The 53,331-nt window shown below is 66.8% G+C and carries 63 protein-coding genes, 1 tRNA gene and 1 pseudogene (2 of these 65 running past the window's edge); 38 read left to right on the top strand and 27 right to left on the bottom strand.

The features are described from left to right. From AVT10_RS15100 to AVT10_RS15020, 17 genes are all read left to right on the top strand, one after another. On the top strand, positions 1-1,773 hold the 3' portion of the coding sequence (locus AVT10_RS15100) for an intermembrane phospholipid transport protein YdbH family protein (RefSeq protein WP_232308039.1). It extends 1,398 nt beyond the left edge of the window; only the last 1,773 of its 3,171 coding nucleotides appear in the window; the start codon falls outside the window, past its left edge; the stop codon is at positions 1,771-1,773. After that, a complete protein-coding gene (locus AVT10_RS15095; RefSeq protein WP_066693288.1) occupies positions 1,770-1,964 on the top strand; it encodes a YnbE family lipoprotein in 195 nt (64 codons plus the stop codon). The genes AVT10_RS15100 and AVT10_RS15095 overlap by 4 nt, the downstream gene beginning before the upstream one ends. A gap of 3 nt (positions 1,965-1,967) precedes the next feature. Then, a complete protein-coding gene (locus AVT10_RS15090; RefSeq protein WP_066693285.1) occupies positions 1,968-2,351 on the top strand; it encodes a YdbL family protein in 384 nt (127 codons plus the stop codon). A 494-nt stretch (positions 2,352-2,845) separates the two neighbouring features. Further along, the gene (locus tag AVT10_RS15085) at positions 2,846-3,166 is read left to right on the top strand and encodes an AtpZ/AtpI family protein (RefSeq protein WP_066693404.1); all 321 of its coding nucleotides are present in this window, start codon (positions 2,846-2,848) and stop codon (positions 3,164-3,166) included. 38 nt (positions 3,167-3,204) lie between these two features. Then, complete coding sequence (locus AVT10_RS15080) at positions 3,205-3,990, top strand: F0F1 ATP synthase subunit A (RefSeq protein ID WP_055759728.1); 786 nt, start codon at positions 3,205-3,207, stop codon at positions 3,988-3,990. 40 nt (positions 3,991-4,030) lie between these two features. Next, entirely contained in the window at positions 4,031-4,258 is a 228-nt protein-coding gene (locus tag AVT10_RS15075; RefSeq protein ID WP_055759731.1) for a F0F1 ATP synthase subunit C, read from the top strand. 113 nt (positions 4,259-4,371) lie between these two features. Beyond that, on the top strand, positions 4,372-4,863 hold the full coding sequence (locus AVT10_RS15070; RefSeq protein WP_066693283.1) for a F0F1 ATP synthase subunit B family protein: 492 nt from the start codon (positions 4,372-4,374) through the stop codon (positions 4,861-4,863). Beyond that, on the top strand, positions 4,856-5,485 hold the full coding sequence (locus AVT10_RS15065; RefSeq protein WP_066693280.1) for a F0F1 ATP synthase subunit B family protein: 630 nt from the start codon (positions 4,856-4,858) through the stop codon (positions 5,483-5,485). The genes AVT10_RS15070 and AVT10_RS15065 overlap by 8 nt, the downstream gene beginning before the upstream one ends. Next, entirely contained in the window at positions 5,485-6,084 is a 600-nt protein-coding gene (locus AVT10_RS15060) for a DUF805 domain-containing protein (RefSeq protein WP_066693277.1), read from the top strand. The genes AVT10_RS15065 and AVT10_RS15060 overlap by 1 nt, the downstream gene beginning before the upstream one ends. Before the next feature lie 72 nt (positions 6,085-6,156). Next, positions 6,157-6,477: a DMT family transporter gene (locus tag AVT10_RS15055; RefSeq protein ID WP_066693274.1), complete on the top strand. Its 321-nt coding sequence runs from the start codon at positions 6,157-6,159 to the stop codon at positions 6,475-6,477. A 79-nt stretch (positions 6,478-6,556) separates the two neighbouring features. After that, complete coding sequence (locus AVT10_RS15050) at positions 6,557-7,429, top strand: DUF4349 domain-containing protein (protein WP_066693272.1); 873 nt, start codon at positions 6,557-6,559, stop codon at positions 7,427-7,429. Between the two features lie 112 nt (positions 7,430-7,541). Then, on the top strand, positions 7,542-8,480 hold the full coding sequence (locus AVT10_RS15045) for an alpha/beta hydrolase (protein ID WP_066693269.1): 939 nt from the start codon (positions 7,542-7,544) through the stop codon (positions 8,478-8,480). 193 nt (positions 8,481-8,673) lie between these two features. Then, positions 8,674-8,973: a hypothetical protein gene (locus AVT10_RS15040; RefSeq protein ID WP_066693266.1), complete on the top strand. Its 300-nt coding sequence runs from the start codon at positions 8,674-8,676 to the stop codon at positions 8,971-8,973. 1 nt (position 8,974) lies between these two features. Then, positions 8,975-9,964, top strand: coding sequence for an oxidoreductase (locus tag AVT10_RS15035; RefSeq protein WP_066693263.1), 990 nt, complete (start codon positions 8,975-8,977; stop codon positions 9,962-9,964). 52 nt (positions 9,965-10,016) lie between these two features. After that, the gene (locus tag AVT10_RS15030) at positions 10,017-11,108 is read left to right on the top strand and encodes a GGDEF domain-containing protein (protein WP_066693260.1); all 1,092 of its coding nucleotides are present in this window, start codon (positions 10,017-10,019) and stop codon (positions 11,106-11,108) included. A gap of 39 nt (positions 11,109-11,147) precedes the next feature. Next, the gene (uvrC, locus tag AVT10_RS15025; protein ID WP_066693258.1) at positions 11,148-13,079 is read left to right on the top strand and encodes an excinuclease ABC subunit UvrC; all 1,932 of its coding nucleotides are present in this window, start codon (positions 11,148-11,150) and stop codon (positions 13,077-13,079) included. Beyond that, the gene (locus AVT10_RS15020; RefSeq protein WP_066693251.1) at positions 13,057-13,275 is read left to right on the top strand and encodes a type II toxin-antitoxin system CcdA family antitoxin; all 219 of its coding nucleotides are present in this window, start codon (positions 13,057-13,059) and stop codon (positions 13,273-13,275) included. The genes uvrC and AVT10_RS15020 overlap by 23 nt, the downstream gene beginning before the upstream one ends. Before the next feature lie 53 nt (positions 13,276-13,328). Here the strand turns inward: AVT10_RS15020 and AVT10_RS18355 are convergent, their stop codons facing one another. After that, positions 13,329-13,499 carry a hypothetical protein gene (locus AVT10_RS18355; RefSeq protein ID WP_157092782.1) on the bottom strand — a complete coding sequence of 57 codons (171 nt, stop codon included), beginning with the start codon at positions 13,497-13,499 and terminating at the stop codon, positions 13,329-13,331. A gap of 236 nt (positions 13,500-13,735) precedes the next feature. Between AVT10_RS18355 and AVT10_RS15015 the strand changes: the two genes are divergently transcribed. Beyond that, on the top strand, positions 13,736-14,692 hold the full coding sequence (locus AVT10_RS15015; protein WP_066693245.1) for a polysaccharide deacetylase family protein: 957 nt from the start codon (positions 13,736-13,738) through the stop codon (positions 14,690-14,692). Further along, on the top strand, positions 14,689-15,600 hold the full coding sequence (locus AVT10_RS15010) for a GNAT family N-acetyltransferase (RefSeq protein ID WP_084401767.1): 912 nt from the start codon (positions 14,689-14,691) through the stop codon (positions 15,598-15,600). The genes AVT10_RS15015 and AVT10_RS15010 overlap by 4 nt, the downstream gene beginning before the upstream one ends. Before the next feature lie 4 nt (positions 15,601-15,604). Here AVT10_RS15010 and AVT10_RS15005 read toward each other — a convergent pair whose 3' ends face one another. Next, positions 15,605-15,841: a hypothetical protein gene (locus tag AVT10_RS15005; protein ID WP_126013406.1), complete on the bottom strand. Its 237-nt coding sequence runs from the start codon at positions 15,839-15,841 to the stop codon at positions 15,605-15,607. Between the two features lie 14 nt (positions 15,842-15,855). Then, positions 15,856-16,155, bottom strand: a complete 300-nt coding sequence (locus AVT10_RS18350) for a hypothetical protein (protein WP_126013403.1) — start codon at positions 16,153-16,155, stop codon at positions 15,856-15,858. A gap of 39 nt (positions 16,156-16,194) precedes the next feature. Between AVT10_RS18350 and recO the strand changes: the two genes are divergently transcribed. The 3 genes from recO to AVT10_RS14990 all read left to right on the top strand — a co-directional run bounded on the left by recO (position 16,195) and on the right by AVT10_RS14990 (position 19,251). Beyond that, complete coding sequence (recO, locus tag AVT10_RS15000) at positions 16,195-16,926, top strand: DNA repair protein RecO (RefSeq protein ID WP_066693238.1); 732 nt, start codon at positions 16,195-16,197, stop codon at positions 16,924-16,926. Between the two features lie 63 nt (positions 16,927-16,989). Then, entirely contained in the window at positions 16,990-18,033 is a 1,044-nt protein-coding gene (leuB, locus tag AVT10_RS14995) for a 3-isopropylmalate dehydrogenase (protein ID WP_066693401.1), read from the top strand. A gap of 105 nt (positions 18,034-18,138) precedes the next feature. Beyond that, positions 18,139-19,251: a glycosyltransferase family 2 protein gene (locus tag AVT10_RS14990; protein ID WP_066693236.1), complete on the top strand. Its 1,113-nt coding sequence runs from the start codon at positions 18,139-18,141 to the stop codon at positions 19,249-19,251. 209 nt (positions 19,252-19,460) lie between these two features. Here the strand turns inward: AVT10_RS14990 and AVT10_RS14985 are convergent, their stop codons facing one another. Continuing rightward, complete coding sequence (locus AVT10_RS14985; RefSeq protein WP_066693233.1) at positions 19,461-20,693, bottom strand: glycosyltransferase family 39 protein; 1,233 nt, start codon at positions 20,691-20,693, stop codon at positions 19,461-19,463. A gap of 249 nt (positions 20,694-20,942) precedes the next feature. Here AVT10_RS14985 and AVT10_RS14980 point away from each other — a divergent pair, with 249 nt between their 5' ends. Together AVT10_RS14980 and AVT10_RS14975 are read left to right on the top strand one after the other, a co-directional pair. Next, positions 20,943-22,166, top strand: a complete 1,224-nt coding sequence (locus tag AVT10_RS14980) for an SAM-dependent methyltransferase (RefSeq protein ID WP_066693230.1) — start codon at positions 20,943-20,945, stop codon at positions 22,164-22,166. Positions 22,167-22,309: 143 nt separating this feature from the next. Then, on the top strand, positions 22,310-22,726 hold the full coding sequence (locus AVT10_RS14975; RefSeq protein ID WP_066693227.1) for a hypothetical protein: 417 nt from the start codon (positions 22,310-22,312) through the stop codon (positions 22,724-22,726). Here the strand turns inward: AVT10_RS14975 and AVT10_RS14970 are convergent. The 7 genes from AVT10_RS14970 to AVT10_RS14940 all read right to left on the bottom strand — a co-directional run bounded on the left by AVT10_RS14970 (position 22,681) and on the right by AVT10_RS14940 (position 28,092). Further along, a complete protein-coding gene (locus AVT10_RS14970; protein ID WP_066693224.1) occupies positions 22,681-23,430 on the bottom strand; it encodes a helix-turn-helix domain-containing protein in 750 nt (249 codons plus the stop codon). The genes AVT10_RS14975 and AVT10_RS14970 overlap by 46 nt on opposite strands. A 215-nt stretch (positions 23,431-23,645) precedes the next feature. Then, a complete protein-coding gene (locus tag AVT10_RS14965) occupies positions 23,646-23,915 on the bottom strand; it encodes an HPr family phosphocarrier protein (RefSeq protein WP_066693222.1) in 270 nt (89 codons plus the stop codon). Next, positions 23,912-24,319 (bottom strand): PTS sugar transporter subunit IIA, encoded by a 408-nt coding sequence (locus AVT10_RS14960; protein ID WP_055761511.1) that lies wholly within the window; start codon positions 24,317-24,319, stop codon positions 23,912-23,914. The genes AVT10_RS14965 and AVT10_RS14960 overlap by 4 nt, the downstream gene beginning before the upstream one ends. A 23-nt stretch (positions 24,320-24,342) precedes the next feature. Then, entirely contained in the window at positions 24,343-25,236 is an 894-nt protein-coding gene (gene rapZ / locus AVT10_RS14955; protein WP_066693220.1) for an RNase adapter RapZ, read from the bottom strand. Then, positions 25,233-25,655, bottom strand: a complete 423-nt coding sequence (locus AVT10_RS14950) for an HPr kinase/phosphorylase (protein WP_066693218.1) — start codon at positions 25,653-25,655, stop codon at positions 25,233-25,235. The genes rapZ and AVT10_RS14950 overlap by 4 nt, the downstream gene beginning before the upstream one ends. Continuing rightward, entirely contained in the window at positions 25,652-27,223 is a 1,572-nt protein-coding gene (locus AVT10_RS14945) for a sensor histidine kinase (protein ID WP_066693216.1), read from the bottom strand. Before AVT10_RS14945 ends, AVT10_RS14950 begins: the two co-directional genes overlap by 4 nt. Positions 27,224-27,381: 158 nt before the next feature. Next, positions 27,382-28,092 carry a response regulator transcription factor gene (locus tag AVT10_RS14940; protein WP_066693213.1) on the bottom strand — a complete coding sequence of 237 codons (711 nt, stop codon included), beginning with the start codon at positions 28,090-28,092 and terminating at the stop codon, positions 27,382-27,384. A gap of 376 nt (positions 28,093-28,468) precedes the next feature. Here AVT10_RS14940 and AVT10_RS14935 point away from each other — a divergent pair, with 376 nt between their 5' ends. The 4 genes from AVT10_RS14935 (at position 28,469) to AVT10_RS14920 (ending at position 31,011) form a co-directional block, all read left to right on the top strand. After that, positions 28,469-30,076, top strand: coding sequence for a phosphoenolpyruvate carboxykinase (locus AVT10_RS14935; RefSeq protein WP_066693211.1), 1,608 nt, complete (start codon positions 28,469-28,471; stop codon positions 30,074-30,076). A gap of 142 nt (positions 30,077-30,218) precedes the next feature. Next, entirely contained in the window at positions 30,219-30,599 is a 381-nt protein-coding gene (locus AVT10_RS14930; protein WP_066693210.1) for a hypothetical protein, read from the top strand. Between the two features lie 27 nt (positions 30,600-30,626). Beyond that, positions 30,627-30,833, top strand: a complete 207-nt coding sequence (locus AVT10_RS14925; protein WP_066693208.1) for a hypothetical protein — start codon at positions 30,627-30,629, stop codon at positions 30,831-30,833. Further along, on the top strand, positions 30,823-31,011 hold the full coding sequence (locus AVT10_RS14920) for a hypothetical protein (protein ID WP_066693206.1): 189 nt from the start codon (positions 30,823-30,825) through the stop codon (positions 31,009-31,011). The genes AVT10_RS14925 and AVT10_RS14920 overlap by 11 nt, the downstream gene beginning before the upstream one ends. A gap of 175 nt (positions 31,012-31,186) precedes the next feature. Here the strand turns inward: AVT10_RS14920 and yaaA are convergent, their stop codons facing one another. After that, entirely contained in the window at positions 31,187-31,939 is a 753-nt protein-coding gene (yaaA, locus tag AVT10_RS14915; protein WP_066693204.1) for a peroxide stress protein YaaA, read from the bottom strand. A gap of 253 nt (positions 31,940-32,192) precedes the next feature. Between yaaA and AVT10_RS14910 the strand changes: the two genes are divergently transcribed. Continuing rightward, complete coding sequence (locus AVT10_RS14910; protein WP_066693201.1) at positions 32,193-33,497, top strand: hypothetical protein; 1,305 nt, start codon at positions 32,193-32,195, stop codon at positions 33,495-33,497. 252 nt (positions 33,498-33,749) lie between these two features. Here AVT10_RS14910 and AVT10_RS14905 read toward each other — a convergent pair whose 3' ends face one another. Continuing rightward, positions 33,750-34,220: an Lrp/AsnC family transcriptional regulator gene (locus tag AVT10_RS14905; protein ID WP_066693198.1), complete on the bottom strand. Its 471-nt coding sequence runs from the start codon at positions 34,218-34,220 to the stop codon at positions 33,750-33,752. A 178-nt stretch (positions 34,221-34,398) separates the two neighbouring features. Between AVT10_RS14905 and AVT10_RS14900 the strand changes: the two genes are divergently transcribed. Genes AVT10_RS14900 through AVT10_RS14890 form a run of 3 tightly spaced genes read left to right on the top strand, consistent with a single transcriptional unit; the run spans position 34,399 to position 37,805 of the window. Then, a complete protein-coding gene (locus tag AVT10_RS14900; protein ID WP_066693195.1) occupies positions 34,399-36,279 on the top strand; it encodes a histidine kinase dimerization/phospho-acceptor domain-containing protein in 1,881 nt (626 codons plus the stop codon). Further along, positions 36,276-37,265 (top strand): polysaccharide deacetylase family protein, encoded by a 990-nt coding sequence (locus AVT10_RS14895; protein WP_066693194.1) that lies wholly within the window; start codon positions 36,276-36,278, stop codon positions 37,263-37,265. The genes AVT10_RS14900 and AVT10_RS14895 overlap by 4 nt, the downstream gene beginning before the upstream one ends. A gap of 45 nt (positions 37,266-37,310) precedes the next feature. Next, positions 37,311-37,805 (top strand): nucleoside deaminase, encoded by a 495-nt coding sequence (locus tag AVT10_RS14890; protein ID WP_066693193.1) that lies wholly within the window; start codon positions 37,311-37,313, stop codon positions 37,803-37,805. A 328-nt stretch (positions 37,806-38,133) separates the two neighbouring features. On the opposite strand, the gene rplA is transcribed toward AVT10_RS14890, so the two are convergent. Together rplA and rplK are read right to left on the bottom strand one after the other, a co-directional pair. Beyond that, positions 38,134-38,832: a 50S ribosomal protein L1 gene (gene rplA / locus AVT10_RS14885; RefSeq protein ID WP_066693191.1), complete on the bottom strand. Its 699-nt coding sequence runs from the start codon at positions 38,830-38,832 to the stop codon at positions 38,134-38,136. 4 nt (positions 38,833-38,836) lie between these two features. Beyond that, positions 38,837-39,268 (bottom strand): 50S ribosomal protein L11, encoded by a 432-nt coding sequence (rplK, locus tag AVT10_RS14880; protein WP_066693188.1) that lies wholly within the window; start codon positions 39,266-39,268, stop codon positions 38,837-38,839. A 155-nt stretch (positions 39,269-39,423) separates the two neighbouring features. Here rplK and AVT10_RS14875 point away from each other — a divergent pair, with 155 nt between their 5' ends. Next, a complete protein-coding gene (locus AVT10_RS14875) occupies positions 39,424-40,245 on the top strand; it encodes a hypothetical protein (RefSeq protein WP_066693185.1) in 822 nt (273 codons plus the stop codon). A gap of 78 nt (positions 40,246-40,323) precedes the next feature. Here AVT10_RS14875 and AVT10_RS17955 read toward each other — a convergent pair whose 3' ends face one another. The 7 genes from AVT10_RS17955 to AVT10_RS14845 all read right to left on the bottom strand — a co-directional run bounded on the left by AVT10_RS17955 (position 40,324) and on the right by AVT10_RS14845 (position 46,462). Then, positions 40,324-41,796, bottom strand: coding sequence for an ATP-dependent nuclease (locus AVT10_RS17955; RefSeq protein ID WP_084401763.1), 1,473 nt, complete (start codon positions 41,794-41,796; stop codon positions 40,324-40,326). 259 nt (positions 41,797-42,055) lie between these two features. Further along, entirely contained in the window at positions 42,056-42,595 is a 540-nt protein-coding gene (nusG, locus tag AVT10_RS14870; RefSeq protein WP_066693182.1) for a transcription termination/antitermination protein NusG, read from the bottom strand. A gap of 35 nt (positions 42,596-42,630) precedes the next feature. Beyond that, complete coding sequence (gene secE / locus AVT10_RS14865) at positions 42,631-42,828, bottom strand: preprotein translocase subunit SecE (RefSeq protein ID WP_084401776.1); 198 nt, start codon at positions 42,826-42,828, stop codon at positions 42,631-42,633. Positions 42,829-43,113: 285 nt separating this feature from the next. Beyond that, positions 43,114-43,758, bottom strand: a complete 645-nt coding sequence (locus AVT10_RS14860; RefSeq protein ID WP_066693178.1) for an outer membrane beta-barrel protein — start codon at positions 43,756-43,758, stop codon at positions 43,114-43,116. A 90-nt stretch (positions 43,759-43,848) separates the two neighbouring features. Continuing rightward, positions 43,849-44,427, bottom strand: a complete 579-nt coding sequence (locus tag AVT10_RS14855) for a YqaA family protein (protein WP_066693176.1) — start codon at positions 44,425-44,427, stop codon at positions 43,849-43,851. A 49-nt stretch (positions 44,428-44,476) separates the two neighbouring features. Further along, positions 44,477-44,552, bottom strand: a tRNA-Trp gene (locus AVT10_RS14850). 155 nt (positions 44,553-44,707) lie between these two features. Beyond that, positions 44,708-46,462, bottom strand: coding sequence for a fatty acyl-AMP ligase (locus AVT10_RS14845; protein ID WP_066693173.1), 1,755 nt, complete (start codon positions 46,460-46,462; stop codon positions 44,708-44,710). Between the two features lie 125 nt (positions 46,463-46,587). Here AVT10_RS14845 and AVT10_RS14840 point away from each other — a divergent pair, with 125 nt between their 5' ends. From AVT10_RS14840 to AVT10_RS18345, 5 genes and pseudogenes are all read left to right on the top strand, one after another. Next, complete coding sequence (locus AVT10_RS14840; protein ID WP_066693170.1) at positions 46,588-47,115, top strand: regulatory protein RecX; 528 nt, start codon at positions 46,588-46,590, stop codon at positions 47,113-47,115. A 131-nt stretch (positions 47,116-47,246) separates the two neighbouring features. Then, on the top strand, positions 47,247-47,768 hold the full coding sequence (locus AVT10_RS14835) for a cold-shock protein (protein WP_232308044.1): 522 nt from the start codon (positions 47,247-47,249) through the stop codon (positions 47,766-47,768). A 98-nt stretch (positions 47,769-47,866) separates the two neighbouring features. Then, the gene (locus AVT10_RS14830; protein ID WP_420038516.1) at positions 47,867-48,253 is read left to right on the top strand and encodes a DUF192 domain-containing protein; all 387 of its coding nucleotides are present in this window, start codon (positions 47,867-47,869) and stop codon (positions 48,251-48,253) included. Positions 48,254-48,298: 45 nt separating this feature from the next. Then, positions 48,299-48,691: an NADH:ubiquinone oxidoreductase subunit NDUFA12 gene (locus AVT10_RS14825; protein ID WP_066693160.1), complete on the top strand. Its 393-nt coding sequence runs from the start codon at positions 48,299-48,301 to the stop codon at positions 48,689-48,691. Between the two features lie 215 nt (positions 48,692-48,906). After that, a pseudogene (locus tag AVT10_RS18345) lies at positions 48,907-49,140 on the top strand (DUF2155 domain-containing protein); the annotation flags it as partial. Between the two features lie 35 nt (positions 49,141-49,175). Here AVT10_RS18345 and aat read toward each other — a convergent pair. From aat to ctaD, 5 genes are all read right to left on the bottom strand, one after another. Then, a complete protein-coding gene (aat, locus tag AVT10_RS14815; protein ID WP_066693154.1) occupies positions 49,176-49,922 on the bottom strand; it encodes a leucyl/phenylalanyl-tRNA--protein transferase in 747 nt (248 codons plus the stop codon). A 218-nt stretch (positions 49,923-50,140) separates the two neighbouring features. After that, a complete protein-coding gene (locus AVT10_RS14810) occupies positions 50,141-51,190 on the bottom strand; it encodes a c-type cytochrome (protein ID WP_066693152.1) in 1,050 nt (349 codons plus the stop codon). Then, entirely contained in the window at positions 51,187-51,780 is a 594-nt protein-coding gene (locus AVT10_RS14805) for a cytochrome c oxidase assembly protein (protein WP_066693150.1), read from the bottom strand. Before AVT10_RS14805 ends, AVT10_RS14810 begins: the two co-directional genes overlap by 4 nt. Then, complete coding sequence (locus AVT10_RS14800; RefSeq protein WP_066693147.1) at positions 51,777-52,157, bottom strand: hypothetical protein; 381 nt, start codon at positions 52,155-52,157, stop codon at positions 51,777-51,779. The genes AVT10_RS14805 and AVT10_RS14800 overlap by 4 nt, the downstream gene beginning before the upstream one ends. Beyond that, positions 52,154-53,331, bottom strand: the 3' end of a protein-coding gene (ctaD, locus tag AVT10_RS14795) for a cytochrome c oxidase subunit I (RefSeq protein WP_066693146.1). 1,348 nt of this gene lie beyond the right edge of the window; only the last 1,178 of its 2,526 coding nucleotides appear in the window; its start codon lies beyond the right edge, outside the window; its stop codon occupies positions 52,154-52,156. Before ctaD ends, AVT10_RS14800 begins: the two co-directional genes overlap by 4 nt.

Raw genomic sequence — 53,331 nt, 5'->3', positions numbered from 1 at the left:
TCGCCGGTGCGCTTCCGTGCCGATGGCGACGGCGCGACCCGTATCGAAACCCGTGCCGAACTGTCGGGACCGTTCAGCGGCGGGCGGATCGATCGCCTCGCGCTGCCGATCGATGCGCGGTGGGACGGGGGCGGGCGGCTGGTGGTGAATACCGGCTGCGTGCCGGTCGCGTTCGACCGGTTGCGGGTGTCCGCGCTGACGCTCGACCCCGCACGGCTACAGCTCTGCGCGAGTGATGGCGGCATGGTCCGGCTGGCGAACGGGCGGGTCGGTGGGGGTGTCGCGACCGGCGCGACGCGGCTGACCGGCACGCTGGGCGGGACTCCGATCACGCTGGCGGCGGCGGGCGGGCGGTTCGGCCTTGGCGATCTCGGCTTTGCGCTGAGCGATGTGAAGACCCGGCTGGGCAGCCCGGAGCGCGTCAGCGTCCTCGACCTCGGCTCGCTCACCGGCCGCGTCGCCAACGGGGTCGTCGCGGGCACATTCGAACGCGGCGAGGGGCAGATCGGCAATGTCCCGCTGCTGATTCGCGAGGCGGCGGGCGACTGGAGGCTGGCGGGCGGCGTCCTTTCGCTCGATGGCGATGTCGCCGTGCGCGACGCCGATCCGCAGCCGCGATTCGAACCGCTGCGCAGCGACGATTTCAAACTGACGCTCAGCGGAAACGACATTCGCGCCGGGGGCACGCTGAAGCACCCGGCCAAGGGGGTGAAGGTCACCGACGTCGCCATCGTCCACGACCTCGCCACCGGGCGCGGCAATGCCGTGCTGGCGGTGCCGGGCATCACCTTTGGCGATTCGTTCCAGCCGAACGAACTGACCCGGCTGACCTTCGGGGTCGTCGCCGATGTGAAGGGGACGGTGTCTGGCCGCGGCGACATTGCGTGGAGCCCCGACGGCGTTACCTCGACGGGCACCTTCCGCACCGACGATACCGATCTTGCCGCCGCCTTCGGTCCGGTAACGGGCCTTGCCGGCGAGATCCGCTTCACCGACCTGCTGGGCCTCGTCACCGCGCCGGGGCAGGTGGCGACGATCGCCGAGGTCAATCCGGGCATCGCGGTGACCGACGGTGTGGTCCGCTATCGCCTGATCGAAGGGATGCGCGTTCAGATCGAAGGGGGCCGCTGGCCGCTGGGCGGTGGCGAGATGGTGCTGGAGCCGACCATCCTCGACTTTGCCGAGGATCAGGAACGCCGGATGACCTTCCGCGTGACTGGCGTCGATGGCGGGCTGTTCCTGCAGCAGTTCGAATTCGACAATCTCAATGCATCGGGCGTGTTCGACGGCGTGCTGCCGATGATCTTCGACGCGCGGGGCGGCCGGATCGAAGGGGGTAGGCTGCAGTCGCGCGGCGGCGGCAACCTGTCCTATGTGGGTGAGGTCACGAAGGAGGATGTCGGCTTCTGGGGCAATCTCGCCTTCCAGGCGCTGAAATCGATGAACTATCGCCGCCTGACGATCGAGCTGGACGGGCCGCTGGCAGGCGAGATGCTGACCGCGATCCGTTTCGCGGGGGTCAGCCAGGGGGAGGGGACGTACAGTAATTTCCTGATCCGTCGCCTCGCCAAACTACCGCTCGTCTTCAACGTGCGGATCAGGGCGCCCTTCCGCCAGCTGATCGATTCGGTGCAGAATTACTACGACCCGAAACGGCTGATCGAACGCAACCTGCCCGCGCTCCAGGCCGAACAGCGCCGCCGCGAACAGGGCTTGCCACCGGCGCCGCTCGACACCACCATTCAGCCCTCCGAAAGCGAGACTGTGCCATGACGCGAACCGTGATGCTGTTGCGAGCCTTGGTGATCGGCGTGCCCGCATGTGCCGCGGGCGGGTGCGTCAACGTGTCCGCGCCGGACAAGCCGATCGTCATCAACTTGAACATCAACATCACGCAGGAAGTGGTGTATCGTCTCGACGGCGAGGCGAAGACCCTCATCCAGGACAATCCGGGGATTTTCTGAACCATGCATGCTTACGTCAAATACGGCCTCGCCGCAGCCGCCTTCGTCGCGGTCGCGGGACTTGCCGGCACCGCATGGGCGCAGCGCGACCCCGCCTACCAGGCCGCGCGTGCGGCAGGGCAGGTCGGCGAGCAGCCTGACGGCTATCTGGGCGTCGTCGGCGGCGGCACGGCCGAGCTGCGCGCGCTGGTTGCCAACATCAACATCCAGCGCAAGGCGGCTTATACCCGCGGTGCACAGTCGGGCGCGACCGTCGAACAGTTCGCGTTCGTGTCGGGCTGCAACCTGATCGCGCAGACCAAGCCGGGCGAGAAGTACAAGACGCCGGGCGGTAGCTGGGAAACGCGTGGTAACGGTCCGCCCGAACGCGACCCGCGCTGCGTGTGAGGGATTGAAAAAAGGCGCATCATGCGCTATTTCGATCATGCGGTATCTGACTTCAGTGATACACCTCCAGACCCCGGTCGTGCCAGCGGCCGGGGTCTTCTACGTTACGGGGCCGGCTGCCAGGCCGACCCCGTCCCGCCGCTACTTCGAGCGGGCGACCTCGATGATTTTCAGCACCAGGGTCGCGAAAGCCACCATCAGCATAATTACGCCGATGATGACGGTTGCGGTATCGTTGTTCAGCTCAATCACCTCCTTTGCGGCCGATGTGTCGACCGCAAGGCTGGTGTAGTCATATTCCCGGGGCAGCCAAGCAAATGAACGGGTAGCGATGCTCTCTGCCCCCTTGGCGCCGCTTCGTTCATCGTCCCGAAAGGTTTCCGCGCGAACGCTATGGTTGACTCGAAACCGTCACCTTCCTAAAGCGCGCCTGCCTTGGCGGGCTCGCCATCCGGCGCATATCCGGCCCGACCGAAAGGTCATGGGAGGGGATGATGGCGGAGAACGAGCCCGGACTAGACCCCTTGCCCGAAGATCCCCGGATCACCTCGCTCGACGCGCGGCTGAACCAGGCGAAAAAGGACGAGGCGATCCGGACCGGCCAGGCGCGCGACGAAGCGGGGGACAAAAACTACCGCCTCGGCAACCGCGTGCTGGCCGAACTGGTGGGCGGAATGGTCGGGGGGGCGGTGATCGGGGGGACCCTCGACTATCTGCTCGGCACCTCGCCATGGCTCCTGCTCGTGCTGCTCTCCCTCGGGATCGTCAGTGCGTTCAGGAATATCATCAGGATTTCGAACCGGCGTCCGGACTGACAGTCCTCGGGCGCCTTGGCATATCGGGGCGAAGCGACGTGGCGCAGGCAGGCAAGATCGATCCGATGCACCAGTTCGAGGTGCAGACGATCTTCAACATTCCCCTGGGCGATCACGTCCTGCCGTTCACCAATTCGGCGCTGTGGATGATCGTCGCGGCGGTCGCGCTGTTCGTGTTCATGATCGGCGGCATGAAGCAGCAGCAGGTGCCCGGTCGCTGGCAGATGGCGGTCGAGGGCTTTACCGGCTTCATCGACAAGCTGCTCGCCGCGAATATCGGGCATGAAGGACGCAAGTACCTTCCGTACGTCTTCTCGCTGTTCATGTTTATCCTGTTCGCGAACGTCGTCGGCCTGCTGCCGTTCGGTCTGGTCGGGCTGCACCCCTTCACCGTCACCAGCCACTTCACCGTGACCGGCGTCCTTGCCATTGCCAGTTTCTCGATCGTGCTGGTCGTCGGTCTGTTCAAGCATGGTCTCCGTTTCTTCAGCCTGTTCGCGCCGAAGGGTACGCCGATCCCGGTGCTGCTGCTGGTCGCGCCGATCGAGTTCGTGTCGTTCATGGTCCGCCCGTTCAGCCTCGCGCTGCGACTGTTCGTGGCGATGACCGCGGGACACATCCTGCTGAAGGTGCTGGCGGGCTTCATCATCAATTCGACCGCCACCGGCGCGGGCATCGGCGTGCTGGTCAGCGTGCCGAGCTTCGCGCTGATGGTCGGCGTGTCGGCCCTCGAAATGCTGGTCGCCGGCGTGCAGGCATATGTCTTCGCGCTGCTGACCTCGCTCTACATCAACGATGCCGTGCACCTGCACGACCATCACTGATCCCAACCAACATTCAGATTTTTCCAAGGGAGTTTTCGACATGGAAGCAGACGCCATCAAGTTCCTCGGCGCCGGTCTCGCAGCCATCGGTGCCGGCCTTGCCGCACTCGGCGTGGGCAACGTCTTCGCCGCCTTCCTGCAGGGCGCGCTGCGCAACCCGTCGGCCGCTGCCGGTCAGCAGGGCAACATGTTCATCGGCTTCGCCGCCGCCGAACTTCTGGGCCTGCTGGCGTTCGTCGTCGCAGTGCTGCTGATCTTCGTCGCGTAACATGCGTGACGCCCGGCGCGGGGGGTGCCTCGCGCCGGACTCCCGGTCCGGATGACGGACCGGTTTCGGCCGGGCGATGGCGCCCGGTCGACCAGACCAATACGGGACGTTTCATGCCGCAAATCGAGCAGCTCGCCGCGACCTGGGGGTCGCAGGTCTTCTGGCTGGTGCTGACCTTCGGCATCGTGTTCCTGGTCGTGGGCCTCGGCATGGTGCCCAAGGTGCAGGGCACGGTCGACCAGCGCGACCAGGGCATCGCCGCCGACCTCGCCGCCGCCGAAGCGGCGCGTGGGCAGGCGGATGCGACCGAGGCGGCATGGCGTGCCCGCGAAAATGCCAGCCGCGAGGCTGCGCAGAAGCTGCTGGCCGAAGCCCGTGCCAAGGGCGCGGCGGCAGCGGCCGAACGGCTGGCCGCGGCCAATGCCGACATGCAGGCGCGGGTCGCACAGGCCGAAGCCGATATCGCTACCCAGCGCGGTGCGGCGATGGCGCAGGTCGAGCAGGTCGCAGCCGAAGCGGCACAGGCGATCGTCGAGCGCGTCTCGGGCGTGCGGGTCAGCGAACAGGACGCGCAGGGCGCGGTGAAGGCGGTGCTCCATGGCTAATCCCAACGTCGCCCATACCAGCCCGACGCTGAACGAAGCGATCCATGAAGAGGGCCTGCCCAAGACCGGAGCCGACGCTGTCGAGGGTTCGCATGGCAGCGCCACCGGTACGGCGCATGTCGATCCGACCGCCCTCGGGCTGAATGCGACCGCATGGGTCAGCGCCGCGATGCTGCTGTTCCTGCTGGTGCTGGTCGTGAAGGGTGTGCCCGCGCTGATCGGTCGCCTGCTCGACGGGCAGATCGCGGCGATCCGCACCCGTCTGGACGAAGCGCGCACCCTGCGTGCCGAAGCCGAGGCGCTGCGCGACGAATATACGTCGAAGATCGCTGGGATCGAGGCACAGGCCGCTGAAATGGTCGCCCACGCCGAGGCAGAAGCGCAGGCGCTGCTGGTGAAGGCGGAGGCCGACGCCGCCGAGCTGACCCAGCGTCGTGCCAAGATGGCGACCGACAAGATTGCCGCCGCCGAACGCGCCGCCATTGCCGAGGTCCGCGCGACCGCCGCCGATGCCGCTGCCAAGGCCGCCAGCACGCTGATCGCGACGCACCTGTCGGGCGATGCCGATCGCGCGCTGGTCGACCGGACCATTGCCGGTCTGGGTGGCAGCCGCCTGAACTGATGCCGTCGCACCGGACCCCGCGGTTTCAGCTCCAGCGGCTGACCCGGTGGTCCGATCGCGAGCCGCGACGGCTGTTCTGGCCGTGGGTCGCCTGCGTCATGGTGACCAACATGATCGCCGCAATGGCGGTCGGCATACCGATGTTCGTCGGCATCGCCCGCAACATGGCTGCCTTTGCAGAGGCACATCCGGAACGTGCGACCGTGACGTCGGGACCGGGGCATTATTCGGTGCAGATCGATGGGCCGGTCCCGCCGGACCTGATGTTGCAACCGATGCGCTGGTTCGTGCCGCTGGTCGCAATCGTCGCGATAGTGTCGGTCCTGTTTCTCGCCGCGGCGGTCGTGCGGCGACTGCATGATTCGGGACGGCGGGGCTATTGGGGGCTGTTGCCGCTGCCCTTCCTGGTGACCGGCATGATCGTGTTCGGGCAGTTGTTCAGCCGGATCAGGACCGGGAACGAACCACCCGATATGGCACCGTTCGCGCTGATGTTCGGCAACAACATCCTGTATCTGGCGAGCCTGGGCGTGTTGATCGTCCAGCTTAGCCGGCCAAGCGATCCCGGCCCCAATCGGTTCGGACCGCCGCTGGCCTGATTTTCCGCACGGCCTCTTTCGGGTTTCCGGCCGTGCCCTTTCCTATTCGAGCCCGCAAAAGGAGTAGGCGATATGGCATGGGCCATTCTCGCGGTTGCGGTCGTGTGTGAGATCGTGTGGGCATTGAGCCTGAAATGGGCGGCGGGGCAGGGGACGTTGCTCGCCTCCGCCGTGCCGATCACTTTGTCGTTCGTGAACATGGGGCTGCTGGCGCTGGCGATGCGCGGCATTCCGGCAGGCACCGCCTATGCGGTGTGGACCGGGCTTGGCGCGGTCGGCGTCATCATCGGCGGCGCGGTGCTGTTCGGCGAACGGATCGCGCCGGTCCAGGCGGGTTTCATGGTGCTGATCGTGATCGGCGTGGTCGGCACGAAGCTGTTCGCGCAGGGCTGACCCGCGCTCCGCATCGGAGTCGGGCGTTGACGGCGGGCGACCTCGCCGGTCATGCTCGGCCCCGATAGGGGAGCGGACGATGACCGGACAACGACTGATAGGGGCGATCGCCATTCTGGTGGCGGGCTGCAGCGGGCCGTCGCCCGAAACCCATTCGATGCAGTCGCCCACTACCGAGACGTTCGACGTCGAGGAGCCGCCGGCAGAGATGCCGTCGCCGGCCGCGACCGGTCCGAAGATCGCCTATAGCTATTCGGTCACCTATGCCTTTGATCGCAGGACCGTTGCGCAGGTGCAGGGGCAACAACTCGACCTGTGCCGCCGGCTGGGGCCTGCCCGCTGCCTGATCGTCCGGTCGTCGCTCAACACGCCGGGTCCGGACGATCATGTCGTCCATGACGAAGCGGTGCTGATGGTCGATGCGCGGCAGGCCGAGGCGCTGACCCGCCGGTTCGATGCGATCGCCGAGGCAGGTGACGCACGCCGGGCCAGCCGGCAGGTCGAGGCGGAGGACGTCACCCGGCAGGTGATCGACACCGAGGCGCGTGTCCGGGCGAAGCAGGCGCTGGCCGAACGGCTGCTCGCCATTATCCGGTCGGGCAATGGCAAGGTCGGCGACCTGGTCGAGGCCGAACGCGCCTATGCCACCACCAACGAGGAATTGGAGGCGGCGAAGGCGCAACGCGCCGAACTGGCCCAGCGGGTCGCGATGTCGAAGCTGACGATCGCCTATGCGTTCAACGACACGCCCGGCGGCAATTCGCCGGTCATGGCCAGCATCGAGGCGGCCGGGGCGACGCTGTCGACGAGCGTCGCCGCGCTGGTGACGTTCGTCGTGGCCGCCCTGCCCTGGATCGTCGTTGCCGGGCTGATGCTGTTCGGCCTGCGTCGGGTGGCCCGGCGGCGGGGCTGGCGCTGGCCGTGGCGGCGGGGCGAACGCTCCGCCGGTTGAGTCCACCGCGCGGTCGACCGGTCCGGATCAGCGTCGCGTTACCGCTAACAGGAATCGTTGGACAATGGCCGGCCGCGCAACAATACTCCCCCGATAACAAAGGGAGAGGGACATGCGAGCAATTTACGGACGCCGTGCGTTTGGCTGGGCAATCGGCGCGGCACTCGCCGCCACCGCCGCCCCGGCATGCGCGCAAAGCGACAAGATGGAGCCGATCGCGGCACCGGCGCAGCCGAATGCGATCCCGCTCAATACAGGCACGCTGCCCGGTGCGACCGCGAAGGAATCGTGGCATTCGCAATATGGCAGCACCTTTACCCGCAATGTGACCGATGCGACGCTGACCCCGTTCCTGCCCGATCCGGCGAAGGCCAATGGCACGGCGGTGATCGTGGCGCCCGGCGGCGGCTTTCGCACGCTGTCGATGTCGAACGAGGGGTGGGATGTGGCCAGGGCGCTGGCCGATCGCGGCGTCGCGGCGTTCGTCCTGAAATATCGCCTGAACCAGACGCCGGCGGACATGGCCGGGTTCGAACGGTCGATGCGCGAGATGTTCTCGGGCACCGCGCCGCGTCCACGGCCCGCGCCGGGTGCCGCCGCCAATGCGCTGGCACCGCAGATCGCCGACGCCAATGCCGCCTTCGCGCTGATCCGGTCGCGCGCCGGGGAATGGAAGGTCGATCCGAACCGCATCGGCATGATCGGCTTTTCCGCCGGCGCGATGCTAACCATGGCGACGACCCTGTCGAACGGTCCGGCCAGGCCGGCGTTCATCGGCGACGTCTATGGCCCGCTGGCCGCGATGGGGCCGGTGCCCGCCGACGCCCCGCCGTTGTTCGTCGCCATCGCCGCCGACGATCCGTTCTTTGCCAACAGCGGCTTCGGCCTGATCGAATCGTGGAAGGCGGCCAAGCGCCCGGTCGAGTTCCACCTGTATGAACAGGGCGGCCACGGGTTCGGCATGTACCAGAAGCCGACGACCAGCACAGGTTGGTTCGACGCCTTTGCGCGGTGGATGGACATGCATGGCTGGCTGAAGCGCGCGGGGTAAGGGCGGGCGCCGCAACCTTTCCCGTCACCCCGGGCTTGACCCGGGGTCCCGCTGCCTTTCCCGCAGCAGAAGAAGCGGGACCCCGGATCAAGTCCGGGGTGACGGGGGGCGAACCGATCACCCACCCGCTTGGCGACGACCCGCCGGAACGCTAAGTCCTTGTGCGGGCGACCAAGCCCAAGGAGGGATTGTCATGAAGTTCCTGTTCACCGCCGCCGCGTTGCTGGCGATGCCGCTGGCCGCATCGGCGCAGACCGCCCCGGCGCCTGCGCCGGCCGCAGCCAAGCTGACCATCGACAGCAGCATCGAAACCATCGCCGCCAATCCGAAGGGCAAGGCGATCCTCGACGCGCAGTTCCCGGGGATGCTCGCGCATGAATCCTATCCGATGTTCAAGGGGATGAGCCTGAAGCAGGTCCAGCCCTACGCCCAGGGCCGGATCACCGACGAACAGGTGGCGAAGGTCGCCGCCGAACTGGCGAAGCTGAACTGACATGGTGCGCGTCGGCCTGATCGGGTTCGGCCTGGCCGGCGCGTCGTTCCACGCGCCGCTGATCGCGTGCGTGGAGGGGATGGAGCTGGCGGCGATCGCGACCTCGCGGCCGACCGAGCGCTTTGCCGGCGCGGTGCGTCACGCCGATCCGATGGCGCTGATCGACGACGACAGCCTCGACCTGATCGTCATCGCTACCCCCAATGACAGCCATGCCCCGCTGGCGCAGGCGGCACTGGCCGCCGGGCGGCACGTCGTCGTCGACAAGCCGCTGGCGACCGACGATGCCGATGCCGTCGCGCTGGTCCAGCTGGCGCGCGGCACGGGGCGGTTGCTCAGCGTATTCCACAATCGCCGCTGGGACAGCGATTTCCTGACCGTCGAACGGCTGTTGCGCGACGATGCGCTGGGCGAGGTGCAGCTGGCCGAATTGCGCTGGGACCGGTTCCGCCCGGCGATCAAGCCGGGCTGGCGCGAGGAGGGCGGTCCGGGCAGTGGGCTGCTGAACGACCTGGGGCCGCACATGATCGATCAGGCGATCCGCCTGTTCGGCATGCCCGATGCGGTGGCGGGGGACGTCACGACGCAGCGCGACGGTGCCGGCGTCGACGATTATTTCGAGATCGTGCTGCGCTACGGTGCGCGCCGTGTGACGATCGGTTCGGCGTCGCTGGTCGCCGCACCGCGCCCGCGCTTTGCGCTGCACGGGACGCGGGGCAGCTTCGTGAAATTCGGCATCGACCCGCAAGAGGCGGTGCTGCGTGCCGGCGGCATGCCGACCGATAGCGGCTATGGCATCGAACCCGACAGCCAATGGGGCGTGCTGACCGACGCCCAAGGGACTGCGCGGTCGGTCCGGTCGGAAGCGGGCGACTGGCGCGGGTTCTACCGCGCGATGCGCGACGCGATCCGGGGGGAGGGCGACGTGCCGGTCGATCCGGCCGACGCCGTGCGCGGCCTGCGCATCATCGAAGCGGCGCGGGCGGGGTAGAAAATCCTGTAGTGATCGGCTGTTAACGAACATCGTCTAATCCGGTTGGGCGATGTTCGATCTTCCCGACCTGGCGACGCTGCGCCAATGCAGCATCCTGTGCAGTGCCGCCTATACCGTGGTGTTCTTTTCCATGGCCGGGCGCCGCGCATGGTATCTGTATTGGGGCTGGGGATCGGGCAGCTATTGCGCGGCGCTGGTGCTGGCCGCGCTGGTCGGGGAACCCGTCCCGCTGATGATCCAGCCGTTGTTCGACGGTGTCCTCGCCCTGTCGATGGCGCTGGTGCTGGGCGGCGTGCGGCGCTTCGACGGACAGCGCGGCATCGCGCTGTGGATGTGGGGCGTGATCGCGGCGACCGCGATCATCCCGACCATCGTGACCCTGGTGTTCGGGACGGCGCCCGTCGCATCGGCGATGTGGTCGCTGGTCGGTGCCGGATGCGCGTTTGCCTTTGCCATGCCGCTCGTCCGCAATCGCGCGACCGATGGGACGGCGCGGCCGCGGCGGATCGCCGGGGCGATGCTGCTCATCTATGTTCCGATCTACCTGACCGGCGCGATCGGCGCGCTGGTGCCGCAGGCGATCGGCGCGCATCTGGCGATGGTGCCGTTCCTCGCCGATCAGCTGCTGTTCGGTGCAGCCAATCTGACGCTGTTGTGGATTCCGGCATCGCATTCGCAGCAGCAGCTGCGCGACATGGCGCTGCGTGATCCGCTGACCGGCGTGTGGAACCGCGCCGCGCTGGCGGCGGGCGCGGCCGAGCTGCTGGTGCCGGGGCGGGTCGCGCTGCTGATCGATGTCGACCGGTTCAAGGCGATCAACGACCGCCATGGCCACGGCGTCGGCGACCGGGTGCTGGTCGCGATCGCGACCGGCCTGCAACGCAGCGTCGGCGGCGATTTCGTCGCGCGGCTGGGCGGGGACGAGTTTCTGGTCGTCACCAGCGCCGCCGATCCGCTGATCGCCGCCGAACAGATCCGCCTGCGCGCCGGTCGCGGCGAGCCGGGGCTGCCGGCCTGGACGCTCAGCATCGGCGCGGCGCGGATCGAGGCCGGCGACCGATCGATCGACGACGTGATCCAGCGCGCCGACCTGCTGATGTACCGCGCCAAGGATTTGGGCCGCACGCCCGCCGCGGCATGACGCTGGCGCTTGGCGGGCGCACTCCCTAAATCGGGCGCGATGTCGGAAACGCCCAACGCTCCCAACCGCTTCCACGAGGACAAGGCCAGCTTCACCGTGCGCGGGTCGGACGCGCCGGATATCGACGCCGGCGTCGCCGCGATCCGCAACGTGCTGGCGACGCTGCCCGCGCGGCCCGGCGTGTACCGGATGCAGGATGCGCGCGGCGAGGTGCTGTATGTCGGCAAGGCGCGCGCGCTCAAGAACCGTGTCGCCAACTATACGCAGGTGTCGCGCCTGACGAAGCGGTTGCAGCGCATGGTCGCGCAGACCCGGTCGATGACGATCGTCACGACCAATAACGAGGCGGAGGCGCTGCTGCTCGAAGCGCAGCTCATCAAGCGCTATCGCCCGCCGTACAACGTGCTGCTGCGCGACGATAAGTCGTTCCCGTTCATCCTGCTGCGCGCCGATCATGAATTTCCGCGCATTCAGAAGCATCGCGGCGCGCGGCGGGCGAAGGGTAACTACTATGGCCCATTCGCGTCCGCCGGATCGGTGACGCAGACGCTGAACGCGTTGCAGAAGCTGTTCCTGCTGCGCTCCTGCACCGACGGCTTCTTCAAGACCCGCGACCGGCCGTGCCTGCTGTACCAGATCAAGCGCTGCTCGGCGCCGTGCGTTGGGCGGATCGATCAGGCCGCCTATGCCGAGCTGATTGCGGACGCGAAGGACTTCCTCGCCGGCAAGTCGACCAAGGTGCAGGCGAAGCTGGGCACGCAGATGCAGGCGGCGGCGGAGGCGATGGACTTCGAACTGGCCGCCGTGCTGCGCGACCGGTTGAAGGCGCTGACCTTCATCCAGGGTTCGCAGGCGATCAACGCGGACGGCGTCGGCGATGCCGATATCTTCGCCATGGCCTGTCGTGAGGGGACGATCGGCATCCAGGCCTTCTTCATCCGCGGCGGCCAGAATTGGGGCCATCGCAGCTTCTTCCCCGCGCACACCAACGACGTGCCCGAGGACGAGGTCATGGCCGCCTTCCTGATGCAATTCTACGAAGAGGTGCCGCCGCCGCGCAACGTGTTCGTCGACCGCGACCTGGCCGAAGCGCCGGTGCTGGCCGAGGCGATGGCCGAACGCGCCGGGTTCAAGGTCGCGCTATCGGTGCCGCAGCGCGGTGTCCGCCGCCGGCTGCTCGACCAGGCCAAGCGCAATGCGGAGGAGGCGCTGGAGCGCCGAAACGCGGAATCGACGACGCAGGCGAAGCTGCTGCGCGAGGTCGCCGACCTGTTCGAGTTGGAAGGGCCGCCCGACCGGATCGAGGTGTACGACAACAGCCATATCCAGGGCACCAATGCGCTGGGCGCGATGGTCGTCGCCGGGCCGGAGGGGTTCCGCAAGGGGCAGTATCGCAAGTTCAACATCAAGCAGGCGCAGACCAACGACGACTTCGCGATGATGAAGGAGGTGCTGACCCGCCGCTTCGCCCGTGCGCAGGAGGAAAATCCGGATCGCGAGACCGACCGCGACGGCAATGGCTGGCCCGACCTCGTCCTGATTGACGGCGGCAAGGGCCAGTTGAGCGCGGCCAAGGCGGTGCTGGAGGACCTCGGCATCGAGGATGTCTGCATGGTCGGCGTGGCGAAGGGGCCGCATCATGGCCGCGAGGGGCGCGAGGTGTTTCACCTGATGGACGGGCGCGAACTGACGCTGCCGGTCAATTCACCGGTGCTGTTCTACCTCCAGCGGCTGCGCGACGAGGTTCACCGCTTCGTCATCGGCGCACACCGCGACAAGCGGGCCAAGGCGATGGGGGCCAGTCCGCTCGACGACGTGCCCGGCATCGGCCCGGCGCGGAAGAAGGCGTTGCTGATGCACTTCGGCACCGCCCGCGCGGTGCGCAACGCCAGTCTGGAGGACCTGCAAAAGGCGCCAGGGGTGAGCAAGGCAATGGCACAGGGGGTCTATGACTTCTTCCACGCCCGGTAAGGTCGCAATCGATCCCGCGCTGTTCGAACGGGCACGGGCCGCTGGCGTCGACGTCGCCGCGACCTGCCACGCGGCGTTGCTCCGCGCGATCGAGGAGGCGACGCACGCCCGGCTGCGCGCGGAAACGGCGACCGCGATCGCCGAATGGAACGATTGGGCCGGGTCGCCCGAATATCCCCCGTCACCCCGGCCTTGAGCCGGGGTCCCGCTTCTACTCTTCCTTCGCCGTCGCAAAGCGCGGTGGCGACGTCACCCGATCCCCCGCTGGATGAAACTGCGGATCGCCTGCCAGCGAACCGCTTCGCCCGCGTCACCCCGCTTGCCCGCGCGGACGCTGCGCGATCCGGCGACATCCTGGGCCGCCCGGCCGTGACGCGCCACGAGAAAAATGGCGTCGGTGCGGTCGATATCGTCGATCATCCATTCCTCCGGTCAGAAAGTTACGCGGCTAACGACGTCCTGACAGGTCCTGTTCCCGCCGGTCCAGCCCGGAATGTCGCCGGGTTTCCGCATGGTTTCGGTACGGCGCGGTAACAAAGTGCGTAAAGTCTGCAACACCGTGGTTAACGAGCCATTGGTACGTGGCGTACAATTTATTCGTGCGCCCGGTGCGGGCTTTATGGGATGTTTACGCCCATCGGTGCAGGACCTCTTTTATGGCAACGCCGGTATTCCTGACGATCGACACCGAATTGATGTGGCGGCACCATGCCGCCGACCTGTCGGCGTCGACCGTCATTGCCCGCTCGCTCGAACCCGCCGGGGTCGGCGTGACGTGGCAGCTGGAGCGGCTGCGCGCCCATGGATTGAAGGCGTGCTTCTTCGTCGATCCGCTGCCCGCGAAGCTCTATGGCATGGCGGCGATCGCGCCGACCGTGGAGGCGATCCTGGCCGGGGGGCAGGAGGTCCAGCTGCATCTCCACCCCAATTGGGTCGGTGCGGCGGTCGGTGATCGGGGGCAGGCGCATGGCCGGTTCGAACTGGTCGACCTGTCGCGGCAGGAGCAGCAGGATCTGCTGGGCGAGGCGCGCGACCTGCTGCAAGCCTGCGGTGCGCCCGAACCGGTCGCCTTCCGCGCGGGCAGCTACAGCGCCAACGACACGACCATCGACGCGCTGGCCGCATTGGGCTTCGCCTATGACAGCAGCCATAACGGCGCGCATCATCCCTGGCCCAGTGCCATCACCCTGTCGCCCGACCTGATCGCACCGGTCGCGCATCGTGGGCTGGTCGAGCTGCCGGTCACGACCATCGCGATGCCCGGCGGCGGGCGGCGGCATTTCCAGATTTGCGCGCTGTCGGCCGCCGAGATGCGAGCCGCGCTGACCTACGCCGCCCGCCACGACCATGCGGCGGTGACGATCGTTAGCCACGGCTTCGAACTTGCCAACCGGCAGGGGACACGTGCCAACGGCGTCCATGTCCGCCGGTTCGAGGCGCTGTGCCGCACGTTGGCCGAACGCGCCGACGCGCTGCCCACCACCCATTTCCGCGACCGCCCGGCGCTCCGCCTGGGGCAGGACGACCGGCCGCTGCCCGCCAATGCCCTGCGCACGCGGTGGCGGCAGGTCGAACAGCTCTGGTCGAACTGGGTCGAGGAGCGCGCGGCGTGACGAGCGCCCAGTCTTGGCCGCTCAAATTCCAGATCGGCGCGCGCACGCTCTTTTCGATCCGCCGCCGGCTGGTGCGCGTGCCGCTGGAACTGCGCGACGTGCTGTCGGGCGACGCGCCCGCCTTGCCGCCGCTGCCGCCGGGGGCGGACGGCTGGTCGGTGACGTCGCTGCCCGAACCGCTGGTCGATGCGATGCTGTCGACCAGCCCGATCGCCTTCGTTCGGCAGCGTTACACCCGCTATCACACCGACCTGACGATCGGTTTCGACGCGTGGTTCGCCGGCCTGTCGGGCAATGCCCGCTCCGGCCTGAAACGCAAGGCGAAGAAGCTGGCCGAGGCGAACGAAGGCAGCCTCGACGTCCGCACCTATCGCACGGCGCAGGAACTGGCCGAGTTCCACGGCATCGCCCGCCAGGTGGCCGAGCGGACCTATCAGGAAAAGTTGCTCGGCGCCGGCTTGCCCAACGACATCGCCTTCCGTGCCGCGATGCAGGGCAGGGGCACGCGCGGCGAGGCGTTCGGCTGGCTGCTGTTCGTCGGGGGTTCGCCCATCGCCTATCTCTACTGCCCGATGACCGGCGGCGACGTGCGCTACGACTATGTCGGCCACGATCCCGCCTGGAGCGAATGGTCGCCGGGCAGCGTGCTGCACATGGAGGCGTTCCGCACCCTGTTCGACGAACCCGCGGCGCAGCGGTTCGATTTTACGGAAGGCGAGGGACAGCACAAGCGCCAGTTCGCGACCGGTGGTACGGCGTGTGCCGACCTGCTGCTGCTGCGCGGGTCGCTCGGCAATCGGGCGACGGTGAAAGCGTTGCGGGCGTTCGATGGCGGTGTCGAGCGGGCGAAGCGGGCGCGGGATTGGCCGGTGCTCGGCAAGGCGATGCACCGGCTGCGTCGGGGCTGAACCGCTACATCGCGCTGAAGATACAGTAAGCGAGGATCGGCACGCCGATCGTCGCGATCATCAATATCAGGCCGTGATCGCCGTCGCGTCGGTTCGTCGGGTCGCTCTCGACGACCCGGGTACGAAACCGGTTCGAAAAGAAATGATCGGGTTCGCTGTTGAGATAGACCGGCGGCTGCGGTGCATCGGCCGCGCGCTCGCTGGTGGTGCCCGACACGGGCTTGGAAACGGGATCTGACATGGTGCGGATTCCATCTATTCGATGCGGGAAACGGCGCGACGCACCGATCCCAAACAAAGATCGAATAAACCCCGAACTCGGACGGCGAACCGTTCCGAGTTCGGGCTACCCGCGTGCGGCGAGTTGGCCGGCGTGATTGAGAAAACGCTGATATGCTCGGCAAGCATCCATTTCACGAATATTGGAAATAAGAGCAGGTTAGTCAACAAGACTTTGTAGCCGATTTTCTGATTTCCATCAGGATTTGATGGCGATATTTTGCGCTGCATCATTCGGCGACGATTTTTGTTGAGCTGGTCGCGGATCGAATTCAAGACGTGGGATCGCTGGCAAACCCCTGCTAGACCCACCCCATGCACCTCAACACCACCGCCATCCTCCTCTCCGTGCGCCCGCACGGCGAACATGGTGCGGTCGTGCGGGTGCTGACCGAACATGCTGGCGTCCAGCCCGGTTACGTCCGCGGCGGGCGCAGCCGGGCGATCCGGCCGGTGCTGCAACCGGGCAACCTGATCCGCGGCGACTGGCGCGCGCGGACCGATACGCAGCTGGCGGCGCTGACCGTCGAACTGGTCGAAAGCCGCGCGCCGCTGTTCGCCGAGCCGTTGGCCGCCGCCGCGATCGACTGGATGTGTGCGCTGACCGCTTATGCCCTGCCTGAGGCGCAGCCCTATCCGCGCATCCATGCCGCGCTCGACGGGTTGTTCGCGGCCATCGCCGCGGCGCCGGGTGCGCGCGACTGGGTCGGGGCGCTGGTGCGGACCGAGTTGCTGATCCTGTCCGAACTGGGCTTCGGCCTGTCGCTCGACGAATGCGTCGCGACCGGGGTGACCGACGACCTGACCCATGTCAGCCCCAAGAGCGGCGGCGCGGTATCGCGGGCGGCGGCGGTCGGCCTCGAACACCGCCTGCTGCCGCTACCCGCCTTCCTGATCGAAGGGGGCCGGGCCGACTGGGCGGCGGCGTTCGACGGGCTGACGCTGTCGGGCCATTTCCTGTCGCGCGATTTGCTGGGGCTGAAGGGGCAGGACGTGCTGGCGGCGCGCACCCGGCTGGTCGAGCGGCTGAAAAGGACGGTTGCGTGAGCATGGCCGGTTGGGGCAGAGGCGTCCGCGCGTAATCTTCGTGCGCGAACGACGGATGATATGATGGCTTTGATCGCGATACTGCCCGGCGACGGGATCGGACCGGAAGTGGTGGCAGCGGCGCGCCAAGTGCTGGATGCGCTCGATCTCGGGCTGACGTTCGAGGAAGCACCGGTCGGCGGCGCGGCCTATCGCGCCCATGGCCATCCGCTGCCGCCCGCGACGCTCGATCTGGCCAAGCGTGCCGATGCCGTCCTGTTCGGCGCGGTCGGCGATCCCGAATTCGACAATGTCGCGCGCGAACATCGTCCGGAACAGGCGATCCTCGGCCTGCGCAAGGAACTGGGCCTGTTCGCCAATCTGCGCCCGGCCAAGCTGTTTGCGGGGCTGGAGGACGCCTCCGCGCTCCGCCCCGAAGTCGCCGCCGCGATCGACATGGTGATCGTGCGCGAGCTGACCGGCGACGTCTATTTCGGTGAGAAGGGCCGGGGCACGACGGCGGACGGCCTGCGCGAGGGCCATGACCTGATGCGCTATGACGAGGCGGAGGTCGCCCGCATCGCCCGCGTCGCGTTCGAGACGGCGCGCACCCGCAACCACCGGCTCTGTTCGGTCGACAAGGCCAACGTCCTCGAAACCTCGCAGCTATGGCGCGATGTGGTGATCGAAGTCTCGGCCGACTATCCCGATGTCGCGCTGACCCACATGTATGTCGACAATGCCGCGATGCAGCTGGTGCGCAATCCGGGCCAGTTCGACGTGATCGTCACCGGCAATTTGTTCGGCGACATATTGTCCGATCAGGCGAGCATGTGCGCCGGGTCGATCGGCATGCTGCCCTCCGCCGCGATCAATCAGGACAGGAAGGGCCTGTACGAACCGATCCACGGCTCGGCCCCCGATATCGCGGGCCAAGGCAAGGCGAACCCGCTGGCGACGATCCTGTCGGCGGCGATGATGCTGCGCCATTCGCTGGGGGAAGCGGATGCGGCCGACCGCATCGAGGCAGCGGTGACCGCCGCGCTGGTCGCTGGACACCGCACCCCCGACCTGGGCGGGACCGCGACGACGCAGGACATGACGAACGCGGTGCTGGCGGCGTTGTGATCCCGTTGCGGCGCCGTATCCCCGCGCAGGCGGGGATCTAGGGCCACGAAGGACGTCATCCGTGGCACTGGACCCCCGCCTGCGCGGGGGTACGATAGCGGGGATATGACCCCCCTCGACCTCGCCATCGTCGTGCCCGTATTCAACGAACGCGGCAACGTGCCGCTGCTCGTCGCCGCGCTCGACGCGGCGTTGGCCAGCATCGCGTGGGAAGCGATCTTCGTCGACGACGACAGCCCCGACGGCACCGCCGATGTCGCACGCGCCATCGCCCGCCATGACCCGCGCATCCGTGTGATCCAACGGATCGGCCGGCGCGGCCTGTCGAGCGCCTGTATCGAGGGGATGTGCGCCACCGCTGCGCCGCTGGTCGCGGTGATCGACGGCGATCTGCAGCATGACGAGACGCTGTTGCCGCGCATGGCGGCGGCGCTGACCGCCGACCCCGCGCTCGACCTGGTGATCGGCTCGCGCTTCGTCGCCGGCGGCGGGACCGGGGCATGGGACGCCGACCGCGTCGCCAAATCGGCGCTCGCCACCCGCCTGTCGCGCCGCGTGCTGAAGGCCGATCTGTCCGACCCGATGAGCGGCTTCTTCATGATCCGGGGCGAGGTCGTGCGCCGCGTCGTGCCGCGGCTGTCGGGGATCGGCTTCAAGATCCTGCTCGACATCCTGACCGCCGCGCCCCAGCCGCTCAAATTCGTCGAGCTGCCCTATGTGTTCCGCACCCGCGCGGTGGGGGAGAGCAAGCTCGACCATGTCGTCGCGCTCGAATATCTGATCGCGCTCTACGACCGGATGTTCGGGCGGGTGGTGCCGGTGCGCTTCGTCATGTTCTCCGCGATCGGCGCGGCGGGGGCGATCGTCCATCTCGCGGCGCTGGGGCTGCTGCTCGAACTGGGCGCAGGCTTCATCGCGGCGACGATCGTCGCGACGGTGGCGGCGATGACGTTCAATTTCTTCCTGAACAACCACCTGACCTATCGCGACCGGCGGCTGCGGGGGCCAAGGGCGCTGCTCGACGGCTGGGTATCGTTCTGCGCGGTATGTTCGGTCGGCGCGGTCGCCAATGTCGGGGTCGCGGCGTTCCTGTACGATGTGCGCGGCGGGGCGTGGGCGCTGCCGGCGCTGGCGGGAATCGCGGTCGGCGCGGTGTGGAATTTCGCGCTGTCGTCGCGGTTTACGTGGGGGCGGTACGGGCGGAAGCGCTCGGCCTAGTTTTCGCACCGAAGCGGGCGGAAGAGCAGGATTTTCGCGCAGAGGCGCAGAGTACGCAGAGAGGTTGCGATCGGGAGACGGCGCCTCCCTGTCCATTACGGTTAAGCGCCGCAGTCGCGGCAGCTGCAACCCCTCTGCGTCCTCTGCGCCTCTGCGCGAACAAACTCCTACTTTTCTCCGCGCCTCCGCGCCTCCGCGTGAACCCAATTCTAACGCCAGCTATCCAACCACATCCACCGGTTGAACGCCTGCGGCCCCGACAGCGGCGCGGCGGAGATGATCGGGTAGAAATACACGAACAGCATCAGCACCGGCAGCGCGAACCACTCGTTCGCCCGTGCGAAACGTCCCTTCGCATAAGCATGGAACGCCGCCGCCAACGCGAGGCACAACCAGATGCTCGACAGATGGTAATAATAATAGAAGCCGAGCGACTTGGGGATCACCGCCCACACCGCCAGCGATCCGACCCACAGCAGCCCAACCCCCAGCAACGCCCGCGATCGCCGCCGCCATCCGGCCCACAGGCACGCCGCCACCGCGACCAGCCCGCCCCACATGATCGCCGGATTGCCGAGCAGCAGCACGCCGCGCTGCACACCGTTATCGGGTTCGTAGAAATACCAGATCGGCCGGATCAGCAGCGGCCAGCTCCACCAGCTCGACTGATAGGGATGCGGCGCCAGTATCTGCGTCTGTCGCTGGTACATCTCGACCTGGAACGGGATCAGCCGCGACAGCGTCAGCGGGTCCTGCGCATAGAAGAAGGCGGGCGCGAAGGTCGCCAGATAGGTGCCGACACTCACCAGCCCGAACAGCGCCAGCGCGGGGAACAGCGACAGCCCCGGCCAGTAATCGCGCTGATCGCTCTTGCCCCAAATCAGCAGCAGCCCGGCGCCCGCAACATAGGGAATCGCTGCCCATTTGACCCCGACCGCCAGCCCGAACAGCACCGCCGACAGGGTAAGGCGCAACGCCGGCCGCCCGCGCATCGACCATAGCAACGCGGCGATGGCGAGCGTGGTGAACGCGCCCAGATACACCTCCAGCATCGCGGTGCGCGCCTCGATCAGCAGCGTCTGGTTCAGCATCGCCAGCCCCGCCCCGAACGCCGACACCGGCGTCCGCCGGAACAGCAGTTGCAGGCAGGCGAACACCCCCAGCACCGTCGCGGTCCCCGCCAGCGTGCCGAAGATCCGCCACCCCCACGGAGTATCGCCGAACAGCGCGATGCCCGCGGCGATGAACGCCTTCGCCACCAGCGGATGTTCGGTATTCGCCGGATAGGCCAGCGCCAGCAACGTCCTTGCGGCGGGCACGTAATGCACCTCGTCGAACGACAATTTGCCCGGTCGCCCGAGGCCCCACAGGAACAGCAACTGCGCCACGCATGCGATCAGCAGGGCGGTGGTCCATGGGCGATCGCGCAGGCGGGAGAGCATGGGGCGGCGGTGTAGCGGAAGCGGGCGGACCTGCAAATCCTCCCCGGAACGGGGAGGGGGACCGTCGTCGAAGGCGATGGTGGAGCGTGCGGGCGGCGCAACGCGGCGGTTCCGTATGCGGACACCCCCTCCACCATGCTCCGCATGGTCCCCCTCCCCGTGCCGGGGAGGGTCTCAAAGCTCCCTGCCGGGGAGGATCGCAACGGTTCGCCCATCACTTGCCACATTCCGTCCGTATTGGACCGAGCCATGGCACTGATCGACACGTTCCTCGCCCGTACCGTCCGCCGCGGTACGCTCTCGCTCACCCATGCCGATGGCCGCACCGTTACCTTCGGCACCGCCGATCCGGCCTTTCCCGACGTCGCGATCCGCTTCACCCAGCCCGGCGTGGCGGGGCGCATCGTCCGCCATCCCGCGCTGGGCGCGGCGGAGGCGTATATGGACGGCGAACTGGTCATCGACCGCGGCGACATTCGCGATCTGGTCGAGCTGCTGACGTCCAACACCCCCTGGGGCCGGGGCAGCGGCCTTGCTCCGTCGCTGCCGATCCGCCTGTTCGACGCGGTCCGTCACCGGGTCGACCGGGTCAATATGGCCCGCCGGTCGAAACGCAACGTCGCGCATCATTACGACCTGTCCGACCGGCTCTACGCGCTCTTCCTCGACACCGACCTCCAGTATAGCTGCGCCTATTTCACCGATCCCGCCAACAGCCTCGAACAGGCGCAGGCGGACAAGAAGGCGCATATCGCCGCGAAACTGGCGCTGAAGCCCGGCATGCGCGTGCTCGACATCGGCTGCGGCTGGGGCGGGATGGCGCTGTACCTGCATGAAAAGACCGGCGCGGAAGTGCTGGGCGTCACCCTGTCCGAAGAGCAGATCAAGGTCGCCCGCCGCCGCGCGGAGGAAGCCGGCGTCGCCGACAAGGTGAAGTTCGAACTGATCGACTATCGCGCCGTCACCGGCCGGTTCGACCGGATCGTGTCGGTCGGCATGTTCGAACATGTCGGCCCGCCGCAATACGGCACCTTCTTCCGCAAGTGCCGCGAACTGCTGACCGACGACGGCGTCATGCTGCTGCACACCATCGGGCGGATGGGCGTGCCGGGCGTCACCGACACCTTCACCACGAAATACATCTTCCCCGGCGGCTACAACCCGGCGCTGTCGGAAATCGTGCGCGGTTATGAAGGGACCAAGCTGATCGCGACCGATATCGAGGTGCTGCGCGTCCATTATGCGCTGACCATCGACCATTGGTACGATCGCACGGTGGCGGCGAAGGACCAGATCGTCGCGCTGTACGACGAGAAATTCTACCGCATGTGGACCTTCTACCTCGCCGGCGCGGCGGCCGCCTTCCGCCATGGCGGCATGGTCAACTACCAGGTCCAGCTCACCCGCAACCGCCTGTCGCTGCCGCTGACCCGCGATTACATGCTGGAGGAAGAGCGCCGTTTGCGGGGATAGGCTGTCGCCTGCTTCTCTCGTCACCCCGGGCTTGACCCGGGGTCCCGCTTCTCCAGCAACAATGATTGCGAAGCGCCACCCCGGATCATGTCCGGGGCGACGGCGAGGCTTGTCGCATGGAACTCAATCGGCAACGATGCGCCATGGCCTTGTTCGCATGGATTTCCCGGCGATATGCAACGTCGATCAAACCTGACGGCTTCGGCCAAGGCCTGCTCGACGACCTGCGCTGGATCTGGCGCGTGCGTCGTTATCGGCAGCTCACCATGACTTGGCGCGCGCCAACCCCCGACGAAGAAGCCGCGATCATCGCCGACCCACTGCTCGGGCGGTTCGGCGACGATACGATCGGCATCGCGGAGATCGACGGCTTGCGCTGCATCGTCCGCGATCGCGACTGGTTCGGCTGGCCCGATCCGCCGCGCTTCGTGTTCTTCGCGATGGCGGGGGATCGGGTCGCAGCGGCAGCGGACTTCAACGATTGGCCATCCTGCTGGACGCCGGCGCCGCCCGACTATTCGATCGTGACCCCGACGACCTTCCACTCGCCGCCCTCCTGATTCACCGTCACCGTCTCGATCTTCTCGCCACCGGTCGCGAAGCGGGTGCGGAACTTGAGCATTTCGACGCCGGCGGGCGGCACGGGAATGGTTTCCTGCTCCTGCAAGGTCCGCGACACCACCGCGCCCAGCGGCGGGCGGACGCGCTGCGACACCTCGCTCCACACCTGTTCGCTGTTCAGCTTGCGAAACGCCGCACCGAAACGGGCGTAACTCTCGCTCCACCGCCCGGCATCGACCAACTCGAGGAACTGGCGCGCGGCATCGGGGGCCGCGGTGGCGGGGGCGGTCGTGGCGGCCGGCGGGGCCTGGGTCGCACCGGGCATCAGGGTCAGGGCCAGCAGGCCGAGGGCGAAGGTCATCAGCATCACTCCGATCAGAACCGGCAGCCGGCGCCGCGCCGGTGCCGCGCCGTCGTCCGGCGCCTGTCCGACATCGTTCGCCGCGCTCCTCGCGTCCTCCCCGGTTCTTTCGTCCCCCAGATTTTCGGGGGTCTCGGCATCCAGCAACAGCCGGGCCGCCTCACGGCTGCTCGACACCATCAGCTTGCGCCGCGCGTCCCGCAGCCGTTCGTTGATGGTATGGACCGACAGCCCCAGCGTCACCGCGACCGACTTCGCATCATGCCCACGCACGATCAGGCGCAGCGTCTGCTTTTCCTTTTCGGTCAGGGCGTCGATGCCCTGTCTGGCCGGCATGGTCATGGCGTTCGGCCTATGGCCGGGGCGGGGGAGGGGCCACCCCTAAAAATTTGGGAAAGGCGGTTAGCCGTTCTTCGCCCCGCCCTCCCATAAGCCTCGCCCCAGCGCAGGCTGGGGCATCGAGCGGCTCCTGTAGCGCCCTATCACTAGGAGATCCCAGCCTTCGCTGGGATGACGTGCGGGGCGGGGTAACGGTGGGAAGCAGTTCGCCCGCCCGCTCAATCCTCGCCGAAGCGATCCTCGACCAGCTGGCACAACTGCCCCACCACCGCCTCGGCACCGTCGCCCGACGCGCTGATCGTGATATGGTCGCCCTTGGCGGCACCCAGCATCATCAGGCCCATGATCGACGTGCCGGTCACCCGCGATCCGTCCTTTTCGACGCTCACCTCGATCGGGGCGGCGGCGGCCATCGTCACGAACTTGGCGCTCGCGCGCGCGTGCAGCCCGCGGCGGTTGGTGATCTGGACGGTGCGGGTGACGCTCACGCCGCCGCCTCGCCCAGCACTTCGCTGGCGACAGAGATGTACTTGCGCCCCGCCTCGCGCGCGGCGGCGACGGCTTCGGCGACCTTCATCGCCTTGCGTGCGCCGCCCAACCGGATCAGCATCGGCAGGTTGATGCCGGCGATCACCTCGATCCGGCCGGTTTCCATCAGCGAGATGGCGAGGTTGCTGGGGGTCCCGCCGAACAGGTCGGTCAGCACGATCACGCCCTGACCGGCATCGACATCGGCAATCGCCTTGGCGATGTCGGCGCGGCGCTCCTCCATATCGTCCTCGGGACCGATACAGACCGTGCCGATCCGCTCCTGCGGACCCACGACATGTTCCATCGCCACGACGAACTCCTCGGCAAGACGTCCGTGCGTCACCAAAACCAGGCCGATCATGTTCGTCGTCGTTCCTACATCCGTCATGGCGCCTGCTTCGCGCCTTCCAGCGAATCCTGCGGCGCGGTGCCCAGGTCGCGATGGTGTATCGTGGGCGAAAATCCTTGTGCGCGCAACCATGCGCCCATCCGTTCGGCGACATGGACCGACCGGTGCCTACCGCCGGTACAGCCGAACGCGATGGTGACATAGGATTTCCCCTCCGCGCGGTAGCGGGGAAGGAGGGTCAGCAGCATCGTCTCGAACGAAGCGATCGCCGCGTCATACGCCGGATCGGCCTGCACATAGGCCGCGACATCGGGGTCCAGCCCCGTACCCGGCCGCAGCACCGGGTCCCAGTGCGGATTGCGCAGGAACCGCATGTCGAGCACGATATCGGCGTTGCGCGGCACCCCGCGCGAAAAGCCGAACGACAGCACCGACAGTACCGGATCGCTGCTGTCCGGCTCGGCAAAGGTCTCGCGCGTCCATTGCGCCAGATCGGCACGAGAGAAATTGGTGGTGTCGAGCAACCGGTTGGCGAAGGCGCGTAAGGGTTCGAGCACCTCGCGCTCGCTCTCGATCCCATCGGCGGCGGTGCGGTCGCTGGCCAGCGGATGCCGTCGCCGCGTCTCGTTGTAACGGCGCTCCAGCTCGGCCTGGCTGCTGTCGAGGAACAGCACGCTGACCCCGAAATCGGGCCGGGCGCGGATCGCGGCGACGATCTGTTCGGCATCGAAGCCGCGCGTGCGGGTGCCGATGCCGATCGCGAGCGGCCGGTCGGCATCGGCCGGGCTGGCGGCGATCAGGTTGCCGAGCAGGCGCAGCGGCAGGTTGTCGACAATGTCCCAGCCGCTGTCCTCCAGCGTCTTGAGCACCGTCGATTTTCCCGCGCCGGACATGCCGGTGACGAGCAGGATGGAGGCGTGACGCATCATCGGGCGATCCTGTCGAGCATGAGGTGGAGTCGGGCCGGGGCCGATGCCTCCAGCAATGCCATGGTATAGGCGGGCAGCGCTATGCCCGCGACGACATGGGTCATAGCCTCGGGCATCCGCTCGGGCGTGCCGGATGCGATCCACAGCGCAACCGGCACATCGCGGACATAGGGGCGTTCGACGATACCGATCCCGCGCACCTCGATCCGCCCGGCGATGGTCGCGGGCGGCGCGGCGCGCAGCACACCGTCCCGCGCCGTCAGCAACGTATAGTCGTCGCTGACCAGCATCGCGCCGGCATCGATCAGCCGCAGCGTCAGGTCGGACTTGCCCGCCCCCGACGGCCCGGCGATCAGCACGCCCCGCCCGTCGATCGCGACGCACGAGGCATGCACGGTTTGCGGAGGCTCGTCGCTCATGCGCCGGCCACCGGCAGCTGCACGACGAAGCGCGCGCCGTCGCGGTGGTCCCTGCGTGATTCTGCGGCGATCATACCGCCATGCCCTTCGACGATGGTCCGCGCGATGGCAAGGCCAAGGCCGGAATGTCGTCCGAAAGCCTCGTCGCCCGGTCGCACCGAATGGAAGCGGCGAAACACCGCCTCGCGCTGTTCGGGGGGGACGCCCGGGCCTTCGTCGACCACCTCGATCTCGATCAGGTCGCCGTCGTTGGTGCCCGCGATCCTCACCGTGCCGCCGGGGGGCGAGAAGGAGATGGCATTGTCGATCAGATTGGCGAACACCCGCTCCAGCCGCGCACCCTCGCCATGCACCACCAGCGGCTCGTCCGGGTCGAAATGCAGCGTCACGCCGCGCGCGATCCCGCGTTCGGTGCGATAGGCGACCAGCGCGCCGATCAGCGCGCCCAGATCGACCGCCTCGAACTTCGCCCGTGCCAGCTGCGCATCCAGCCGCGACGCGTCGGAGATATCGGTAATCAGCCGGTCGAGCCGGTGCACATCGTCCTGCACGATTGCCAGCAGCTGCGCGCGCAGCTCGGGGTCCTTGACCGCACCCAACCCGTCGACCGCCGACCGCAGCGAGGCCAGCGGGTTCTTCAATTCGTGCGTCACATCGGCGGCGAAGGCTTCGGTCGCGTCGATCCGGCTGCGCAGCGCGCTGGTCATGTCGGACAGTGCGCGGGCGAGCATCCCGATCTCGTCGCGGCGGCTGGGCAGGCGCGGCACGACGACCTCGCGCGCGCGACCGAGCCGCACCCGGATCGCGGCGCGGGCCAGCATCCGCATCGGCCGGACGATGGTGCGCGCAAGGAACAGCGACAGCAGCACCGACAGCAGAAACGCGACCGCCAGCACCAGGCTCAACCGCGCCCGCTCGGTCCTGACGGTCGAGGTGATGTCGCGCGCGTTGACCGTCGCCATCAGCACCCGATCCTCGGGCAGCGGCGCGGCGGCGGTGACCACCGGCGTCCGGTCGGGCGCGCGCCACACGCTCGCCGCCGTGCCGCCGGTGGTGCGCACCGTCACCACATCGGGCCAGCGCAGGCCGCGCCCGGGGGCACGTTCGCGGTACAGCGGGTCGCGGTCGTTGCCGACCACCGTATCGATCCCGGCGTCGAGCGCGCGGGCGGCATCCTGTTGCCAGCCGTCCTTGTCCGGGTCGACCAGCTGGAAATTGCGCACGCCCAGCGCGCGGCTGTCCGCCACCAGCCGCCCGCGCCGGTCATAGATGCGCAGCCGCAGCCCCGACTTGCGCGCGAAATTGACCATCTCGTCGGTGCGGTCGTCGGGCGGCAGCAGCGCCAGCGCCTCGGCGATCAACCGCACCTCGCGCTCGGCCTGCGCCACCCGTCCGTCGACGATCCGCGCGCGATAGCTGTCGAGATAGAAGAACCCGCCCGCCAGCAGCGCGAGCGCGAAGATGTTCACGAACAGGATGCGCGGGGTGAGCGACACCCGGCCCGACCAGCGCAGCGACAGCGCGCCTTCGTCGACCGGCAGGTCCTCGGGCGGATCAGCGGGGGGCATGGTGGCGTGCCCTCACGCGCCGACGTACCCCCGCGCAGGCGGGGGTCCAGAGCCAAGCAATACCGCCGGGTGCGTACGGGGCCCTGGACCCCCGCCTGCGCGGGGGTACGGCTACATGGCGGAAAGCAGGCGAGCGATCGCCGCCGACCAACCCCACCCTATTCGTCCGAAAACCGATACCCCGCGCCATACAGCGTCTCGATCGCATCGAATTCCTTGTCGACCTGCCGGAACTTGCGGCGCAACCGCTTGATATGGCTGTCGATCGTGCGGTCGTCGACATAGATGTCGTCCTGATAGGCGGCGTCCATCAACTGGTTGCGCGTCTTGACGATGCCGGGGCGGCTGGCGAGCGTTTCGAGGATCAGGAACTCGGTCACGGTCAGCGTGACGTTCTCTCCGTTCCACGTCACCTTGTGCCGCGCCGGGTCCATCGCCAGCCGCCCGCGCTCCAGTACCGCCTGCGGGCTCCCCTCGGGACTGCCCGGCTCGCCGGCCTGCGCCGGTTCGGCGCGGCGCAGAATGGCGCGGATGCGCGCGATCAGCAGGCGCTGCGAAAACGGCTTGGCGATATAGTCGTCGGCACCCATGGCAAGGCCGAGCGCCTCGTCCAGCTCGTCGTCCTTGCTGGTCAGGAAGATCACCGGCAACCGGCTCTTTTCCCGCAACCGCCGCAGCAGCTCGAGGCCGTCCATCCGCGGCATCTTGATGTCGAGTACCGCCAGGTCGGGCGGATTCTCGGCAAAGGCCTTCAGCGCAACCTCGCCGTCCGAATAGACCCGCGTGACGAACCCTTCGGTCTGCAACGCGATCGACACCGACGTCAGGATGTTACGGTCGTCATCGACCAGCGCGATCGTCGCGGTCATGCCACAAGGTCCATCTGCATCACGCTCGACGGTTAGGGGAAAGGGGGCGAACGCTCAATCCCCGAGCCGGCAGCGAGGGACATTCGTTCTTTGGCGAGAGATATCCCCCCAACCGTCACCCCGGGCTTGACCCGGGGTCCCGCTTCTTACCCACGCCGGAAAAAAGAAGCGGGACCCCGGATCAAGTCCGGGGTGACGAAGAAAGGGCGGCCATATATCATATAAATCCACATCTAACCCATTGGTCGCGACCACAAAACATCACGACGATAATGTTGTTTAACGTGTTTGACGGCTACCATCCCCGCGCCTAAACCAACCGCAAATCGCGGGGCGGGTCCACCGTCCGCGAGTCGATACCCGAGGGAGAACAAGCATGGCGATCGTCACGCCCGAACACGACCTGGCCGCAATGGGAATCGAAACCGGCGCCGAAGTGCACTGGAACCTGCGCACGCCGCAGCTGGTCGAGTTGGCGGTCGCGCGCGGTGAAGGGCGGCTGGCCAAGGACGGCCCGCTGGTCGTCACCACCGGTCGCCACACCGGCCGCAGCCCGCAGGACAAGTTCATGGTCCGCGACGCGGTGACCGAGGACACCGTGTGGTGGGGCAAGACCAACCGCGCGATGGACCCGGCGCATTTCGCCACGCTGAAGGCCGATTTCCTTGCCGAGCTGGTCAACGAACCGAACCTGTTCGTGCAGGACCTGTTCGGCGGGTCGCAGCCCGAACACCGGGTGAAGGTCCGCGTCATCAATACGCTGGCATGGCACAACCTGTTCATCCGTACGATGCTGGTCCGCCCCGAAAACGCCGATCTCGCGGGCTTCGTCCCCGACTTCACCATCATCGACCTGCCCAATTTCCGCGCCGATCCCGCGCGTCACGGTTGCCGCAGCGAGACGGTGATCGCGGTCAGCATGACCGAAAAGCTGATCCTGATCGGCGGCACGCAGTACGCGGGTGAGATGAAGAAGTCGGTGTTCGGCCTCTTGAACTTCCTGCTGCCCGAAACCGGCACCATGCCGATGCACTGTTCCGCCAATATCGGTCCCAAGGGCGATACGGCGGTGTTCTTCGGCCTGTCGGGCACCGGCAAGACGACGCTGTCGGCCGATGCCAGCCGCACGCTGATCGGCGACGACGAACATGGCTGGTCGGACACGGCGGTCTTCAATTTCGAAGGCGGCTGCTATGCCAAGATGATCCGCCTGTCGGCCGAGGCCGAGCCGGAAATCTTCGCCACGACCCGGCGCTTCGGCACCGTCCTCGAAAATGTCGTGATGGACCCGGACACGCGGGTGCTCGACCTCGACGATCCCAGCCTCGCCGAAAATTCGCGCGCGGCCTATCCGATCGACTTCATCCCCAATGCCTCGGCCGACAATATGGGGCCGGTGCCGAGCAACGTCGTGATGCTGACCGCCGACGCCTTCGGGATCCTGCCCCCGATCGCGAAGCTGACCCCGGACCAGGCGATGTACCATTTCCTGTCGGGCTATACGTCGAAGGTGGCGGGGACCGAGATCGGCGTGACCGAGCCGGAGCCGGTCTTCTCGACCTGTTTCGGCGCGCCGTTCATGCCGCGCCACCCCTCGGTCTATGGCAATCTGCTGAAGGAGCGCATCGCCAGGGGCAATGTCGCGTGCTGGCTGGTCAATACCGGCTGGACCGGCGGCCAATATGGCGAGGGGCGGCGGATGCCGATCAAGGCGACGCGCGCGCTGCTCAACGCCGCGCTCGACGGATCGCTGAACGACGCCGAATTCCGCACTGATCCCTATTTCGGGTTCCAGGTGCCGGTGTCGGTGCCGGGCGTCGACGCCGCGATCCTCGACCCGCGGTCGACCTGGGCCGATGGCGCCGCCTATGACCGCACCGCCGCCAAGCTGGTCGACCTGTTCAACGCCAATTTCGCGCAGTTCGCCGATGCGGTCGACGCCGGGGTGCGCGACGCCGCCCCGCGCGTCGCCGAACCGGCCTGACGTCGGGAGAGGGAGCGCCCCCGCCACGTAAGCGGGGGCGCCTTTTCCGATCTTGATCAAGCTATTGTAAGTTAATGAAATATTCCGGAACTTGCCGGGTCGGGCTGTCGTTCGTTCGGCGACCGTCACCGGAGGTTTCACCATGGATTACCGCAAGCTCGCCTTCGGGCTCGGCATCTTCTCGATCGCGCTCGGTGCCGCCGAACTGCTCGGATCGAAGCGGATCACCCGCGCGCTGGATGCCGATGGGCATGAAGGGCTGGTGAAGGGCTTCGGCGCGCGCGAGCTGCTCGCCGGGGCTAATCTGCTCGCCGCGCCGGCGCATGCTACCAATGTCTGGAACCGGGTGGCGGGCGACGCGATGGACCTGAGCGCGCTGGCGCTCGCCGCCCGCAAATCGCCCGGCAATCGCGCGATCTGGGGATCGATCGCCTTCGTCATCGGCGCGACGTTGCTCGACATCGCGACGGCGCGCGGGCTGGACGCGACGACCGGCAAGACATTGCCCGTCGCAGCGGGATAGCCCGGCGGCTTGCCGCGTTGATGCGCCATGCCCCATGCTCTCCACGAACCGCAATCCGCCGACCTGACGCTGCGCGCCGGGCGCAAGCTGCGCCTAAGGGCAGGGGTCCATGTCACCCCGGCCGGTTTGCTGTCGATCGGCGCGCTGGTATCCTCGATCCTGTTGTCCAGCGCGGCGATCGTCGTCGCCGCGCGGATACCGGCGCGGGATCGGGAGAAGCGCGATGTTCTATGACTCCAACGCTTGGCCACCGCCCCCCGACGGCTATGAACCGCCCAAGCCGCCGGCGCGCCTGACCTGCCCGCAGGAACGGGTGATGATCGGCAGCATCGGGCTGTTCCTGCTGGTCATGTTCGTCGGGCCGCTGGCCGGGTCGTCGGTGATCGCGGGGCTGATCGCGGTGTTTTCGTAAGGTCCGCGGCCTTCCGTTCTCTTTCCCGTTTGCTTCGAGCGCAGGTTGGAGCCTGTCGAGAACCGAAGTCGAGAAGGGGGTGCCTCAAACGGGAGGTTCTCGACGGACGCTTCTCGACAAGCTCGAAGCTGCTCGAACCGAGCGGATTTACGTGGCGGAGGCGATCAGGCCCCATTCACCCGCGCAAAAACATCCACCGATCCCCCTCAGCCCCCGCAAACCGATACCCGTCGCTATCGAACCCGTGCATAGCCTCGACCTCGGTCACGCGATGCTCGCACATCCACCGCGCCATCATCCCCCGCGCCCGCTTCGCATGAAAGCTGACGAAGCGCGGCCCGTCCGGCCCGTCCTCGCGGAAATCGACCTCGATCACCCGCACATCGCCCGGCAGCTTGCCCGCCACCGCATGCCAATATTCCTGGCTGGCGAGGTTCAGCACCACGTCCGACCCGCTCGCCCGGACATCCTCCGCCAGCAATTCCGCGATCCGGTCCCCCCAGAACGCGTACAAATCCTTCGCCCGCCCCGGCGCCCAGCGCGTGCCCATCTCCAGCCGGTAGGGCTTGATCGCGTCGAGCGGCCGCAGCAGTCCGTACAGCCCCGACAGGATCCGCACATGGTCCTGCGCGAAATCGAACTGCGCCGTCTCCAGCGACTTGGCGTCGAACCCGGCATAGACGTCGCCCGCGAACGCCAGCAGCGCTGGCCGCTCCTCCGCACCGTCGAACGCGCGATACCGACCGGCATTCAGCTCGGCCAGCTTGGGCGAAATCCGCATCAGCTCGCCCAGCTTCTTCGCGCCCAGCCGCGCCGCGCCGCGCGCGATCTGCCCGCTCTCCTCGGGAAAGCGCGGCGCGCTCCACGTCAGGTCGGGCAGCGTGCTCGTATCATCGAGCGTCTTGGCGGGGGACAGGATCGCGATCATCGCGAGCCGCCTATCGGCCGCAAACCGACACGTCAAAGGGGATGGGGGGGTTGGTCCGCTCGCGCGAAACCGGCACCGCGTCGATCCGGCACCGCCGGATCGCACAACGGACCCGAACCGTTCAACGCGCGTTCAGCGCAGGTCCGGCAACGCATCGTTACGTGCGTGTGCTTGTGCGGACGCATGGTTCGACCTAGATGGGCCGCGCCTGCCGGGCGCGCGCCTGGCACCAGTTTTCGGGAGAGATCACGGCATGACGTTCGTTTCCAAGGCCGCCCTGGCCGCCCTGCTCGGCATGGGTGCGACCCTGGTCGTCGCCCCGACCGCCGATGCCCAGCGCAAGAAGAAGGAAGACGCAGCCGCCGCGCCGCAGATTCAGGTCGGCGAAGCCTTCCGCACCGCCGCGCTCGCCGCCGACGCCGCGATCAAGGCCAAGAATTTCGCCGCCGCCGATCAGCAGATCGCCGCGATGCAGGCCGCGATGACCGCCGGCAACCAGGACGAGGCCTATTTCCTCGCCCAGCTGAAGGTGCAGAATGCGCAGGCGAAGAACGACCGCCCGGCGCTCGCCGCGGCGATCGACGAACTGCTCGCCAGCCCGAAGCTGAAGCCCGAAGAGCGCGGCGGCCTCTATTACAACCGCGGCGTCCTCGCGCTCGACACCAAGCAGACCGATGTCGCGGTGCAGAATTTCGAACGCGCCAAGCAGGCCGGCTATAACGAACCCGACCTCGAACTGCGCCTTGCCAGCATCGCGATCCAGAAGGGTCAAGTCGATCAGGGCCTCGCCAGCCTCGAAAAGGTGATGGCCGCGCGCAAGGCCGCCGGTCAGCCGGTGCCGGCAGGCTGGTACGACCTCGCCATCTCGCAGCTCTATCGCTCGAACCGTCCGGTCGAGGCGGGACAGTGGGCGCGCCGCAAGCTGGCCGACTATCCGACCCAGGCGAACTGGCGCACCGTGCTGGCGCTGTTCCGCGACCGCGCGGACAACAAGGGCGCGACGCTCGGCAACCAGGCGCGCGTCGACATTCTGCGCCTGATGCGCGACACCAAGTCGCTCGCCGACCAGAACGACTATCGCGACTATGTCCAGACCACGCAGGACATCGGCCTGCCCTATGAAACCGTCGCGGTGATCGACGAAGGGCGCGCCTCGGGCAAGATCCCGGCCTCGGCCGCGATCTTCAACACCGTCCGCACCACCGCGCAGACCCAGATCAAGGCCGATGGTTCGGCCGCCGCGCTCGAAACCCGCGCCAAGTCCGGCCCGAACGGCCGTCCGGCGATGGCGGCGGGCAACGTCTATCTGGCGACCGGCAACAACGCCAAGGCGGTCGAGATGTACAATCTCGCGCTGCAAAAGGGCGGGATCGACGCCGACGAAGCCAACACCCGCATCGGCATCGCCCATGCCCGTGCCGGCCAGGCGGCGGAAGCGAAGGCGGCGTTCGGCAAGGTGACGACCACCGGCCCGCGCGCCGAAATCGCCAGCTTCTGGACCTTCTACGTCGACAATCCCCGCATCGTCGCGTCGACCCCGGCGGTCGGCAACAACTGATCGGGTGACCCGAACGCGAAACGGCCCGGACCAGCGATGGTCCGGGCCGTTTTCGTTTGGGGGAGGGGGCGGCAGTCCCGATCACTCCGTTTCCATCCCAACCACCCCGTTTGGTTCGAGTAGCGATCGAGCGAAGTCGAGAGCGCGTATCGAGAACGGGGTTCCGCTGGGCGGGTGTTCTCGACAGACGCTTCTCGACAAGCTCGAAGCTGCTCGAACCGAACGGGGTGGCTTATCGCCGGGAGAGGGTAATCACTCCCCGGCGGAAACCGGAATCCCCGGCAGCGCCTTCGACGTCCTGACCGTCGGCGACGTCTTCACGCTCGCCACATTGGGCGCGGTAATCAGCTGCGTCGTCAGCATCGACTGGAAGGATTCGAGGTCCGCCGCGACGATCTTGAGGATGAAGTCGATCTCGCCGTTCAGCATATGGCATTCGCGCACCTCGGGGATCGTCGCGATATGCTCCTCGAACGCGGCAAGGTCGCTGCCCGCCTGGCTCTTCAGGCTGACCAGCGCGAAGACCGTGATCGTGAACCCCAGCAGCCGGGGATCGAGCGCGGCATGATAGCCGCGGATCGCGCCGGCCTCTTCCAGCGCGCGGACGCGGCGCAGGCAGGGCGGGGCGGTCAGCCCGACGCGCTCGGCCAGTTCGACGTTCGTCATCCGCCCGTCCTCCTGCAACAGGGCAAGGATTTGCCGGTCGATACGATCGAAAGCCATGATAGTGTTCCGTGTTAGGGTCCGAATGATTGCCCTGCCTACAGCATTATAAAATTACGCGGAAGCGCAATTGTCCCACATTGCGACGTGCCGAAAATGGGCAGTTCCGTATTAACGACGTCGGCGTTAAGGGTCGTAGGCACCCCGGCTTTGCGCGGGTGCGAGTAACGGGAACGCGGTGCGCTTCGACGACAGCCTCGAAACGGTTTTGGCCTCCGATCTGACGGGCGAGGGTGCGCGCGCGTCCGCCTGGCGGCAGCTGGTCGACCTGATCGGGCGCGGTCGCGCCAGCCCCGATCCCCGCGCCATCGCGCTACTACGCGAATTGCGCGACGGCGTGCCGCGCACCGTCCGCGTCGCCAGCGCCCGCGACCTCGAATATGCCCGCCCGCCTGCCGAACTGGTCGACCTGCTGGCGACCGACGTGATCGAGGCGGCGGTGCCGGTGCTGCGCAGCGCCACGCTGTCGGTCGGCGAATGGCTGGCGCTGTTGCCGCGCCTCGGCTCGGCGGCGCGCGGCGTGGTCCGCAACCGCCGCGACCTCGACCCTGCCGTCACCCGCGCGCTCGACAGCTTCGGCAGCACCGACCTCGTGCTGGGCGACGAGCGGGCGGCGGAAGACGTCGCCGCATCCGCCACAAGCGGTCACCCCAGCGAAGGCTGGGGTCTCTCGCCGCAGCCGGACGACGCCCGCCCCGCAGAAACCTCGGCCTCGGCCGGGACGACGGCTGCGTTCGATGCGGAGCGCTCAACGCCGGCGGCCGACGCCGAAGATGTATCGGCCATCGCCGCGTCCGCACCCTCTACCCAGGAACGTCATCCCAGCGAAGGCTGGGATCTCCCGCCGCAGTCGGACGACGCTCACCCCACAGAGACCCCAGCGTCCGCTGGGGTGACGTCCGGGGCGGTCGACGCGGAAACAGGCGACGACGCTGCCCCCGAAGCCGACCCCGCCGGCCCGTTCCGCATCGTCGACGTCATGGCCCGGATCGAGGCGTTCGAGCGCAACCAGGACGCTCCGCCCCCGCCGCCGCCCGCGAGCACCCATGACAGCTTCCGCTTCGAAACCGACGCCGCCGGCCTGATCCGCTGGGTCGACGGTGTCAGCCGCGCGCCGCTGATCGGCCTGTCGCTCGATTTCGGCGCCGCGCCCGGCACCGCGCGCTTCGACGGGGTAGCGGCCGGAGCGTTGCGCCATCGCAGCCCGTTCCGCGACGCCCGGCTGGTGATCGGCGGCGACAGCGATGCGGCTGGCGAATGGAGCGTGGCCGGCGTTCCCGCCTTCGACCATGCGACCGGTCGCTTTACCGGCTATCGCGGCACCGCCCGCCGTCCGCGCAGCGACGAACGCGCCGAACCGGTCGCCAACCGCGACGCCGGCGTGGCGCAACTGCGCCAGCTGGTCCACGAACTGCGCACCCCCGCCGGTGCCATCGCCGGCTTTGCCGAGATGATCGAGGCGCAGCTGCTCGGCCCCGTGCCGCCGGTCTATCGCGACCGGGCCGGGGCGATCCTCAACCATTCGCGCGACCTCGTGGCCGTTATCGACGATCTCGACCTCGCCGCGCGGATCGATGGCGACGCGCTCGATCTGCGCGCCGACAGCGTGGCGTTGCGCCCGGTGTTCGACGTCATCGCCGCCGACCTCGCCTCGCTGTGCGAATTGCGCGGCACGCTGCTGGAGATCGAGCCGACCGACCTGTCGGTATCGGGCGACCGCCGCGCGGTCGAACGCCTGCTCGCCCGCCTGCTCGCGACGCTCGTCTCGGCGGGCGAGGCGGAGGAATCCATCTATGTCCGCATGGGGCTGGAGGGCGACGGCCATGTCGCGATCGTGCTCGACCGGCCGCAGGCCTTGGACGCATGGCCCGGCGACAGCGTGTTCGACGTCGACGATGATGAAGGCGACCAGTCGCTGCTCGGCACCGGCTTTGCCCTCCGCCTCGCCCGCAACCTCGCCAGCGAACTGGGCGGCACGCTGGTCTTCGGCACCGCCACGCTGACGCTGCGCCTGCCGGCGGCGGACGCGGTGGAGGTCGGGCAGGCGCAGCAGCGGTGAGCCCGCCCTTCCGGCCCGCCGATGGCCGGCCGGTCGTGTGGCGCGCCGGCTTCGGCACCCGCTTCACCTTGCTTGTCGATACCGAGGAGGAATTCGACTGGCGCGCGCCCTTCCGCCACGATGGCTGGGGCGTGGCGACCACCGCCGCCTTGCCCGACGCCCATGCGCGTCTGGCGGGGATGGGCGCGCGCAGCGGCTACCTTGTCGACTATCCGGTCGCGACCGATCCCGCTGCGATCGACGCCCTGCGCGCGGTGATGGCGCAGGGGGATGCGACCATCGGTGCGCAGCTCCACCCCTGGGTCAACCCGCCCTTCGACGAGGCGCTGTCCAATCACAGCAGCTTCGCCGGCAACCTGCCCAAGGCACTGGAGGGGGCCAAGCTCGACCGCCTGACCGATGCGCTGACCGCGATCATCGGCACCGCGCCGACCGTCTATCGCGCCGGCCGCTACGGCCTCGGTCCCAACACCCTCAAGCTGCTGGCGGCCCGCGGCTATCGCCTCGATAGCTCGATGCGCGCCCGCTACGATTATGGCGCGCAGGGCGGTCCCGACTATCGCGCCATCGCCAACCACGCCTTCCGCACCGGTCCCGATGGCGGCATCGTCGAACTGCCGCTGACCACCGTCTTCACCGGCCGGTTGCGCCGCGGCGGCGCGCATCTCTACCGCGCCGCCGGCCGGATCCCGCGCGGGCGCGGCGTCCTCGCCCGCCTCGGCCTGCTCCACCGCGTCGCGCTCACGCCCGAGGACATGCCGCTCGCGGACGTGCTGGAAGCGATCCGCGTCGCGGTGGGGGAGGGGACGCGCGTCCTCAACTTCGCCTATCACTCGCCCAGCCTCGTCCCCGGCCACACCCCCTATGTCCGCGACGCCGCCGACCTCGTCGCTTTCTGGCGCTGGTGGGATGCGGTGCTGGCGCTGCTCGCGCGATTGGACGTGCATGCCGCGTCGAGCGACGACATCCTCGCCGCCGCCGACTGATCCTTCGGCGCCCCGGCGCGTTCAGCGCGGCGAAGGGAATTGCCGATGCTGACGCCCCAAGACGAACACTGGATGCGACAGGCGATCGCCATCGCCCGGACCAAGGGCGACGACCCGTCCTGCTCCCCGCTAGGATCGATCATCGTCCGCGACGGCAAGGTGCTCTCCGCCGAACCCAACCAGACGCAGGAGCTGCCGGACGCCACCGCCCATGCCGAGATGATGGCGATCCGCCGCGCATGCGAGGGGGTCGGCGACATGGAACTGCGCGGTGCGACGCTCTACTCCACGCTGCAACCCTGCGGCATGTGCACCATGGCCTCGATCTGGTCGAAGGTCGCCCGCGTCGTCTATGGCGCCGGCCGCGACGACGTCCACGAAATGTATTTCGAGGATCGCCACATCGACACCCTCAGCTTCATCGCCGACGCCTATCGCGACGATATCGTGATCGAAGGCGGCTGCCTGCGCGAGGAATGCGCGGCGCTCTATTACGGCCCGGATGACGACGTGCCGGAGGAGGAACAGGGGAACCTGTAAGAGGAAGGCAACGCTCCCCCCAACCGTCACCCCGGGCTTGACCCAGGGTCCCGATTCTTCTTCCGCGCCCGTTGAGCCGCTACCGCGGATCAAATCCGGACATGGACGGACACCCAACCACCCCCGTCATCCCGGCGAAGGCCGGGATCCATTGTGTCGGAAGCTCCCGGCTCCAGCAACGACACGACAAAAGGGGCCGGAAGCACGAAAGCCTCCGACCCTTGTTCTGTTTGTCGGCCGACGCGGGAGTAAATCCCGCATCGGCGGTCGGGAGCTTGCGCCCCCGCTGGCCGGCCTCGGGCCGTGCCCTGCGGCACGGCGTCGGCGCTTACGCGCCTGCAACCTCAGCCGTATCGACCTTGATCCCCGGGCCCATCGACGAGCTGACCGCAACCTTGCGGACATACTTGCCCTTTGCGCCCGCCGGCTTGGCCTTCACCACGGCGTCGACCAGTGCGTCGAAGTTTTCGCGCAGGTCGGCGGCCGAGAACGACGCCTTGCCGATGCCCGAATGGATGATGCCGGCCTTTTCGACGCGGTATTCCACCTGGCCGCCCTTGGCCGCTTCGACCGCAGCCGCGACGTTCATCGTGACCGTGCCGAGCTTCGGGTTCGGCATCAGGCCCTTCGGACCCAGGATCTTGCCGAGACGACCGACCAGGCCCATCATGTCCGGGGTCGCGATGCAGCGATCGAAGTCGATCTTGCCGCCCTGGATCGCGTCCATCAGATCTTCGGCACCGACGACATCGGCACCCGCTGCGGTGGCTTCCTCGGCCTTCGCGCCGCGGGCGAACACGCCGACGCGCACGGTCTTGCCGGTGCCCTTGGGCAGGGTCACGACGCCGCGGACCATCTGGTCGGCGTGACGCGGATCGACGCCCAGGTTCAGCGCGACTTCGATCGTTTCGTCGAACTTGGCGGTCGCATGGGTCTTGGCGAGCGCGATCGCTTCATCGACGCCGTACAGCTTCTGCGCATCGACGGCAGCGGCGAGGGTCTTCGCCTTCTTGGTCAGCTTGGCCACAGTCTTAACCCTCCACCACTTCGAGGCCCATCGCGCGGGCCGAACCTTCGATGATCTTCGTCGCCGCGTCGATGTCGTTGGCGTTCAGATCCTTCATCTTCATCGTGGCGATTTCGCTCAGCTGCGACCGCTTGATGCTGCCGGCCTTCACCTTGCCCGGTTCCTTCGAACCCGACTTCAGGTTGATCGCCTGCTTGATGAGGTACGTCGCCGGCGGCGTCTTCGTCTCGAAGCTGAACGAACGGTCGGCATAAACGGTGATGATCGTCGGCAGCGGGGTGCCCTTCGCCGTGTCACCGGTCTGGGCGTTGAACGCCTTGCAGAATTCCATGATGTTCACGCCGCGCTGACCCAGCGCCGGGCCGATCGGCGGCGACGGCTTGGCTTCGCCCGCCGGCACCTGCAGCTTGATGTAGCCAGTAATCTTCTTGGCCATGGGTATCACTCTCTTTCAAGTTTAGCGGTTCGTGCGGCGCGGCCCAATGGGCCGGCCTCCCGCCATGGTTTCCAAAACTGTCGTTTGGGAAGCGGCGCGCTTAGCGCAAAAGCGCCCCCCTTGCAATGTAGGATTCCGCCTGATCCTCTGGCGCCATGTCCGACCGCAAACCCCGCCCGTACAGCCGCAAGCAGGCGCTGCAAAACGCCGCCTTCCTCGCCGAACTCGAACGCACCGGCAACGCCCGCGACGCCGCCCGCACGACCGGCCTCAACCGCTCGATGCTCACCAAGCGCCGCAACGCCGACCCCGACTTCGCCCAGCGCTGGGAGGCCGCCCTGACCCTCGCCGCCGCCCGCCTCGCCAAGCCCGAGCAGACGGAGGGGCCGGCGCGCGTCGTCCGTTCGAAAGGCCGCCTGCAACTGCGCGTCTCCAAGACCCGCACGATAGACCGCGACGCCGAACAACGCTTCCTCGCCGCCTTGAGCGCCACCGCCAATGTCCGCCTCTCCGCAGCCGCCGCCGGCTTCGCCCATAGCAGCTTCTACGCCCGCGCACGCTCGCATCCCGGCTTCGCCCGCGAAATGCGCGTCGCGCTGGCGGTCGGGTCCGAACGCCTCGAACTGGCGCTGCTCGAAAGCTCGCTGCCGGAGGCGAACGTCCACGACCATTGGCAGCACAACGATCCCCCGCCGATCCCGGCGATGACCGTGCACCAGGCGATGCAGATGATCGCGTGGAACGACAAGCGGGCCAAAGGCCTCGCCAACCCCGACCTCGCCCCGAAGCGCGGCGAGAGCAATGCGGCGTTTATCGAGCGGAAGGCGAAGGACTATCGTGCCGGGTTGCTGCTGGCCGAGGAGGAGATGCGGATGGTCGAATATGCGCAGCTGGAGTGGCGGCGGGGTGGGCGCCGGACGCAGTGGGAGCCGGGCGGGTGGGAGGTGGCGTTGGAGATGGCGTTGCGGAAGGGGTGAGGGCCATATCCCTCACCTCCACAGGCTTGGATTACCCAGCAGTGCCGTTTCAGGAATGTGCTGCCCCTTTTGGAGTTGCTATGATCCAAGTTTCTCCCGCAACCCTTCAACGAGTGGCTTTAGTTCGGCGCTAGAATTTTGAACATAAATTGAGCAAAGTCCTCGCCGAACAATTATCTCGGATATATATCCAAGTTCGTCGCCTAGTTTTACAAAATAAAGATGATGATCGGTGGTGTCTACAGAAACTTTCTTAATTGCTTTGACAATATTATCTTGTGAAATAGAGGGGCATTGGCATCGTTGCTGAACCAATGCTGCAACTTTTTCCGCATTATTAAGAATATAACCAAAAACGACAGCTTCGGGGGCGCCATCAGGTAACTCCAAAACGTAGTCATTGGGTTCTGATAGTGAGGGATTGTCGCCGTCTATAACGGCAACTGCCTTGTTCTTAATAGTAGGATTGGAGTTGTGATGCTTTAGAACTTCCACAACATACGGGAATCCGCCGGCTTTATGAATTTCTGTCTGGCTTAACAGTTCGGGGGCGTATTGTCGAACTACTTCGTTACACAGGTCGGCTGCAAATTCGTCTTCAACGAAAATTGCTCTGTCTTTTGCTACAGCGCCGGTGAGCGCTCGCAGGCTTTCGATAGTCAACTTGCCTTGATATGCAACGCCGTCAATGCACCCCCATATTGCCTTAGGAGGAAGTACGTCTAAAGCGTACTCAGAATGTGTCGTAAAAATTATCTGACACTTTTTGCGTTTGGTTACGTCGAATAAGTACTCGACCATCTTTCTTGTTGCGAGCGGATGTAGGCCATTCTCAATCTCTTCGATAAGTATCAGCGCGTTATCACTAGCAGCCTCCAGTTTGATAACCATATCGATGATTGAGGCTTCGCCTGCCCCAAAATGAAATTGAGAATAGTCGTTATTTTTTTTCAAGCCGACCAGGATCGATTTGCTCGGATCAGTTTTTAAAGATATGCGCTGGTATCCCGATGCATCTTTCCCCAATATACGGCCCACATTAGCTAGAATGTCTTGCTCAATAGATTCAATGACAATATCGTCTTTATTCTTTTGAACCAAGCCAATGAAATGTTTAAATTTTGCTTGCTCGTTTGCTGGCACCGTGCGCTGGATCGGGATAAAAATTACCTCTCGATCTGGAATGTTATCACGGCGCCATTTTGCAGATACGAAACGAGCGTTTCTTGTGAAGGGGGCTGCTTTATTCACGGAGCGATCGATGATCTCATAATCAATCCTCCAGTTCGCCATGCTATTGTCACCAATATTAGACTTGGGAAAAAAGTCCCCAGGCTTTATGCTTTTGTAAGCAAGCGCAGCTGCGCCTAGAACTGTAGATTTTCCGCCGCCATTTGTTCCAATGATTGCGGTTACAGGAAAGTCGAAATTGATTGTCTGGCGATTGAAGCTCCGAACGTTCGACATGCGCAGTACAGGCAAATACGTTTGGTAGGAGAGCTTCTTGACCCGTTCTTCCAGATTATCAATGTCAGATTGCTGTACATCCATCAGCTTTTCCTAGCCATATTCTCGCATCAGCATGCGCTTCTAATTCTCATCTTAGCGCAGCAATCAACGAGGTACAGAGTGGAAGTGTCGAATATCGTATTTCCTGATTGGTAGCTGCGGAGTTAGCCAATGCAAAAACGGCGCAGGGCCTTCGCCCTACGCCGCTAACGTCGGTCGGGTTGCACCCGCCGGCCGGTGTCCGCCGTCTCACGAATAGCGTTCGCTATTCGTGTGCGGACAGCAAGTTTCGGCTTTCGCCTTACTTGCTTCGTTCCACCTGCTCGAAATCCAGTTCCACTGGCGTCGCACGCCCGAAGATCGACACGCTGACCTTCACCTTCGACTTGTCGAAGTCCAGTTCCTCGACCACGCCGTTGAAGCTTGCGAACGGGCCGTCCAGCACCTTGACCGAATCGCCGATCTCGAAATCGACCTTGATCTTGGTCTTGGCAGGGGAGGCGGCGGCCTCTTCCTTGCTGTTCAGCATCCGCGTGGCTTCCGCCTCGCTGATCGCCTGCGGCTTGCCCGACGATCCCAGGAATCCCGTCACCTTCGGCGTGTTCTTGACGAGGTGATAGACCTGGTCGCTCAGGTCCAGCTTCGCCAGCACGTAGCCGGGCATGAACTTGCGCTCGGACTGCACCTTCTTGCCGCGACGGACTTCGGTCACATTCTCGGTCGGGACCTCGATCGCTTCGACCGCATGGTCAAGGCCGAGGCGCGTCGCTTCGGACAGGATCGAATCGCGGACCTTGCCCTCGAACCCGGAATAGGCGTGAATGATGTACCAGCGCGACATGGGTGTCCTTAAAGCTATAGGGGGTGCGAGCGCGGTTACTGCGCGAGCCGCAGCAGGCCCTTGACGATCGCGTCGAACGCCGAATCCACGCCGAGGAAGAAGACCGCCAGCAGCGTCGTCATGATGACGACCATCACCGCGGTCATCACCGTTTCCTTGCGCGTCGGCCACGTCACCTTGGCGGTTTCGGCCCGGACCTGCCGCATGAATTCGACGGGGGTAACTTTCGCCACGTGCATGACCTTCATTATCGGTTCGACCGACCGCCGGACACAAGGCCCCGTCCGGTCCCTTCTGGGAACCGGCGCGGCCCATCCACGCTGTCGGATTGGGCATGGTATCTAGCGATCTCGGAAGCGGGAAGCAAGCGTGCGGGGCAGGGGCCTGCCGGCCCCCCTGCTACGGGGCCGGCCGACCGCGCTTCCACCTCGCCGCTCCCCCATCGTCACCCCGGGCTTGACCCGGGGTCCCGCTTCTTCTTCTGGCGCGAAACGCGGGACCCCGACGCGCCGAACCCCTCAGAACCGATAGCCCAACCCGGCCACCGCATGCCGCCGGTCGAAATTCAGCCCTTCGTAGATCCGGTCCTTCGTCCGGAAATTGGTCGCGACCAGTTCCGCCTTCGCAAAGGCGCCGCTGCCCAGCCCGATCTCGCCACCCAGCCCGAAGTGCATCCCGGCATAGGTCTCGGTCGTGCGATCCGTATTATAGCGGAACTCCAGCGGCATCGACGCATAGCCGACCTTGCCATAGACCTGCGCCCGCTCGGCCACCCGCAGCCCCAGCCGGACCCCGCCCGACCATTCGCCCTTCGCCTTCTGGCACAGCTCGATCGATAACCCGATATCGTCGCATCTTTTGGTCGACGCCCCGGCATAGCCGCCATAGGCCCCCAGCAGCACCGTGCCGCCGATCGCGACATCATATCCGATCTCGCCGCCATAGCGGATACCGTCGGCGCCATCATAATATTTGGTGTCGTCGTCGACGTAATTGATTTCCAGCCGGTCATAGCCGCCCGCCACCTCGACCCGGAACCCGGTCATCGGGTCGCGATAGGTGACCTCGCCACCATCGCCATACGGGTCGAACGGCCTGTCCTGCGCCCATGCCGGCGCCGCCCCCAGCACCGCCGTCATTGCGGCGACCATCGTCCATTTCATTTCTGTCCCCCCACGCGCGACCATCGCGCTGGGGCGGCTCTTGGCAGAAGGATCGTTTCGCGACGATTCCGGCAATCGTATCCGAAACGGTTACAACAGGCTGACCGCCGCGAACCCGCCGACCAGCGCGACGACCAGCAGGATGCCGATCATCGTCAGGCGCTTCTCGATGAACTCCTGCACCGGCGCGCCATATTTCTTGAGCAGGAACGCGATCAGGAAGAAGCGGAAGGCGCGAGTGATCGTCGCGGTGAGGACGAACAGCGCGAAGTTGAACTTGGCGAGGCCCGACGCGATCGTCACCAGCTTGAACGGGATCGGCGTCAGTCCTTTGAGCAGGATGATCGCCGCGCCATATTCGGCGAAGCCCGCCTGGAACTTCGCCGCCTTGTCCTGCAACCCGTACAGGTTGATGACCCACGCGCCGACCGTGTCCCACAGGAAATAGCCGATGGCATAGCCGACCATCCCGCCCAGCACCGACGCGATCGTGCAGATCGCCGCGATCTGATAGGCGCGGGTGCGGTGCTGCAGGATGACCGGCACCAGCACGACATCGGGCGGGATCGGAAAGAACGAACTTTCGCAGAACGACACGACCGCCAGGCTGCGCACCGCATGGCGATGATTGGCAAGGCGGAGCGTCCAGTCGTACAGCGCGCGGAACATCGTCGTCGAATCCAGTCCATCAGTTTCGGGGATCGGCGCGGCGGCGCGCTGGCACGAGTGGAGGGATTCGAACCCCCGGCCCTCGGTTTTGGAGACCGATGCTCTACCAGCTGAGCTACACTCGTGTGCGGACGCGGCCTCTATCCCGGTCGAACCGGAAGGGCAAGGCCGATTTCTGACCTAGCTGTCCGAAGCCTTGTAGGAAAGCATTAAATCCTCCCCACAAGGTGGGGAGGGGGACCGCCGCGAAGCGGTGGTGGAGGGGGCTATCCCCAAGCGCTCACGCCGCGATGGCGTAAGGCTTGATCTCACCCTCCAGATACAATTTCCGCGCCTTCGCCCGGCTGAGCTTCCCCGACGACGTCCGCGGCAAGGTGCGCGGCGGGACCAGTTCGATCACGCAGTTCATGCCGGTAACCGACCGGACTCGCTCGCGAATTTCCTCGCGCAGCCGCAGCCGCTCACCCTCGTCCGACGCCCGGCACTGCACCAGCACCGCTGGCGTTTCCTCGCCGCCCGGCGTCGTGATCGCGAACGCGGCGATGTCGCCGGCCTTGAACCCGGGCAGCTGCTCCACCGCCCATTCGATGTCCTGCGGCCAGTGATTCTTGCCGTTGACGATGATCATGTCCTTGGCCCGGCCGACGATATAGACATATCCGTCAGACAGATAGCCCATGTCGCCGGTGTCCAGCCACCCGTCGACCATGCACGCCGCGGTCGCCTCCGGATCGCGGAAATATCCGCTCATCAGCGACGGCCCCTTGCACCAGACCTTGCCGATCGCGCGTTCGGGCAGGGGGGTGCCGTCCTCTTCGCGGATCTCGACCGTCATGTCCTTCACCGGCTTCCCGCAATTCACGATCGCGCGATACCGCTGCGGCCGGTCGGCGCGGCCGGTGCCGCCGGAAAGTTCCGTCTCTTCAACCAGTTCGACGATGATGCCCTCGCCCGGCGGCATGATCGCCACCGCCAGCGTCGCCTCGGCAAGGCCATAGGACGGCAGGAACGCCGACGCCTTGAACCCGGCATCGGCGAAGGCGTCGACGAACGACTGCATCACATCGGGCCGGATCATGTCCGCGCCATTGCCCGCCAGCCGCCAGCGCGACAGGTCGAACCGGTCCGCTGCCTTGGTCTGGCTCGACATGCGCCGCGCGCAGATGTCGTAGCCGAAGGTCGGCGAGTAGGAAATCGAATTGCCCGTATTGCGGGTGATGAGGTCCAGCCATGCCAGCGGACGGCGGGCAAAATCCTCTGTTTTCAGATAGTCGGTCGAAACTTGGTTGGCGACGACCGACAGGAAGCAGCCGACCAGCCCCATATCGTGATACCAGGGCAGCCACGAAATGCAGCGATCCTGATCGACCAGCTGCATGCCATGGCTGTGCGCCGACAGGTTGTTCAGCAGCGCGGCATGGGTGATCTCGGTCCCATGCGGGAAGCGGGTCGATCCGCTGCTATACTGCAGGTAGCAGATATCGTCGCTCGACGCCTTGGGCAGCTCGACCGCGACCGCTTCGGCGGTCGAAAAACTTTCCCAATCAATGCCTTCGACCCCGGCGATCCGCGCCGCTTCGCCCGCCATCGCTTCCAGTTCGGCCGGGTAGAACAGCGTCTTGGGATCGCAGCTGGCCAGCTGCACCCGCAGCTGTTCGACATAGGCCTCGCGCCCGCCGAACGAGGTGGGCAGCGGCAGCGGCACCGGCCATGCGCCAGCATAGACCACGCCGAAGAACAGCGCCGCAAACTCCGCACCCGTCTCGGCGATCAGCGCGATGCGATCGTTGGGACGCACGCCCTTGGCGATCAGGCGATAAGCCTGTTGCAGCGCATCCTCGCGCATCTCGCGGAAGGGATAGGGGCGCTTCAGCGTACCGCGCGCGTCGTGGAAGTTCAGCCCGCGCGAGCCCTGCGCCGCATAATCCATCGCGTCGCCCAGCGTCGCGAAGTCGGCGAACCGGCGTGGCAACGCGTCCACGGTCGGGGTCGCTTCCAGCGAAACTGCAACACTTCCTTCAAGATTCGTCGTCATTCTTGTCCAACTCTCAGGCCCGTTCGCGCGATACGCGGCGTTCGAAGCGTGTCGCCATAGCGGCAAAGGGCCGCGCGGCACAGTTGATTTCAAAATCGCCGCCCAGTGTGGCACAAACATGGCGCATGTCCCGAGACCCGCGCCGCCCGCTGCCACCGCTCGACCAGCCCGCCCTGGAACGCGCCGCCTTACGCTATGTTGAACGCTATGCGACCACGCGGGCGAAGCTGGTCGCCTATCTCCACCGCAAGCTGCGCGAGCGTGGGCGGGAGGGGGAGATCGATGTGGATGCGCTGGCCGACCGCATGGCCGAGCTGCGCTATGTCGACGACCGCGCCTTTGCCGAGGCGCGGGTGGCGTCGATGACCCGGCGCGGGCTGGGCGCGCGGCGGGTGCGCGATGCGCTGCGCCAGGCAGGCGTCGGCGAGGAGGAGACGAGCGAATTCCACGACACGCTGGAGGAGGGGGCGGAGGGCGCGGCGCTCGCCTTTGCCCGACGCAAGCGCATCGGGCCGTTCGCGACCGTGCCGGTGGAGCGCGACCGCCGTGAGAAACAGATCGCGGCGATGGTGCGGGCGGGGCACGCCCCGGCGCTGGCCCGGCGCATCGTCGGACTGCCGGCGTCCGACGACGATGCGGACTGGGACGGGTAGCATCGTAAAGAAATCGTCGCGTTCGTGAAACATCGTGATAGAGTGTGCCCCAGGGGGAGCACGCGACGATGCGTCTGGAAGCGCGAACGATTGCCGATGATTGCGTGATGGGACAGGCGGAGCCGGCCGCGATGGCGGCTGCGCGCGAAGAGATCGTCCCGGCGGTGCGGGGCGCGATCAAATGGTTCGACGTGACCCGCGGCTTCGGATTCGCGGTCGCCGACGATCCGGCGATCGGCGACGTCCTGATCCATTTTTCGGTCCTCGAACCCCATGGGCGTCGTACCCTGCCCGAAGGGGCAGTCATCACCTGCAACGCCGTGCGCCGGGCACGCGGGATGCAGGCGGCGGAAATCCTCGACATCGACCTGTCGAGCGCGGTCGAACCGGTGCGCCGCGTCGTCGAGCGGCCCGACCGGGTCGCGCTGGCTGATCAGGCGGGGCCGTTCGAACCGGTATCGGTCAAATGGTTCAACCGCTTGAAAGGCTATGGTTTCCTGGTGCGCGAGAGCAAGCCCGGCGACGTCTTCGTCCATATGGAAACGTTGCGGCGCGGCGGGATCGAGGAGGTCGACCCCGAACAGCGGCTTGTCGCCCGGATCGTCGAGGGGCAGAAGGGGCCGTTGGCCGTGATGGTTGAAACTGGCGAGTAACAGCGTTGAGAGCATTGCGATTTTCCGGGCTGACGGCGGCGGCGCTGTTGGCGGTGCTGGGCGGGTGCAAGCAGGAGGCCGGCGACGAAAAGACTGCGCTGTCCAGGACTGAGCTGACCGTCACCACCGCCGATGGCACCGCCCACCGCTTTGTCGTGGAGGTCGCCGCGACCGAGGCGCAGCAGCAGCAGGGACTGATGTACCGCCCACCGCTGGCCCCCGATGCCGGCATGTTGTTCGCGCCTTATCCTCCCGATGGCGGACCGCCGCGCGTGGCCAATTTCTGGATGCGCAACACCCCCAGCCCGCTCGACATCCTGTTCATCCGCCCCGACCGCACCATCGCGACCATCGCCGAGAATACCGTGCCGTTTTCCGAAGCGCCGGTCCCTTCGGGCGAACCCGTGTCGGCGGTGCTGGAACTGGGCGGCGGGCGTGCCGCCGAACTGGGTATCGCGGCGGGCGACAAGGTGTCATGGAAATGATCCACCCCATTGTCGTGTGCGCAGCCACACGCTAAGCGGTCGCGCATGGGAATCCTCGCGAACGTCTTCACCTGGTGGAACGGTGCCACCTTCGGCACCTGGCTCGGGCTGCGCGGCAAGACGCAGGTCGGCACCGACGACCTCGGCAACGCCTATTATGAGGGCGGTCGCGACACCGCGGGCAATCCGCGCCGCTGGGTGATCTATGCAGGATCGAACGATTCGAGCCGCGTGCCGCCCGAATGGTTCAGCTGGCTGCACCACCAGATCGAGGGCACGCCCGATCAGTCGCTGCCGCCGGTGCGCCAGTGGCAGAAGCCGCCGGTCCCCAACCAGACCGGCACCGCGCTCGCCTATCGTCCGCCCGGCGTGCTCGACAAGGGCGGCGCCCGCGTGCGCGCCACCGGCGATTATGAGGCGTGGAGCCCCGACGCGTGAATTTCCGCCGCTGGCTGGCCGGGCTGGCGATCGCGGTCCTGCTGGCGGTCGGCGGCTGGTTCGGCTGGCGTAGCTGGCAGTCGCGACAGGCGCCGTCGACCGGTCCGCACGCGGAGATCTCGGTTCCCGAATCGGTCCGTCCCCGCCCCGGTGCGCCGGAAGTCGTCAGCGTCGATGCCGGCCTCGACAGCCGCCTGCTCGCCGGTGCCACGCCGATGGCCGAGCGCGTCGCGGTGGTCGGCCTGCTCAACAAGCGCAACGGCGAAACCCGCGACCTCACGTTGAAGCCCGGACAGGCGACGCGCGTCGGCGACGTGATCATCCGCCTGCGCGCATGCGAACGCACCGCGCCCTGGGAGCAGGAGCAATATACCGGCGCGTTCGTGCAGATGGACGTGCGCGGGGCGGACGCGAAGTGGCGGCGTGCCTTTTCGGGCTGGCTGTTCAAGGAGCGTCCGGCGCTGAACGTCGTGCTCCACCCGATCTATGACGTGTGGCCCAAGAGCTGCACGATGTCCTTCCCCGACACCGGTCCCGACACGGTATCGGCCGGGGCGGGGGCGGCACCGGCGGCCAGCGCGCCACGCCGGTCGAGCGCGTCGAACGCGCCCGACACCAGTCCGGTGCCCGCCGAATCGATCCCGAGCGCGTCGGACAACAGCGCCGAATAAGCCTCGCGCGGGATTTCGACCGCGCCCATCGTCGCCAGATGATCGGTCTGGAACTGGCAGTCGAGCAGCCGGAAGCCGCCGACCTTAAGCCGCGCGACCAGCCATGCCAGCGCGACCTTCGACGCGCTGGGCGCGCGGCTGACCATCGATTCGCCGAAGAACGCCTGTCCCAGCGCGAGGCCGTAGAGGCCGCCGGCCAGTCGGTCGCCGTCCCACACTTCAACCGAATGGGCGAACCCCATTTCGTGCAGCCGGAGGAAGGCGCGCTCGATCGTGCCGTTGATCCATGTCTCCGGCCGGTCCGACGCGCTTTGCGCGCAGAGTTCGATGATATCCTCGAACGCCACGTCGGCGGTGACGCGATACCGGTCCGACGCAATCAGCTTTCGCAGCGACCGCGACAGGTGGAACCCGTCGAGCGGCAGCACGCCGCGCAGCTTCGGTTCGACCCAGTAGATGCTGGGCGCATCGCGGTCGTCGGCCATCGGAAAGATGCCGCTGGCATAGGCGCGCAGGACCGTTTGCGGGTCGAGGTCGAAATCGGGGGCCATCGGGCGCATCCTAGAGCGGTTTCCGTTCGGACTGAACCGTTGTCATTGCGTTGGCGCGCCAACGTTCTGTGGCCTGATCAGGGTGCTGCCGCCGATACCCTGGTTCGTCACCCCGGGCTTGACCCGGGGTCCCGCTTCTTCTGCTACCGTCGGAAAGAAGCGGGACCCCGGATCAAGTCCGGGGTGACGTTGTGAAGGTGAAACCGATCCGCGCTGGCAATCGCCGCTCACTCCCCCGCCAGATAGCGCGCGACGGGTTCGATCATGTCCTCCGGAATACGCCGTGCGATGACCGGCATCGTCGCCTGATCCTTGCGCGCGTCGACCACCTCCTTCTCGCCGCGCCAGTGGCGCAGCCGTTCGGCGATATAGACCGCGCGCTGGCCGTCGATGACCGGGAAACGCTTGGCCCCGGCGGCATCGTGACAGCTGCGGCAGGCGGGCAGTTGCTTTTCCGGCAGGCCGCGTTCGACGATCCGGCGCGCTGCCGCATCGCCATTGCCGCCCCGCCCCGGCGTGATGCCGGGCATGGCGGCGAAGCGCTGCGCCAGGGCGACGCGCTCTTCGGGCGTCAGCTGCGCGGCGGCGTTGCCCATCACCGCGCTCTGGCGGCGGCCGGTGGCATAGGCTTCGAGCGCGGCGGCGAGATAGGCGGGGTTCTGCCCGGCGAGGACCGGAATGTCGGGCTGCCCGCGGCCGAGACCGTCCGTCCCGTGGCAACCGGCGCAGCTGTCGAACCGGCCGTTTGCCGCCCCGAACCCTTGCGCATTGCTCCCCGCCAGCACGCGATATTGCTGGGGAGTCATCGTCGGCAGCAGGCGGACGAAGGCGACCATGCGCTTTACCTCGTCCGGCCGGTCCTTTGCAGCCCAGGCGGGCATGCCGCTGAACTTCACGCCATGTTCCAGGATCCAGAAGAGCTGGCGGTCGGTCCATTCCTTCGCATTCTTCGACAGGTCGGGGGCGGGGGGCGTCGCCGCCTGCATCAGCGGCAGCGGACGGACGCCCGGTGCGCCGTGGCACGACGCGCAGGACGAGGCATAATAGCCCGCCGCGCTGACGAGGCCGCTATCGTCCTTCGCGTCGCGGGGCGTCGAAAAGGCGGCGCGGGTCTGCACCGAATTGCGCATCACCCAATGCAGGAACCAGTCGCTGATCGCCCAATGCCCCGACGATGCGGCGACGTTGAACAGCCCCGACCAGGCGTATGCCATGCCGAGCGCAAAGAGGCCGAGCAGGGTCAGGATCACGCGCTTCCAGGTGAGGCGGATGGTCATGGCGTCGGCTCCGGATGGCGCAATAGGGTGGCGAGCAAGGCAAGGCCGCCGAGGAAATAGCTGGCCGCGCCGATCATCAGCATGACGACGCCGCCCAGCTGCTGATCGGCCAGCGCGTCGTGATGTCCATGCGCCATCGCCGGATAGAGCGGGCGCGGCGCGAGGCCGATCAGCGCGCCGAGCAGGGTCATGTGCATCGAAGTGAGCAGAAGCGCACCGACCCCCGCCGCACGGCGATCCGGCCCGGTGCCGAGCACGGCGGCCCAGAGCAGCCACCCGGCCAAGAGGAACATCGCCTGTTCGACGACCATCGCCGCCACATGCGTGTCCGCCAGCATCCTGAGCGCGGGCAGATGCCAGCCCCAAACGGTCGCAAGCTCCACCAGCGACATGGCGAGCGGCGTCACGATGGTCGGCCAGCGCCGTGCCGGGTCGAACCGGCTGTCGGCGAGGCCGAACGCCAGTAGCGGCGCGGCGATGGCGACGGCGATCATGTGCCCGGCCATGTGCCCGACCATCCCCGCCTGCGCTGCCGCCAGCCATCCGAGCGGCAGCAGCACCAGCCCGGCGAACAGGCTGATCCGCTTCATCGGCAATCCGTGAGGAACAGCACCGGCGCGGCGGTGAAGATCACGCCGACGAAGCTCAATGCGGCCAGCAATACGGTCGAAAAGGCCAAGAAGCGGATGCGGTCGCTGTCGGTGCCTTCCTCATGCGGGGCCGGGTCGCCCGGCACGCGCGACTGGAGATGCGCGACGATCCCTGCCGCGAGGATCAGGGCCAGCGCGACCACGGTGCCGACCGCGTACAGGATCGGCAGGCGCGGGAACCCCCCGACCTTGGCGCAGTGGATCGCCGCCCAGAGATAGGAGAAGAGGAAATGCACTGCCCACACCGTCGGCGGGACGATCAGCGACCAGAGCGTGACCTTCAGCTTGGCCACCATACCGTGGAACCCGCGCTTCATGCGACCCCCGGGAACAGGCCGATCGTCGCATAGGTGACGATGGCGGTGAGCGCCATGAAATGCTGGTACACGGTGATGTTGCGCAGGTCGGCATCATGGGTCGGCGTCATCCGTCCGGCGATGCTGCGCGCCAGCGTATAGGCCTGCATGATCGCACCGACCCCGGCATGCACGGTGGTCCAGATCACCAGGACCCACACGATCGCGGGATAGCTGTGCAGTTCGGGGTCGAGCCCGGTGGTCAGCGGCCCCTGCAACCCGGTCCAGATACCGACAAGGCTGGCCACGATGCCGATCGCCAGCAGTCCGCGCGCGGCGCCGACCCCACCGCGCCTGTTGCTTTCCCGCGCCGCGACGGTGGCAGCCCAGCTCAGCGCTGCGACCCCCAGCGCCGCCATCGGCCAGAAGGTGCCCGGCCCGTCCATGCCCGGACCCGATGGCGGGAAGTCGGGATGCACCGTCCAGAAGAAATAATAGCCGAACACCAGCCCCGAAAAGGCGGTGGCATCCGCCATCATCGTGATGAACATCGCCCACCATCCGGGTGCCGCCGAACCGGAGACATAGAGCGGCAGTTCGATGCCATGGCCGATCGGCTTGGACGGCTTTTCGGGGATTTCGGCGGTGCCGGTCCACAGCCAGTAGAGGACGAAGCCCAGCGTCGCGATCGCGCCGGCCAGCGACCACCAATAGAGGTGATAGGTCGTCAGGATGAACACGCTGCCCAGCGCGATCGCGGTCAGCATCGGGACCCAACTGGGCGTGCCGAGGCGCACGACATAGAGCGGTCGCGCGTCGAGCACCGTCGTCACGATCGTCTCGCGCCGGCCTTCCTCCGCATCGGGCAGGAAGTAGCGGCCTTCGTCGACCTTCTTGACGAAATCCTTCTGGTCCCAGATCGGGTAGCGGCTTTCGATCAGCGGAACCGAGCGGATGCCCCAATCCTCGTCATCCGGATGCGCGAGCCATTCGAGCGTCCCGGCATTCCACGGATTGCGCGCTGCCTTCTCCCGCCACGGCGAGCGCGCCAGGTCGATGCACACGACCAACGTCCCCAGCGCGAACAGATAGGCGCCCATGGTCGAGGCGAGGTTGAGATAATCGATGCCCAGTTCGCCGGGATAGGTGAACACCCGGCGCGGCATGCCGTACAGGCCGCTGAAATGCATCGGGA

Origin of the sequence: Sphingomonas hankookensis, assembly GCF_001619955.1 — a bacterium.
Taxonomy (GTDB): Bacteria; Pseudomonadota; Alphaproteobacteria; order Sphingomonadales; family Sphingomonadaceae; genus Sphingomonas; species Sphingomonas hankookensis_A.
Note: the sequence above shows the minus strand (reverse complement) of the source record. Positions and strands in the feature narration are given on the sequence as shown.

What these genes read in the sequence shown, in the direction of transcription:
- AVT10_RS15075 (WP_055759731.1), top strand. Translation starts at nt 4,031, where the DNA reads ATGGAAGCAGACGCCATCAAGTTCCTCGGCGCCGGTCTCGCAGCCATC.
- AVT10_RS14805 (WP_066693150.1), bottom strand. Translation starts at nt 51,780, where the DNA reads ATGAAGCGGATCAGCCTGTTCGCCGGGCTGGTGCTGCTGCCGCTCGGA.
- AVT10_RS14930 (WP_066693210.1), top strand. Translation starts at nt 30,219, where the DNA reads ATGGATTACCGCAAGCTCGCCTTCGGGCTCGGCATCTTCTCGATCGCG.
- AVT10_RS15060 (WP_066693277.1), top strand. Translation starts at nt 5,485, where the DNA reads ATGCCGTCGCACCGGACCCCGCGGTTTCAGCTCCAGCGGCTGACCCGG.
- AVT10_RS14950 (WP_066693218.1), bottom strand. Translation starts at nt 25,655, where the DNA reads ATGAGCGACGAGCCTCCGCAAACCGTGCATGCCTCGTGCGTCGCGATC.
- AVT10_RS15030 (WP_066693260.1), top strand. Translation starts at nt 10,017, where the DNA reads ATGTTCGATCTTCCCGACCTGGCGACGCTGCGCCAATGCAGCATCCTG.
- AVT10_RS18355 (WP_157092782.1), bottom strand. Translation starts at nt 13,499, where the DNA reads ATGATCGACGATATCGACCGCACCGACGCCATTTTTCTCGTGGCGCGT.
- AVT10_RS15040 (WP_066693266.1), top strand. Translation starts at nt 8,674, where the DNA reads ATGAAGTTCCTGTTCACCGCCGCCGCGTTGCTGGCGATGCCGCTGGCC.
- AVT10_RS15035 (WP_066693263.1), top strand. Translation starts at nt 8,975, where the DNA reads ATGGTGCGCGTCGGCCTGATCGGGTTCGGCCTGGCCGGCGCGTCGTTC.
- AVT10_RS14905 (WP_066693198.1), bottom strand. Translation starts at nt 34,220, where the DNA reads ATGGCTTTCGATCGTATCGACCGGCAAATCCTTGCCCTGTTGCAGGAG.
- AVT10_RS15015 (WP_066693245.1), top strand. Translation starts at nt 13,736, where the DNA reads ATGGCAACGCCGGTATTCCTGACGATCGACACCGAATTGATGTGGCGG.
- AVT10_RS17955 (WP_084401763.1), bottom strand. Translation starts at nt 41,796, where the DNA reads ATGGATGTACAGCAATCTGACATTGATAATCTGGAAGAACGGGTCAAG.
- AVT10_RS15045 (WP_066693269.1), top strand. Translation starts at nt 7,542, where the DNA reads ATGCGAGCAATTTACGGACGCCGTGCGTTTGGCTGGGCAATCGGCGCG.
- AVT10_RS15095 (WP_066693288.1), top strand. Translation starts at nt 1,770, where the DNA reads ATGACGCGAACCGTGATGCTGTTGCGAGCCTTGGTGATCGGCGTGCCC.
- AVT10_RS14920 (WP_066693206.1), top strand. Translation starts at nt 30,823, where the DNA reads ATGTTCTATGACTCCAACGCTTGGCCACCGCCCCCCGACGGCTATGAA.
- AVT10_RS15050 (WP_066693272.1), top strand. Translation starts at nt 6,557, where the DNA reads ATGACCGGACAACGACTGATAGGGGCGATCGCCATTCTGGTGGCGGGC.
- AVT10_RS15090 (WP_066693285.1), top strand. Translation starts at nt 1,968, where the DNA reads ATGCATGCTTACGTCAAATACGGCCTCGCCGCAGCCGCCTTCGTCGCG.
- AVT10_RS14935 (WP_066693211.1), top strand. Translation starts at nt 28,469, where the DNA reads ATGGCGATCGTCACGCCCGAACACGACCTGGCCGCAATGGGAATCGAA.
- AVT10_RS14990 (WP_066693236.1), top strand. Translation starts at nt 18,139, where the DNA reads ATGACCCCCCTCGACCTCGCCATCGTCGTGCCCGTATTCAACGAACGC.
- AVT10_RS14825 (WP_066693160.1), top strand. Translation starts at nt 48,299, where the DNA reads ATGGGAATCCTCGCGAACGTCTTCACCTGGTGGAACGGTGCCACCTTC.
- AVT10_RS14925 (WP_066693208.1), top strand. Translation starts at nt 30,627, where the DNA reads ATGCCCCATGCTCTCCACGAACCGCAATCCGCCGACCTGACGCTGCGC.
- AVT10_RS15085 (WP_066693404.1), top strand. Translation starts at nt 2,846, where the DNA reads ATGGCGGAGAACGAGCCCGGACTAGACCCCTTGCCCGAAGATCCCCGG.
- AVT10_RS14890 (WP_066693193.1), top strand. Translation starts at nt 37,311, where the DNA reads ATGCTGACGCCCCAAGACGAACACTGGATGCGACAGGCGATCGCCATC.
- rplK (WP_066693188.1), bottom strand. Translation starts at nt 39,268, where the DNA reads ATGGCCAAGAAGATTACTGGCTACATCAAGCTGCAGGTGCCGGCGGGC.
- AVT10_RS14985 (WP_066693233.1), bottom strand. Translation starts at nt 20,693, where the DNA reads ATGCTCTCCCGCCTGCGCGATCGCCCATGGACCACCGCCCTGCTGATC.
- AVT10_RS15065 (WP_066693280.1), top strand. Translation starts at nt 4,856, where the DNA reads ATGGCTAATCCCAACGTCGCCCATACCAGCCCGACGCTGAACGAAGCG.
- AVT10_RS15055 (WP_066693274.1), top strand. Translation starts at nt 6,157, where the DNA reads ATGGCATGGGCCATTCTCGCGGTTGCGGTCGTGTGTGAGATCGTGTGG.
- AVT10_RS14860 (WP_066693178.1), bottom strand. Translation starts at nt 43,758, where the DNA reads ATGAAATGGACGATGGTCGCCGCAATGACGGCGGTGCTGGGGGCGGCG.
- yaaA (WP_066693204.1), bottom strand. Translation starts at nt 31,939, where the DNA reads ATGATCGCGATCCTGTCCCCCGCCAAGACGCTCGATGATACGAGCACG.
- AVT10_RS14840 (WP_066693170.1), top strand. Translation starts at nt 46,588, where the DNA reads ATGTCCCGAGACCCGCGCCGCCCGCTGCCACCGCTCGACCAGCCCGCC.
- AVT10_RS15020 (WP_066693251.1), top strand. Translation starts at nt 13,057, where the DNA reads ATGACTTCTTCCACGCCCGGTAAGGTCGCAATCGATCCCGCGCTGTTC.
- AVT10_RS14970 (WP_066693224.1), bottom strand. Translation starts at nt 23,430, where the DNA reads ATGACCATGCCGGCCAGACAGGGCATCGACGCCCTGACCGAAAAGGAA.
- uvrC (WP_066693258.1), top strand. Translation starts at nt 11,148, where the DNA reads ATGTCGGAAACGCCCAACGCTCCCAACCGCTTCCACGAGGACAAGGCC.
- AVT10_RS15005 (WP_126013406.1), bottom strand. Translation starts at nt 15,841, where the DNA reads ATGTCAGATCCCGTTTCCAAGCCCGTGTCGGGCACCACCAGCGAGCGC.
- aat (WP_066693154.1), bottom strand. Translation starts at nt 49,922, where the DNA reads ATGCGCCCGATGGCCCCCGATTTCGACCTCGACCCGCAAACGGTCCTG.
- rapZ (WP_066693220.1), bottom strand. Translation starts at nt 25,236, where the DNA reads ATGATGCGTCACGCCTCCATCCTGCTCGTCACCGGCATGTCCGGCGCG.
- AVT10_RS14945 (WP_066693216.1), bottom strand. Translation starts at nt 27,223, where the DNA reads ATGCCCCCCGCTGATCCGCCCGAGGACCTGCCGGTCGACGAAGGCGCG.
- AVT10_RS14875 (WP_066693185.1), top strand. Translation starts at nt 39,424, where the DNA reads ATGTCCGACCGCAAACCCCGCCCGTACAGCCGCAAGCAGGCGCTGCAA.
- AVT10_RS14810 (WP_066693152.1), bottom strand. Translation starts at nt 51,190, where the DNA reads ATGACCATCCGCCTCACCTGGAAGCGCGTGATCCTGACCCTGCTCGGC.
- recO (WP_066693238.1), top strand. Translation starts at nt 16,195, where the DNA reads ATGCACCTCAACACCACCGCCATCCTCCTCTCCGTGCGCCCGCACGGC.
- AVT10_RS14855 (WP_066693176.1), bottom strand. Translation starts at nt 44,427, where the DNA reads ATGTTCCGCGCGCTGTACGACTGGACGCTCCGCCTTGCCAATCATCGC.
- AVT10_RS14835 (WP_232308044.1), top strand. Translation starts at nt 47,247, where the DNA reads ATGGCGGCTGCGCGCGAAGAGATCGTCCCGGCGGTGCGGGGCGCGATC.
- AVT10_RS14960 (WP_055761511.1), bottom strand. Translation starts at nt 24,319, where the DNA reads ATGATCGGCCTGGTTTTGGTGACGCACGGACGTCTTGCCGAGGAGTTC.
- AVT10_RS14910 (WP_066693201.1), top strand. Translation starts at nt 32,193, where the DNA reads ATGACGTTCGTTTCCAAGGCCGCCCTGGCCGCCCTGCTCGGCATGGGT.
- AVT10_RS14975 (WP_066693227.1), top strand. Translation starts at nt 22,310, where the DNA reads ATGGCCTTGTTCGCATGGATTTCCCGGCGATATGCAACGTCGATCAAA.
- AVT10_RS14800 (WP_066693147.1), bottom strand. Translation starts at nt 52,157, where the DNA reads ATGAAGCGCGGGTTCCACGGTATGGTGGCCAAGCTGAAGGTCACGCTC.
- AVT10_RS15070 (WP_066693283.1), top strand. Translation starts at nt 4,372, where the DNA reads ATGCCGCAAATCGAGCAGCTCGCCGCGACCTGGGGGTCGCAGGTCTTC.
- AVT10_RS14940 (WP_066693213.1), bottom strand. Translation starts at nt 28,092, where the DNA reads ATGACCGCGACGATCGCGCTGGTCGATGACGACCGTAACATCCTGACG.
- AVT10_RS14845 (WP_066693173.1), bottom strand. Translation starts at nt 46,462, where the DNA reads ATGACGACGAATCTTGAAGGAAGTGTTGCAGTTTCGCTGGAAGCGACC.
- leuB (WP_066693401.1), top strand. Translation starts at nt 16,990, where the DNA reads ATGGCTTTGATCGCGATACTGCCCGGCGACGGGATCGGACCGGAAGTG.
- nusG (WP_066693182.1), bottom strand. Translation starts at nt 42,595, where the DNA reads ATGTCGCGCTGGTACATCATTCACGCCTATTCCGGGTTCGAGGGCAAG.
- AVT10_RS14980 (WP_066693230.1), top strand. Translation starts at nt 20,943, where the DNA reads ATGGCACTGATCGACACGTTCCTCGCCCGTACCGTCCGCCGCGGTACG.